Here is a 42,837-nt window from a genome sequence, read left to right as displayed (position 1 = left end):
CGACTGCATCGGCATCCCGAGGAGGCGCAACGCATTGGCGACGACGATAAGAGTAGAGCCTTCGTGAATGAGCACGGCGGGACCGATGCCCAGACCAAAGACCGTCGCCGGGATGAGGACCGCGACGATTCCGAGACTGGCCCACAGATTCTGCTTGATGACGCGNGAGNAGCGGCGGCTCAGGCTCACCGCAAACGGCAANGCGCGCAGGTCGTCGGCCATTAACGCAACGTCAGCGGTCTCCAACGCCACGTCGGAGCCCGCCGCCCCCATCGCAATACCCACATTCGCGCCAGCCATCGCGGGCGCATCGTTGACACCGTCACCGACCATCCCAACGCGGCCGCCGCGTTCCCGGAGGGCGGCGATCTGAGCCACCTTGTCCTCGGGCATCAGNTCGCCGCGAGCGTCGGCGACACCGACCTCGGCGGCGACGGCATCGGCCACCCGCTGGTTGTCCCCCGACAGCATCACGGTGTTCNTCACGCCGAGTGCGGCAAGACGTGCTACGACCGCCGACGCCTCCGGCCGAGGAAGGTCCATCAATCCGATCGCGCCCAACCATCGGTCGCCCGCGCGGACGAGCATCGTTGTGCGCCCCGCCTGTTCGAGTCGATCCACCTCTGCCGCCAACTCAAGCGGCGGGGGCTGAGCGGCGTCGGTGAACAACTCCGTCTTGCCGATCCAGACCTCAATCCCATCGACGGACGCGACGATGCCGCGGCCGATCACCGCACGGACGTCGGACGCGCGGGGTGTCACCGCACCGGCCAGGCGCTCGCGGCCATCGCGGACGATAGCGCGGGCGAGCGGATGGTCGCTTTGCTCCTCCACGGCCACGGCGATCCTCAACAGTTCGGCGTCGTCGCTGTCTGCTGTGGCGCAGACATCGGCGATCCTGGGCCGCCCCTCGGTGAGGGTGCCGGTCTTGTCAAAGGCCAGCACGTCGACCCGGCCAAGTTCCTCCAATGCGGCACCGCCCTTCATCAGGATGCCGGCCCGCGCCGCCCNCGCCACCGCCGACAACACCGCGCTGGGCGTGGCNATCGCCAGCGCACACGGNCTGGCCGCCACCAGAACGGCAAGCGCCCGGTACACCGTGTCAGTAAACGGCTCGTCGACCACGAACCCGGCGAAGAGCAGCAGGACCACACCGACCAGGATCACGGGCACGAAAACGCGCTGGAACCGGTCGGTGAAGCGCTGCGTGGAGGTGGTCTTGGTTTGCGCCTCGGCCACCAGACGCACCACGCGGGCCAGGGTGGAGTCACCNGCGAGCCGGGTCACCTGAACCTCGATGGCGCCGGCACCGTTGATGGTGCCGGCGAACACCCGCGATGCCGCGTCGATGAGCTCGGGTGACGCGGCGGCTGCCGCCACGTCCGGGACCGGACTCTTGTCGACGGGGACGCTCTCCCCGGTCACCGGGGCTTGNTCGATGCTGCTGCTGCCTGCCACGACGAAGCCGTCTGCGGCCAGACGCATGTTGGGGCGCACGACGACGATGTCNCCAANGCGCAGGTCCGCAACGGANACTTCGACGGTGTCGCCNGTGCCGCCGCGCCGCACCAGCGCCGTCTTCGGGGCGAGTTCGGCGAGCGCTTCGATCGCCCGGCGAGCCCGGCCCATCGCATAGCCCTCGAGTGCGTGTCCGACGCTGAAGAGGAACAGAAGGAGCGCGCCTTCGGCGATTTCGCCGAGCGCCGCCGCACCCGCGGCAGAGACGAGCATGAGGAAGTCGATCTCAAACCGGCCCTGCCGCACACTGGCAAAGGCTTCCTGCACGGTGAAGAACGCGCCGAAGAAGAACGCCAGGCCGTAGACCACCACCTCGGCCGAGCGCGGCGTATCGGCGAAGGCAGCCAGTAACCAGCCCGTGAGCAGCAGCGAGCCCGCCAGTCCCGCGAAGACCAGTTCGGTGCGCTCGCCGAAGATCCCGCCGTGACCNTGTTGATGGTCGGCGCCGTCTNTCTCGTGCGCGACGGCGGCTTCAACCGCGGCGGCACTCCTCGACGGCGCCACCTGCGCAGCAATGACGTCTACAAGCTCTTGGGCCGTCACCGTCGCCCGCTCGAACTCCAGCTCGATNGAATCGGGTGTCGCTACTGCNGCGACCACGCCAGGCATCGTCGAGAGCGTGTCGGCGAGCGCAGTTCGTATCGNCTCGTCGTCATGAGTGCCTGTAGTCAACCAGCGAAGGTGCCCGTACGTCGACGTGATCGTGTCGGCCGCCTGCAGAGCCCGCCGCTGCACTTCTGTTGCGGACGCAGCCTCGGCGTCGTAGTGCACNCCAGCGAAGGTGCCCGTACGTCGACGTGATCGTGTCGGCCGCCTGCAGAGCCCGCCGCTGCACTTCTGTTGCGGACGCAGCCTCGGCGTCGTAGTGCACNCACAGGCGGGGTTTGGTCGTGTCGCCATCGATGACGTGGGCCACTTCGATGATCCCGTCATCCACTAGGCCGCGCGTCAGGCGGTCAGCACAACGCTCGTCGCTACCGGGAAGCAGGTCTGTCAGGTCGAGAGCCAGGGTCCTATTCGTGGGCGTTCCGTCGTGGCCGAGCCGGCTCACCCTCTCGCCGTTGCGATCTGCCATACATGCGATAATACGCATGTGTGCATATGAACCGTCAACCCTCGTCCACGAAGTCAGCCACGTCGGCACGATGCGTCACACCGATGTCGATTGAGCGGATGCATCGACCAGAAAGATTCGATGGCGAGCGCGGCGCCGCCGAGAGACAATCGCCGCCGCCCACGTCCGGCGTGCGGGCGGCTGCCACGACCCGTGAACGTTCACGGCGTGTCTAGCCCATCGCATGACGGAGGGTGGGGGTCATCAAGGAGATATCCGAAGCCATTGAGCCGCATATCCGTTCGGAGCGGTGGGCTCGGTCGATTAGCTGATAGCCATTTCCTGAGCGCGGCGGCTTGGTGCTCGCGGGAGGCATCGACCACGCCGGCGTCGTCGAGAACGAAGTAACAGAGGGTTGCTTCGCCGTAACGACCGTCGATCATGCCCACGTCGGCAGTTGCCCTAACGTCGGCTGCCGCGACGCGAATTTCGAGGAGCGTCCAATCGGCGGGCGATCCTGAACCTGGACGCCGGCGCAACCATTCCTGGAACTCCACGTGTAACGCGGACGGCAGGGGGTGCCCGCTGCGGGATAGGGCTGTGACCACCACCAGTAGGGCCTGGCTCGGCTCACCAACATGTAGCGCCGTGAGCGCGGCCAAACGCTGCTCTTCTGATAGGCAGGGTTCGGCGGCCTCCCACATCACCTCAGCCATCTCGAAGTCTCCCCTGATCACTTCGACGGCCCAGGCGATTCGCCGACCCACCTTGGCTTCGACCGCGGGCGCATCTGCCTCAGAATCCGAACGTCCTGCGAATGGCGTTGCATCAGAATGGAATGGCGTACTTTCTCGCTTTTCGGCATCATGGCGGGCCGTTTAGGTGCGCACTTCGACGTCGTCGATCCTGGTGACGTCGCCGTCCTCGGGACCGTGCGCGCGACCCACGTGGGCTTCGGCGCGCATCCGCTCGACCATGTGCGGGTAGTGCAGCTCGAAGGCTGGACGCTCCGACCGGATGCGGGGCAGCTCGGTGAAGTTGTGCCGCGGCGGCGGGCAGCTGGTGGCCCACTCGAGCGAATTGCCATAGCCCCACGGATCGTCGACGGTGACGACCTCGCCGTAGCGCCAGCTCTTGAAGATGCCCAGGATGAATGCACCGATGGTGGACACGATGTTCAGCGTGGTGAAGCCGTCGCTGGGCAGGTAGTCGGCGTAGCGGCGCGGCATGCCCTCGTTGCCCAGCCAGTGCTGCACCAGGAACGTGGTGTGGAAGCCGATGAAGGTTAGCCAAAAGTGCAGTTTGCCGAGGCGCTCGTCGAGCAGGCGGCCCGTCATCTTCGGGAACCAGAAGTAGATGCCCGCGTAGGTGGCGAACACGATGGTGCCGAAGAGGACGTAGTGGAAGTGCGCGATCACGAAATAGCTGTCGGTGACCTGGAAGTCGATCGGTGGGCTGGCCAGCAGCACACCGGACAGGCCACCGAGCAGGAACGTGACGATGAAGCCGATGGAGAACAGCATCGGTGTCTCGAACGTCAACTGCCCCTTCCACATCGTGCCGATCCAGTTGAAGAACTTGATGCCCGTCGGTACCGCGATCAGGAATGTCATGAACGAGAAGAAGGGCAACAGCACCGCACCGGTGGCGTACATGTGGTGCGCCCACACCGCCACCGACAGCGCCGCGATACCGAGCGTCGCGTAGATCAGGGTCGTGTAGCCGAAGATCGGCTTACGGCTGAACACCGGGAAGATCTCCGACACGATGCCGAAGAACGGCAGCGCAATGATGTACACCTCTGGATGGCCGAAGAACCAGAACAAGTGCTGCCACAGCAGAACACCGCCGTTGGCCGGGTCGTAGACGTGCGCGCCCAGGTGGCGGTCAGCGGCCAACGCGAACAATGCCGCGGTCAGGAGCGGAAACGCCAGCAGCACCAGGATCGAGGTCACCAGGATGTTCCAGGTGAAGATCGGCATCCGAAACATCGTCATGCCCGGCGCACGCATACACACCACGGTGGTAATCATGTTGACCGCGCCTAAGATTGTGCCCAGCCCACCGACGATCAGGCCGAGAATCCAGAGGTCGGCGCCGGCGCCTGGTGAATAAATGGCACTCGACAAGGGTGTGTAGGCGGTCCAGCCGAAATCCGCAGCACCACCGGGGGTGATGAACCCGGCAGTGGCGATCAGCGCGCCGAAGAGGAAGAGCCAGAACGAGAAGGCGTTCAGTCGCGGGAACGCGACATCGGGGGCGCCGATCTGCAGCGGCAGCACCAGATTCGCGAAGCCGAACACGATCGGGGTGGCGTAGAACAGCAGCATCACGGTGCCGTGCATCGTGAACAGCTGGTTGTACTGCTCGTTGGACAGGAACTGCAGCCCCGGCACCGCCAATTCGGTGCGAATGAACAACGCCATCAACCCACCGATGAGGAAGAAGGCGAAACACGCGACGCAATACATCATGCCGATCAGCTTGTGATCGGTGGTCGTGATCAACCGGTAGATCAGGTTGCCTTTCGGGCCCATCCGGGCAGGAAAAGGACGGCGTGCCTCCAGTTCCGCGATCGGTGGCGCATCGGCAACCATTGAATCCCTTCCGCCACGCGCCGGAACGCGCTCCCATTATCTACTGACTAGATACGTAGGATACTCTACGGCGGAGCTTAGTACTACCTTGCGTAGCTGCGCCATCCCGGATCCGGGCGTGAGCCACATCGCCCGGTGACGGGTGCCCCGCCGGGGCGGGTGCAGAGCACTCGCGCCCGCTCCGGCCAGCGCTGAAGGGTCGTTTTCTGCGCGCGCGGCGTTGCGCTATCCGGCGACGACGGGAGTTGTTTCGAGGTGGGTCGCCGAACGACATCCATCCTTGGCGATCGTCCGTAACTCGCAATCTACTACGTACGTACCAAGGATCGAGATTGTGTGCAGCGCTGCGTTCTGACGTAACCAAACTGATTGCGCCTCAACCCTTTGCGCGAAGCATGTTGCCATGCCGGGGGGACCTCGCTACGGTCGGCGGCTTGCCCAATCGCGGGCATTGGGTTAGCGTCTCGCCAACCAGATAACGAATTGGTAACGGCAAAGGATCGTCTCGAAGTGGTGCATCACCGGATCGCGCAACCAAACGCGCCGGCCGATCTCGCCAACGACGTCACCGAGATCATCGCCCTCGGCGAGTTCGGCGCGATGCTGGATATGCCCAACTATTGCACTGATCCCCTTGCCATCGAGCTCGCGGTGTTGAACGCACCTGAACTCGACGACCTCAACGATGTGGTCGACGAGTCTCCGCGGCTGCTCCTCTCACCGAGAGATGCTTCGAAGTCAGAACCGCCGACCGTGCCAATCCCCGTCGGCGGGGCAAGGCTTCCGGGAAGCCCACTTCCGTCTCACCGGGCGCTGTCGGGCGCTACCGTCCGCGCTTCTTGTGGGGCGCATCGAAAAATCCCCCCGGCCACCGGCGCGGCGCACAGCAGGCTGGTCGTCACGGCTATCGCCGTTGGCGCGATCGCTGCCGCAGCGAATACAGCGGTCAACGCAGCCGATGCGCAGCAGCCGGTTTTGGTCGCAGACACTGCGGCGTCCCCGGCTGCCCTGCCCGACCCTTCGGGGATGCAGATCATCCCAGTGGCGAACAGCTTTGATGCCGGGATCCATCGACAGGAGTTGGCCAACGGGGCGGCCTACGCTCAGGAGCGGGCACAGCGGGAGGCACGACTTCGGCGCCCACAGTTCGTTTTTCCTTCCCGAGGCATCTTGACATCGGGCTTCGGAGCCCGGTGGGGCACCCTGCACGCCGGTCTCGACATCGCCAACGCCGTCGGTACTCCGATATACGCCGCATCAGATGGCGAGGTCATAGCTTCCGGTCCGACACCGGGTTTCGGCATGTGGGTCAAGATTCGTGCCGGGGACGGCACCGTGACGCTCTACGGGCACATTGACACCACCATGGTGCAAACCGGCCAGCGGGTGATGGCCGGCGACCAGATCGCCACCATGGGCAACCGAGGCAATTCGACAGGACCGCATCTGCACTTCGAGGTGCATCGCAATGGAACTGACAAGATCGACCCGATGGCGTGGTTGGGGGAACGGGGAGTACCCGACGGCTAGGCGCCCTGGAGAGGCCGGGCGATCCGAGGGGTCGAAGGCCCGGCCTCATGGCCGGCAGCATTCGCGAAGTGCATGCCCGCCGCTGAAGGCTACCAGCTCAATTACTGACTTCCTCAGTAGGATCCTGCCTGGCCCGGCTGGCCGCTGCGAGGTTGCAGTCGGTGCCGCGCGCTCACTTCAGCGTCGGCACGCCGATCGACACCGTAAGCTACCTACTGACCAATTCAGGAGGTTCGATCATGGCTCGGGTGCGTGGCTTCGGAGAACTCGAGGCGTCGATCATGGATCGCCTCTGGAACCGTGACCCTGACGCCGACACCACGGTACGGGACATCTTCGACGAGTTGAGCACCGAACGCCACATTGCGTACACCACAGTGATGTCGACGATGGACAACTTGCACAGCAAAGGCTGGCTGTCGCGTGAACGCGACGGCAAGGCTTATCGCTATCGGCCAACGCTGACTCGCGAGGAGCACAGTGCACGACTCATGCTGGAGGCACTGAGCGGCGGCGGTCGATCCGAGGCGATCCTGAGTCATTTTGTGGCGCAGATCGACGCGGAGGAATCCGCTGATTTGCGTGCTGCGCTGCGGCGTCTGGCCCGCAAGTCGGGTCGCTGATGACCGTCGCGGCGGCGTTGCTGCTGTACGTCGCGGCAGTCCTGTACACCGGACCGAAGGTGCTGGTTCACATCACGGCCGACGGCGGGGCTCCGCGCCTGGCGATAGCCGCGTGGATCACAGCTGTCGTGACGGTGATCGGCTGCGCGGTCGCCGCCGTCGCGCTGCTGCTCATCGAGGCCGCTGGGCATTGGGACAGCCCCGACGCGCTGCTCGTCACGTGCCTGGAACGTCTGCGCGCCATTCTCGTCGGCCACGCCGGGTGGCCGGCCCGAACCGTCGCAACCGTCGCGGTAGCCATCGCCGTCGGTAGTCTGATCGCCGTCGTCTTTCGAATCGGCCGCGCTCTGGGGCGCATGCGCTCCCACACTTTCGCGCATGCCGACGCCGTACGCCTGGTGGGCAGGTCGTACGGCAGCGATGTCGTGGTCATCGAAGCATCCGAGCCTGCGGCGTATTGCGTGGCGGGCCGCCCACCGGCGATTGTGGTGACCTCCGCAGCTCTTGCCGCACTCAATGAAGACCAACTGGCTGCCGTTGTCGCCCACGAGCGTGCTCACCTAGATGGCCGGCACGCCTACGTCGTCGCCGCGACCCGCGGCCTGACCGCCGCGCTGCCCACCTGCGGCCTCTTCGCGAGCGCCGCCAGCCATATCAGTTCTCTATTAGAGATGTGCGCCGACGACGCGGCCGCTCGTCGCCACGGCCGTCAGCCGCTGCTCGCTGGCTTGTTGACCCTCTCGGGCGCCACCACCCCGGCGCACGGTCTGGCCGCCGCCGGTATCGCCGTGCTCGCTCGTGCCGAACGCTTATTGAAGCCACCACGAAGGTTTGCCCGCATCCGCACCCAAGTCACGCTCAGCGGTGCAGTAGCAGCGATGGCCACTACACCGTTGGCGATCGTCGCTCTGTCCCTAGCGGGCGTGTTGATCTGCTTCGCGTAGACGGCTCACGCGCCAAACGACTTCCCGACCGACCGTTGGCGCGTCCTAATACGGTGCTGGACGGCGTCCTTGTTGAACTTGCAGCTACGCAAGGGGCTTGGTGCTTGTACTGATAGCTAGACGCCCATGAGGTGAGCGGCGGCCGGGTCGGCTACGAGCAAGGCCAGCACCGCCAAACTCAGCGCCAGCAATAGCGCAGTCGCGATCCATCGGCGAGCTAGCCGACCCGCCGACCGCGCGTGATGCTGGTGTGGCCAAGTCGACCGCGGTCCCTGGCAGGACACGGCCAGTGCACTCTTCACACCACTAACCTACTATGTGACTACGTATATGACCATTGCTTGACTGTCACGCGGCACCAGGTGCGGCGATGGTCCCCTAGCGCCGGATAGTCGAGCCTGCGCCCGGGCGCCTAAGGCATTCATCGTCTCCTCCTCTTCTATGCCAGTGAATTCGGAATAGACTGCGTCAGTGAGGATTCCGTAAAGACCCGATTACCGATCCATGCGGTATGGGCGGCTCTCGCAGCCGTTGCAACCATCGTTGCGCGAATGCGCTGATACACAAAGCCCTCGTCGCCAGGTCGCGGGCCAGTATCTCGAATTGATGATCAGCAGCACGGTTTACGATTCCGGCCGCACCACCGGATGCAGTTAGGGCGGTTCTCCGGGGATGGCGATGTGCGGCGACCTAGGTCCGGCGCCAGGATATTGCCCACGTCTCGTCGTGGCGGTGTTCGGCAGATGGGCAGCTGGTCAGCGCTGTTGGTGCAGTTGGCGCAGAAATGCGTTGTAGGCAGCCAATTCCGCGTCGTCGCGTTCGACGTCGGCCTCCCTCTTCACCGACTCCAACTCCTCGTCACGGCGCCATCGGATGGCGAAGATCACCGTGGTCAGCAGGGCGACCGGCTCGCCGTAGGACCACGCCAAGGCGCCGGCGACCCCCTGGTCGGCGACGGGGTCGACGTTCCAGTCCGGCGGAGGTTGGGCGAAGGTCTCGGTGAGCGTCCGAGGCGCCATCATCAGGATGACGCCGATGAAGACGTGCAGCGGCATCTCGACGAAGATGTCGAAGAAGCGTCCGAGGTTGCTCTGCCGGACCGGCAAGGGACCGGTCGACAGGATCGGCACGATGAACAACAGGCCGCTGACTAGGAAGAACACTTGCAGTGTGACGTGTCCGGCCACGCTGGCCGCCGCCGCGTCGAACAGGTCGGAGAGGTACAGGCCGTAGTAGCTCAACAGGAACACCGGAATGGTGAAGCCGGGGTGCAACACGATTCTGCTTGCCCGGCAGCGCAGTCCGCCGAGCGCGGAGATGACGACGTAGCGTCCGAGTCCACGATGGGGCGTGGACCTCAGTAGCAGCCTGCCGGGCGCACCCAGCACCAGCAGCGGCGGGACGAGGATCGAGAGCGTGAGGTGCTGGAACATGAAGGCACTGAACAGTCGGTAGCCGTAGCCGTCGATGGCCAGGCCCGTCACCGCCGCCAGGGCGATACAGCCCGCCAGGAAGCTCGCCGTCCGTTTCCACGCCCACTGGCGGCCCCGCGATCTGACGACGCGAACGGCGAGCAGGTACCAGACCGCCAAAACAATTGCTAATACGGGCAATAAAGGAACCGGTGGTACTAGCCAACCGAGCATCGCCCAGAGCGACGGCGGCGAGGTGGGGAGCACCACCTGACCAATCACGGTGCCGCCTTCCGTCGAGTCGCACCGTTGCGCCTGAGCCTCGGCCGGGCCCCGCGGTGACGTGCGGCCGGGGCGGGGTCACCGTTCACCGCGGTGGTCCGGAGCCGGTTGCGGTCTCGGCGGCGAGCCGACGGACCACCGGTTCGAGATCCTCGGCGAGCAGCGCCCTCAGGAACACCGCGGCGACGCGATGTGACCGGTCCAAGACGATGGTGGATGGAATAGCGGTCGTGGGATACCTCGCGCCCAAAGCGATCATCGTGCGCATCGGTGGGTCGTAGATCGATGAAAAGGTGACCTTGCGATCGACGATGAAGTCAACCGCCGCTTCGCGATTGTTGTCGCGGACGTCGATGCCCAGGAAGGCGACTCCCTCGTTGCGGGTCGCGTCGTACACCCTTTGTAGTTCTGGCATCTCGGTTCGACAAGGACCACACCACTGACCCCACACGTTGATCACAACCACCTTCTCGGAGAAGTCATCAAGTGACAACGTGCGGTCAGGGTCCATCAGGTCGGGTCCGCTTATCGGCCCCGGCCGACCACGACTCAGCGGCGGGTCATAGAAGATGTCGACCTGCCCGCCCGGCGACACGAACTCGAATGTGCCACCCTGCGCGACGGCATCGGCTCCGCTGGAGCATCCGGACACTGCGGCACCGAGCAGTACCGCGCTCAGGCCTGCAGCGATGCCGCGCCGCATCAACGGTGACCAACGTGTCGGGGGTCGCCGCCGGCACCAACGCTCAACACCCATGTCCAGCCGCGACCGCGACATTCGAGGCGCATCGGTCAGTCGATGAGTCATTTGAGCGCCTCTCACGTTCGCTCGTTGAGATATAGGCCTGCCGACTCGAAGCTGCGCAACGTAGGGCGTGAACTTTGGCGACGACACAACGACCTCCGTTACGGGACGTTCGGCGGCGACCCTGGTGCAAGAGCCCGCTGCGCACGCCACATCCTACGTAGGGACTACGTAGGATGTTAGTGCACCGGCTTCACCCGAATGACCGGACTGGCATGGTGGGCCGGATCGACCATGCTCGCGATCCATCGGCGCAGAAGCGTTCACTCGCCGTTGAGGTCACGGCCCCCGGTTGAGGTGATGGCGTGCAGGTCTGCCCGCTCTCAACATGATGACGGCGATCGCGACCAGTCCCGCGACGGCGCCACCCAGGATCCACAGCGCCGGGTTCGCGACTTCGGGTTGGTCGGGGTGCGTGTCGTCGTAGGAGTGTTTGGTCGGCGTTGAGCCCACGGGTCGTGGCGGAGCTGTCGAGGTGGCCTGCGCCGACGTCGGCTCCGCGGCGACGTTCGCCGCGACCGTCGAGGCGAGTCCGAGGAGGGTAGCCACGACTGCGACGACAACGGCCGCCCGCGCCGGCCACCTTCGGGATCGTCGACACCTGCGCGGCGTGCCCCCCGTCATCTCACGAAGTAGATGACGGCAAAGAGCGCGATCCACACGATATCAACGAAGTGCCAGTAGTAAGACACCACGATGGCGGCGGTCGCCTGGGCGGGAGTGAACTTACTCATGCGCGTGCGCACAAGCAGCAGGATGAACGCGACGAGACCGCCGATCACGTGCAACCCGTGGAAACCCGTCGTGAGGTAGAAGACCGACCCATAAGCGCTGCCAGCGATCGTGGTTCCCTCACGCACCAAGCTGAGGTACTCGTACCCCTGGCCGAGCACGAAGAACAACCCCATGACGAACGTGACGACGTACCACCGGCGCAGGCCGAACACGTCGCCGCGCTCGGCGGCAAATACACCCATCTGACAAGTGAACGAGGACGCAATGAGGACCAGGGTCACCGGCACTGCGAGCGCGAGGTTTAACTCGGTGGGTGGTGGCGGCCACTCCTCGGCCTGAGCGCGAGCGGTGAAGTACATCGCGAACAGACCGGCGAAGAACATCAGCTCACTGGACAACCACACGATCGTCCCCACGGCGACCATGTTGGGCCGATTCAGGGAATGAACCCGTGCCGTGATGGCGGTGCCACTTGTCATGTCGTTCCTCGTCGAGCCAAGTCCGCAGACGGTCTACTGAGTTCCTACCTACTATTGCACATAGTAAATATGTGATAGTAGCGGCGTCAGGTCCATGGTTCGCCTGCCCGAAACATGCTGCGGAAAGGCGGTTTTGAGCGGTTCCTCATGCGATGGAGCGCGCGCGATCGAAGTGTACGGCCGCTGAGCGATGCCGCGCGCGTGGACATTGGACGCAGTTACTCGTAATCTTTCCGTGACCTACGTAGCTAGACCATAGATGTCCCTGCGGGGTGAGGACTGGTGTTTTGAGGATGAACCGCCATGGCGCGGTATGCCGATCGGCGGGTGCTCTCGTCGTGGCGATCGTGCTGGCACTGACACTCGGCGACTCGGCCGGCGTCGGGTGGGCCGACCCGGCTGCCGATGCCTTGGCCCGCTTGACGGAGCTCTCTCGGGAGGCCGAGCGGACCACGGAAGCGGTCTATTCGGCCGAACTCGACCTCGCGGCGAAACTCACGGCGCAGCGCAGGGCTGAGGATCGTCAACGCGCCGAACTGGCGGCGATGACCGCGGCGCGAGCCGACCTCGGTGAGTACCAGACCGCCGTGAACCAGGTGGCAGCTGCGTCTTACATGGGCGGTTCCACCAGCACAATCAGCGCGGCGCTGACCGCGGAGTCTCCGCAACGCCTCCTCGACGAACTCTCGGCGAGCAAGGTGATGGCCACTCAGATGTCGGACCGTATCGAGGCTTTCCGCGCCGCATCGACCCGTGCCGACGACGCAGCGCGTGCGGCGCAGTCGTCGGCGCTGGCAGCTCGTACTGCCACGGAGCAGGCGTCCGCGGTCAGCGCAAGCCTGCAATCCAAGCAGAGCCGGCTGCGAACACAGATCGCCGAAGTAGAGGCGCTATATCGCGCACTCACTCCCGACCAACGTGCAGCGCTTGCCGATCCCGGTCCCGTGCCGCCCACGCCGCCGGCCCCCCCAGCGGCAAACCCGGCCATCATGGCGATGCCCGAGGCGATAGCGCCGGCGGGGCCGGGTCCGTCCAACTCAGCCGACGGGGCCGCCGTCGTGCAGGCGGCGTTGACCCGTGTGGGTGCGCCCTACTCGTGGGGCGCGACAGGACCAGATGCCTTCGACTGCTCGGGGCTCATCAAGTGGGCATTTCTGCAGAACGGCAAATCGCTCCCCCGATCCAGTCAGGCGCTCGCGGCGGGCGGACAACCCGTGGCGACGACCGCGGTACAGCCTGGCGACATCGTCACCTTCTACTCGGACGCCTCACACGCGGGCATCTACATCGGCGACGGGAACATGGTGCACGCCTCGACGTACGGCACTCCGGTGAAGGTGGCGCCGATCTCGTCGGCCCCGATCTACAACGTGCGCCGCTACTAGCCGGCTAGCGTTGTGTTGCCCGCCCCCACGGTTCCCAGGGAATGTTCCATCGCCGAGTCCGTCGGTCGGTACCGGACAGGGTGGTCCCACCGTGTTGACGGCTTCGACGACTATGCGGCGTTTGGTGTTGTCGTACGTTTGGTGTTGTCGTAGAAGCCCTTGCCTGCAAGGGTGCCGGTGTTGAGGCACGCGTGACTGGCGTTGGCGTTGGCGTTGCCAGACCAGAACATACACTCAGGTGCGCGGACCCCGTGTTGGCGCGACGGACGCGAAGCTCAAGGAGGACCGTGAACCTGGCCACTCGCACCGTCATGACCACACTGGCGGCGCTGGCCTTCTGGCTGTCCGGGGTCGGGGTTGCCGCCGCGCACACCTCACTCGTTGGTTCTGACCCGGCCAAGGACGCGAGCGTGACGTCCCCATTAGCCGCCGTCGTGCTGAACTTCTCCGAGGAGATCAATCCGGCGTTCGCTGACGTCGCCGTCACCAGCGCCGATGGTCGCAACTGGGTGTCCGGGTCGGCAAGCGTCGAAGGGCCGCGCCTCACCGTCGCCGTCGGACCCGACCGACTCACAACGGGCCTATACACCGTCAGCTACCGCGTGGTTTCAGCAGACGGCCACCCTGTCTCCGGCGCTTACACCTTCACCATCGCCAGCGTCCCCGAACAGACTTCACCCACAACCGCGCCAGCCCGTGCAGCACCCATCACCGCTGACCCGTCTCCCCCGGCGCCCGCCGGTTCGGACACCAAGGCGTCTGTACTCACAGCGGCCGGCGTCGGTCTCGCGCTCGGAGGTGCGATCGCGTTCTGGCAACATAGGCGAAACCGCCGGAAGAAGGCAGCAAAACACCCCGGATCTGAAACCGGGCCCTCACGTGGAGAACAAGACACATCACCTCCTTCTGGTCGGAGAGACTGAATGGGCTATGAGCAGTGGACCTGACGCTGGGCCAGTGATGTCTTGATAGGGGTATGGGCAATCAAGAAATGATGCGCCCCAGACGATCACGGGCGCTGACGGCTGCCCTTCCTCGACAGGTTATGTGATTAGCAGGTCTGAACCTGGCAGGCTACCGTGGCTTTTAGTGACTGCCCCAGACGCCTTCACGGACGACCAGCGGCGGCCGCTGCGGATCGAGATCGTCGTTGTGTTGATGGTGACATTCGCTCTGAGCGCCTATACCGCGATCCTGGATCTGATCGAGGCGGTGCTGCTCGGCCTGGCGGGGCAGACCATAGCGCTCAACCCGCGCCGCTCCGCGTTCGACCTCATTGATCTCGGCCTTAATCTGGCGACTGTTTTCCAATTGGTCGCTTGGGGTCTTCTAGCGGTATACCTTTTGTGGCGCAGTGGTTTTGGGCCGGCAGCAATCGGGTTGGGCCGACCACGGTGCCGGGTCGACCTGCTCGGTGGCATCGGGCTCGCGGCCCTTATCGGGCTGCCCGGCCTGGCGCTGTATCTTGCCGCCCGCGCATTGGGTCTCAGCGCATCGGTAGTGCCCTCGGAACTGAACGACACGTGGTGGCGCATCCCCGTCCTTATTTTGGTGTCGTTCGCCAACGCCTGGGCCGAAGAGATCATCGTGGTGGGTTTTCTGCTCACCCGGCTGCACCAACTGCGGGTGCGCCCGGTCACCGCGCTCGTGCTGTCAAGCCTTTTGCGCGGCACCTACCACCTGTATCAAGGGTTCAGCGCCGGGCTGGGCAACGTCGTAATGGGTCTGGTATTCGGCTACACGTGGCGGCGCACCGGTCGGCTGTGGCCACTGATCATCGCACACGGTGTCATCAACACGGTGGCCTACGTCGGCTATGCGCTGGTCGCGGATCAACTGAACTGGCTGTATTGAGTTCACCGCAACCCTCCTGGGACCTAGCCCAGACCGACCACCCGCGGCGCGGGCCTAGAGCTGGCAGTCACAACGCGATGCCGAGATCCCAACGCGGATCCGTCACCGCCGGCGGTGATGCAGAGCACCGGCGATGCCCTCACCGTCACGCTGCCGCGGTCTAGACGGGCGTGGTGGCCATCAACACCGACTGAGCCGCCGACTATTGCCTACGTAGCCGTTGTTGCTCAAAGAACATTGGCGTCCCGACGTGCACACGATCTCGAAGGACGGCGTCGGCTCAGGCTCTGCGAGAAGGCCTTGCATGATCGTGATCTCCCGCTGCTGGGTAACCCCAATCGATCGGGGCAGCGCGACGGCCGCTGCCCATGTCCTCGAAACGCGCGATCACGCGGGATTAGACATCCCACCGTCGAGCCTCGGCTCTGGTATTCCAAGATTGCGCGTTGCCCGCTTGAGGTCGAGCGGGGCGATGGGCTCTGCCACCGCTCGGACGTCTGCGCCCACAACACGCAAGGTGAACCCCCGGCTTCAGGCCCGTGGCACAATGGCTTCGACCAGAATGGCTTGAGGGAGTCCAGTGTCGCTGGTGCGTGTGCGGGTTGTCGCCGTTGTGGGCGTGACCGCGATGCTGGTGGCGTCCAGCTGTTCGTGCCAGATCGGCACCTCGATGCCCGAAGGTATTCCGCCACCCTCGGGCGCCCCGGTGCCCTACATTGACTATCCTGCCCGCGGCCGACCCGCCGACCAGTTGCGCGTCTGGGCTGCCCAGCGGGCGCCGGCGCTGAATATGCCGGCTACCGCGCTGGAGGCATATGCCTATGCGGCCAGAGTCGCCCACGTCGAGAACCCCGACTGCCAGCTGGCTTGGACGACGCTGGCGGGGATTGGCATGGTCGAGAGCCGCAACGGCACCTTTCGCGGCGCTACCATCGCCCCGAACGGGGATGTCACTCCGCCGATTCGTGGTGTACGCCTTGATGGCTCGAACGGCAATATGCGCATCATCGACAACGGCGGCGGCTCGCCCGACGGTGAGCCCGGATTCGCCCAGGCGATGGGTCCGATGCAGTTCATCCCGGAGACTTGGCGGCTGTATGGGGTCGATGCCAACAACGACGGCGTCGTCAGTCCCGACAATGTCGACGATGCTGCGCTGTCGGCCGCCGGCTATCTCTGCAATCGCGGCGGCGACCTGGCGACGCCACAGGGGTGGATGAAAGCGCTGCGGGCTTACAACCAGTCTGATCCGTACGCCCGCAGCGTGCGAGACTGGGCCACAGCCTATGCTTCCGGCCACTCTCTGTAGCCACTTCGAGGTCGCCGAATCTATGCGGTCGCGCGCATTATCGACACATAGATGTGGCGCGGCGGCGGGTCGCGCATAGGATCGAACTGCCATCTGATGAGGCACTCGTAAGGTCCAGTCGATGGACCCGACCGCCAGTCTGAACCACTCTGCTGATGTTTCCTTGTTATGCCGAAACCGAAAGGGAACGAACACGATGGAGAAGCACATCATCTGGCGCGGCCTGTTGGCTGGCGCCGGCGCGGGAGTACTGGCGTTCGTGTTCGCGCGATTATTCGCTGCGCCGCAAACTGCACGGGCAATCGAGTACGAAGATGGCGTGGGTGCCGCCCGGGAGGCCATGGATTCGGCGGGGGGACACGCCGGCCACGGAGAGAACGTCGAGCTGTTCACCCGCACGGTGCAAATGAACATCGGCATGGGACTCGGTCTACTCGCGTTCAGCGTCGCCATTGGCGCCTTGTTCGCGGTGGTGTTTGCGGTGGCATACGGCCGTGTCGGCGGTGTGTCGGCACGACTGCTCTCGCTCTACATCGCGGGCGGCATGCTGCTGAGTTTGTACGTCGTACCCAACTTGAAATACCCCGCCAACCCACCAGCGTTGAGTCTTGACCAGACCGTCCGTGAACGCACGCTGCTGTACGTGTTGATGGTGGTGCTCTCGGGGGCGCTTCTGATCGGCGCGGTGGTACTGGCTCGCCGATGGGTGACCAGGTTGGGTGCCTTTAATGGGGTGTTGGCCGCCGCTGGGGCCTACGCGGATCAACGAAACACCGGCACCGCTGCGCGACGCTACAGGCGCGATCGTCTATGAGGGCTTTCCCGCCGATGTCCTCTACTATTTCCGGCTTTACGCGCTCGGCACCCAGGTTGTCATCTATACGACGATCGGCCTCGTGTTCGGCGCGATGACGTCGCGGCTAGTCGCGGATCGCCAAAAAACGAGCAACTAACTGTGGCGCCCGATTCCCGGCCATGCAGGCGCCAGCGTCAGGGCAACAAGTCCAACCGCAGTGACTTCGCGGTACCTCGCGCTGAGATCTTCCACAAGAAGGCGAACTGGCGGCGTCGGCCAGGCAAGCAGGCCGCTCCCTCGTCGCGGCCTACAGGTCTATCAGCTGAGCCGGGTTGAACGGTGAGCGGGTAATCAGCCCGCGCGACCGCGCTTCGTGAGCCGGGTCAATGGGTTAGCGAAACGCCCTTCGCTGTCCGCGAGCGTTGTGCCGGGTGGTCAGGACGGCATAGCCCGTTACGGTCTCGGTTCGCCACGCCGAAGCGGGTTGGGGCCCGCCAGGCGCTGACTACTGCTGCTCACCGAGAGCGTTCTTGATCGCAGCGCCCAGGTCTGCGTAGGTCTTGATCTCTATTTGCTTTCCGTTGACGAAGAATGTGGGCGTGCCCTGCACGCCGAGGGCGGTGCCGTCGGCGACGTCCTCTTCGATTCGATCGAGGGTGGCTGGAGCGTTGTACGCCTCCTCCCACGCGGCCACGTCGAGACCTAATTCCGTTGCAAATCCGCGGAATACCTCGTCTGCGGGTACCTGCTTTTCGCCCCACTGACTCTGCGTCTCGAACATCTTCTTGTACATGGGTTCGAACTGGCCTTGCTGCGCTGCCGCTTCTACCGCGCGCGCCGCGCGTTCTCCGTTGAAGTGGCCAGGCATCGGAAAGTACCGGGCGACGAAGGTGACTTGCTGGCCGTACTGGGCGCGCAGCTGCTCAACGGCGGGGAACGCCGCGCGGCACCCTTCGCACTCGAAATCGAGAAACTCGACAAAGGTCACATCGCTGTCGGGCGCGGAACTGAGGCGATGACTGTTCTCGCGGACTACCTGGGCTTCGCCATCAGCCTGTGTTCCACCTGATCCTGCGGTTCCGCCATCTCGGGTCGAGAAGTACACACCGGCACCGATGGCGACAGTGATGACTATGAAGAAAGTCAGCAGAATTCGAGTCAGTGGATTCACGCCGGCAGTTCCTTTCGCTCCGTAGCGCTCTGTGAGCCTGAGCAATCTACGGTGTATCTACGTAAATATTTCTACCACGATAGCTCTCCCCCACGTTCAAGCGTTCCGCACTTGCCCTTCCCACTCCGTTTCAAGGCTCAGAGTGCGTCGCGAATCAACCATGCATAACGCCATGGCTCCTAGCTTTGCAAGGAGGCTCTAGAGCCCCCGTATCGCCACAGCGGAGTTCATCCGCATATCCACCAAATCATATTATTTTTCAACAGGTTTCGAGACTCATCGGTCTTGAACACTGTCCAACTCAACGTCGGCAGACACAGACCTCTCGCGACGACATCAGTGCTGAGCCCTCGCCCGCCGATGCTTGCTGACCACCTTCCGTCCCGCCGCAGCGCACCGCTACCGCTGGCACTGGCACACCCCCCTTTCTCAGTTGTTGTCCGCAGACGCTGGCGACCTGCTGCCAGGATTGAGACTGTGACCGGCACCCCTCCAGTACCCGACGAGCATCCGTCGCCTCAAACGCTGCCCGAAGTTGGAGCCCGCACCGCGACGGTCCTTGTGTTCACTTCTTCGGCTGCGGTGCTGGTGGTAGAAATCACCGCGCTGCGGTTGCTTGCGCCGTACCTCGGGCTGACCCTGGAAACCAGCACCCTGGTCATCGGAATCGCCTTGGCCGCAATTGCCCTTGGGTCCTGGGCGGGCGGCCGGCTTGCCGACCGCGATGATCCGCGCCGCTGGCTGGGNAGCACCCTGGTCATCGGAATCGCCTTGGCCGCAATTGCCCTTGGGTCCTGGGCGGGCGGCCGGCTTGCCGACCGCGATGATCCGCGCCGCTGGCTGGGGACATCGCTAGGGGTATCAGGGGTAGTCGTGGCCTTCACGCCTTCCGCCGTCCGCGCGGCGGCCGAATGGGCACCTGCGACGCTGTTGCTAGTCGCGACGCTCACGATTCTGGCACCCGGAGCGTTACTATCGGCGGTCACACCGATGGTGACCAAGCTGCGCCTGATCAAGCTCGCCCAGACCGGCACCGTTGTCGGTCAGTTGTCTGGTGTAGGCACCATGGGTGCCATCGCCGGCACCGTGCTTACCGGATTTGTCCTCGTGTCGCGGATACCAGTGAGCGTGATACTCATCGGACTCGGATCGATACTGGTACTCGGCGGCATCGTTGTGCAGTGGCGCATGCGCCGACGGAACACCGTAAGCGCCACCGTACTAACGCTTACAACCGTCGGCGCCGGCCTGGCTGGCTATCTCGCACCCGGCGGTTGCGACGTGGAAACCAAATACCATTGCGCCCAAGTCATCGCCGACCCGGAGCGAGACAGCGGCCGAATCCTCATGCTCGATGGCGCGCGCCACTCGTACATAGACCTCCAAGATCCGGCTCTCCTGCAATTCACCTACGTGCGCGCCTTTGCTTCGGTCGTCGACGCATCCTTCCCCTCCGAGAAGGCATTGGAGGCATACCACCTTGGTGGGGGCGGCCTCACCTTCCCGCGGTACCTTGCTGCTACGCGGCCAGGAACACGCAACGTGGTGTCCGAAATCGACGGCGGCGTGGTGCGCATAGACCGAGACAAACTCGGATCGGCTTCCAACGCTGGGACACAGGTGCGCGTCGAGGACGGCCGCCTGGGCCTTGCGCGGCTCGATGACGACAGCCGTGATCTGATCGTCGGCGACGCCTTTGGCGGCGTGAGCGTGCCATGGCACCTGACGACGGTGGAAGCGTTGACAGACGTACGCCGAGTCCTCAAAGACGACGGTATGTACATTGCCAATCTCATCGATTACGGCGAGCTGGCGTTTGCGCGTGCCGAAGTCTCAACACTCACAGAGATTTTCGATCACGTCATAGTCGCCGCCGAGGCCGGCGACGTCGGCGTCGATACCGCTGCGACACCCGATGGTGGCAACCTGGTCGTGCTCGCTTCCGATCGACCAGTTGACCCGGACACGCTTCAGCGCGTTCTGAACACCCGCAAAACCGGGTGGACGATCACTGCCGGCAAAGAACTCAGCAGGTGGATCGGCGACGCGCGAGTTCTGACAGACGACTACGCGCCCGTCGATCAACTTCTCGATCCCTACCGTCGACAGACCGGCGAGTGACTTGTCACGCTCAGCCTCGATCGAACACTGATCAGGGACGCAAAGCGCTGCCACTCACCCATTCATCCCAGGGCACAGACCAATCTCCGTTCTGCCACTGTTCCAGCGGTGCGCCGCCGGTATTGCGGACCTCGACAACATCGCCCGGATTGGCGAACTCGTAATACCACTCGGCGTTTTCCGCGCTCAGATTCAAACAGCCCGCCGACACGTTGGTGTTTCCCTGCGCCCACACCGTCGCCTCGCGCTCATGCAGGTAGATGCCGTCAGGACTGATCCGCACCGCGTGCGGGACGCTGATCTTGTACCCCGACGCAGAATCGACGGGCAATCCGTAGGTCGACGAGTCCATCAAGACGGGATTCTGCTTCTCCATCACCGTATAAACGCCAGGCTGGGTCCAAAAGGCAATCGTCTTGCCCCCGACAGTCTGCGTCCCGCCCCGGCCCATCGACGTCGGCATCGTGCGGACCAAACGGCTGTTTTCGTACACACTGACCTGTTTGGTCGTGTCATCGGCGACCGCGACACGAGACGGTCCGATCCGGAAACTGACCTGCTTGTCCTGTTCTCCGAATAATCCACCACCCAGATCAGNGCCGTAGAGATCGGCTTTGACCGTGACCTCAGTACCGGAAGGAAAATANTCACGGGGCCGCCAGTGCGCCTTGCGATCGTTGACCCACATCCAGGAACCGGCTAGGTGGGGTGACGTTTTGACCTCAAGCCGCGATTCGGCCGCAGCCCGGTCCGGGATGTCGGCGTCGAAGGTTGCCACGATCACGGTTCCGACACCGTAGACGCCGCCCTCCGACAGCGACGCTCCGTTAGTCATGCCCAGCCTGACCCCGACCTGGGATTGCGGCGCGACGGTGGAGAATCACGGTTCCGACACCGTAGACGCCGCCCTCCGACAGCGACGCTCCGTTAGTCATGCCCAGCCTGACCCCGACCTGGGATTGCGGCGCGACGGTGGAGAACTCCGAAACGGACGTGACGGTNCGGGNGTCAGCNCCCNGGCCCGTCGCGCTGAGCNTGTAGGACCGNCCGTATCCGAGTGGCTCGGCGGGCTCCCAGGCGCGTCCGCCCCCCACCATTCGNCCGGCAACGACCCTGCCCTGTTCGTTCTGCATACGCACATCGGTCAGGGTCCCAACAGTCGCGGTCACCTTCACTGCTCCGACAGGGACCACATCGCTCGCGCCTGTGCGGGGGAGAATCTCGATTGCGGGAGGCCCGGGTGCGGCCTGCGGCGTCTGCTCAACCTCCACAGCACCGGGCGCAGTCACTGCTCCGACAGGGACCACATCGCTCGCGCCTGTGCGGGGGAGAATCTCGATTGCGGGAGGCCCGGGTGCGGCCTGCGGCGTCTGCTCAACCTCCACAGCACCGGGCGCAACCACCGTATTCGACAGCCGAGAGTTGAGCGCACTCGTCTGCGATGCCGTCACGAGTACCGCGACAGCCGACAACACGCTCAGCGCCACTACCTGTCGTCGTTCACTCAACACTTTCATCACAACAATCCGTCGGGTCCCGCTCCTGCTACTACGTACCCACATAGTAGTTGGTGGGACGACCAACCGCCGTTCCGGCGCGGTGGGATAGCAGAAGGGCGGCGCCCAAATCCCAAGCGGCTGACCAACCGGTGTCGGCGATATGGGTATTACGCCGTCGGCGGGACCCACCTAAAAATAGGCTCACCCTCCGGCTTAGACGCCAGCTGGACGGCCGCTTCGGGAGCTCGCTCGAAGTAACACTGTGGCGGAATCCCCCGACAGGATTCCGCCACAGTGCTTAGTCGGGATCGGTCCCACCTCACCTGACGGGTCCACAATCTACTATGCCACTCAGTAGGACGTTGAGAAATCTGCGAGAGAGGCTGTTATCAGCCTCCGAACAGAAGGTAGAGACCGGTGAAGGTGTAGCCGACCATCGTCAGCATCATCGCCACCTGACCGGTGATCTGATGCTGTTGCGGCAACAACCGCAAAGCGCGATCGTGCGCAGAGATCACCGCCACGATGTGCCCCACGACCACACAGGCAACCTTGATCGTCCAGAGCACTGACGGATGTTGAGACAAGACGTAACTGACGTCATCCGGCGCCAATCCGAACAGTCGCCAACCCAGGCCGAACGGATCAGCCAAGCGCACGACAGTTTCCTGTCCGCGTTCGACGAGGTAAGACAAGTAGTGGGCGAATATGTAGCCGACCACGATGGGTATCAGCGAGTGCGCTAACTGGCCGGGAAGTCGTTGGCGCTCCTGAGGGCTGATGCCGCCGGTTGCTCGTGCCGCACCCCAGAAAGTCGTACCGACAACCGCGACGAACACGACCAATGCCGTTGTCCGCAGCACGGTCGCACCGCCGGCGTCTCCGAAGAACGGAACTCCTGTTGCGGTGCGATCAACGAAGTTTCGGAATGCCGGAGCCTGGGAGAAACTGTCGAACGCAGTAGAGCCCAGCAGCACCGCCAGAACGGCGACGGTTCCAGGACGCACCGGCAGCGTCGGTAGATGATCGAGGGGATTGATGAGTTCTATTCGTCCCGATGCCGGCGCACGCCGAAAAGGTGATAGCCGCGATACCGCCATGCTGTAGACCTCGAACGGGTCTGCCCGCGCGAACCACCGTGCGCCAAAAGCCCACGCACCCAACCCCATAGCCAGTGCGTAAATTAATAGCCATGTCTTGATGGCAGCCAGGGAGCCCGGGTCAGGGCTGGCCAACTCCAGCCAGACAAAGGCGAAAAGCCCGAAGGCCGCCGGCCAGTAACCCCAGTGTTGCGGGTAGGAGCGGCCCGAGCTATCGGGACCCTTTCGTCGAACGATGCCGTAAATGCGATAAACAGTGCGTGGCGGCGACAGTAATCGCCAGACTGGGCCGACGCAGACCGAGAGAGCAACGAGCCCGACCCAAAGTAGGACGTAGAACGCGCCGGGCAGAGCGTTGTCGCTTCCGGCGGGGCCCCATATGGCGGCCACCAGAACCCATAGCGCAAACAGCAGTGCCAATATCGCGATGATCCAGCGCGCCGTCGGAGAGTCGACGGCACGGCTGACCCAGGCAGGTAATTCGCGGCCGGGCTTTGCGGGGTCGAAGCGCGGGTGCTTCCAAGCGAGGGCAACGATCGCGAAAGTTGCCGTCAGGGCCCATGCCGCACCGATGAGGGCGAACGACAGCGGTACAGGAAGGTCAGTGGAACCTCCTACGCCGTGCGCGAAGATTTCGACGTGCGGAGTCACGGCCGAACTTGGATGGTGACGACAGTGCGATTGAGGTCGTGGAGCTCGATGTCGACTTGTCCGGGCACATCGACAGTGAACTCGAAAGTCTGATCTGGGCGCGGTTCGATGCTGAAGGTGTGCTCAGGTATTGAGTGGACGTGCAGTTGGTCGGCGTCGTCGCTGGTCACCTGCAGCACAATCGGCTTTCCGACTGTGGCTTGCGCTTGGCCGTTCGTCGGAGTGACCGTCCCCCCGGCGATCGAGACCACAACGAGGGTGACGTCAGTCGCTGGTGACGCCTGTTGGGGCCGAGGCGGCTCCGTGGAGATCGTCGTGGCGGCTGTCGACGCAGCCTGGCTGGTCGACGATGTTGAATCCGTCGTCGTGGATCCGCAGCCGACTAGGGCAGATAGCGTCGCCGCAGCTGCGATGGCGGCGCTGAACTGGAGTGTCCGAGCGATCATGCGTTCTCGTTCCTCTCGACGACGGGGCTCTCCGCGGAACCTGGTTCGCGACGTCGGTTCCGACGGGCAGTAAAGAAGACGACACCAACGATGACTAATGCAGGCGCGAACGCTGGAAGCGACATCCACAGGCCGACGTCGGTAGCGAGGTAGGAGATCGCCGGAGGATTCGCGCCTCGACCGGCTTCGCTCGCTAGAAGGTCGATCAGCACCGTGGGCCACCGATCGCCATGGACATCAGCGACACCCCCTTCGACGCCAACCATCCGATAGCCCCGCGCGCCGGGTCGGGACTCATCTCCTCCGACGCCTACGTACTATCGCCGTACTTTGTGAGGACGAAACATACCGGAACCGTCGGTACCGAATTTCTTCAGGTGAGCCCAACCTGGCCAGGCATCGATGGTGCCCGTCGTTCCGCTGTTGACCGACGGCAGCGGGTCACCCCTGACCGGCATCACGTGGTCGGCGACGACTTGCGTGCACGAGTCGCTTTGAGCCGTTCGCGCAGCCGTGAGTCACTCACATCCCCTCACGGACGGCCCTCAGTCAACGCGGTTGAGGAGCAATGGATGTTGATCACAGTTGCCGCAGTTCGCGGTAGCGGGCAGGCGTCAGATGCTCGCTGCGAGTGACCTGCAGTTGGCCCGGGCGCGTGCGTTGCTCGTAGGCGGTTATGACTAGGCCGACTCCGCCGGCTGCGGGCACCAGGACGCCTTGCACATGCAGAAACCATGCGGCATGACCTACTGCTTGGCAGGCCGACCAATCGTCGCCGTGGATGTCGTCGTCTTCCAGTCCTACCGCCTCGCGGGCTTCTGGGGTGGTGAGATCCAGGACTGACAGGTCGGTGGCCTCGATGGTATGCAGCCGGTAGGAGGCTTCGAGCAGCTTCTCCGGGGTCGTTGATGCCGCCTGCGCGGCGCGTTCCACTTCAACCATGCACGCTTGCGCGGAATCGGCCAGATAGATCGCTGAGAACAGCAACGGCGGGTTCCACCTGCCGCCGAATCTGCGTGCCCCTTCCCCCGATAAAGGATCACGGCGGGCGCCGGTGTACCGAGCGCACGTTCCCGACCACTGGATGGTGCCACGCGCGTCGATGCGCTGCACCAGTCCTTCGTCGAGCGCATCGCTCACACAAAGATCCCTTCGGCCATGGCGTCAATGAGGGCCAAGACGCGCTGGTATTCGCCGTCGCGTACCAGGTCGGCGGGCTTGCCGTGCGCGAGTAATCGATTTGGCGAAAACATCCAGACGTTGGCCTGGTCGCGGGGGAGCACCTCGGACAGCGCGTCGGCGACGTAGGCCAGTTCGATTAGTCGTTGCTTGTTGAGGCGTTGCGGGACGACCTGACCTGAGGTCCAGCGCGCCACCGAGCGCGCTGAGGCATCGACGATGCCGCCGACCTCCTCGTAGGTCAATCCCAAGCGCTCGATCGCACTCGACACGGTCGAGGCGAGCGCATTAGCTCCCATATCGTCTGCCTGTCTTCCTTTTGTCAGTCCCTATGTCATGTAGTCTGTCACGAAACGACGCCTGGGGCGAGAGGACTTTCACCACGATGGGCATTCAGTTTCGGCTGGGACCTAACGACCACAAGCCGGTCGAAGACTTCCTGTCCCGCGAGCACGCCGGCACCGACGCCATCACCCTCGATACCAAGGCTGCGCGTCACCAAGCGGCTGCGGCAGCGGCTGCCGCCGACGCGGGCCTGCAGGTGTACTGGGAGCCCGCAGCAGAACGGCTGGCCGACGAGGGTTTCGGCCTCGACAAGTTCCCGCTGTGGACCGGGCAGCCCTACGACATTGACAACCTCTCCGCTGACCAGGCGGCACGCGCCGCACTGGTCGGCCTGACTGTGGACAAGCACCCGGCGCGGGTCACTCACTTCACCGCCCCGCACTTCTATGTGACCGATGAGCGCACCGCACGCCTCAACGTCGACCTCGCCGAACGGACCCGGCTGGCCGTCGGCGAGGACAAGCCCACCCGGGCCGTGATCACGGTGTCGACCACCGCCGTGGGCCGCCTCGGCATCGACCTTGCCGCCGAGTACGCCGGCGCAGGGATCAACGACGTCGAGATCCGCTTCTCGCCCTTCGGTGGCGACGACGAAGGTATCCGCAAGATCCGCGCCGCTTTTGGGGTGCTCGACCAGTTCCGTGAACACGACCTCACCGTCACGCTTGGGCTGTCGGGCAACATTGGCCGCGCTGCACTGGCCATGGGTCACGCCGACGCCTACTCAGTCGGCCTGGGGATGCTCGAGAAGGTCAACCACTCCCAAACGATGGCTCGCTACCGTAAGGCCCCCGACCCGGATAAGGACCAAGGCGGTGGCGCCGCCGGCGGCATTTACCTGCCCCTACTCGGAGCCACCGTGTCGGCCAAAGCTGCACGACAGCTGTTGAGTCACACCGATATTCGCACTCGCGTCGGGTGTCGTATCGGATCGTGTCGCAACAGCGTGACAGGACCCCTCGACGACCGAAGAGCACACTACCTGCACTCCCGGTCCAGCGAGGTGGCCGAGATGCTTCGTCGGCCCGCACCCTGGCGCGGGGCGATGGAAATTGACCGCCTGAACGTTGCGATCGGACTCCGCGAACGCGTCAACGAGCACTATCTCAGCGACGACGTACACAAACTGGGTACGCGCACGCTGCGCAGCCTCATCGACGAGATACAACACGAACAGCAGCAGGCTTCTTAGAAGTCGCCGCCGCCGGTTAGATGAGCGCTCGAATCCAGGTGCCGGTTCAGCGTCCGTGTCGTGCTGCGGGAGTAGGTTGCCAACAACCGATCCGGTCAATTAGGAGAACCATCGTGGCTGACTACGACGTGCAGTACGACACAAATTCAGGTGACTGGGGCGCCAAACGTGCGGGAGCAGAGAAAGCTGCGGGACGCTACGAGACCCAGGCCGAGGCGCACGAGGCCGCGCGCGGTTTCGCAGAACGAAGCGGCGGCGGCGAGGTTCGAGACCACCGCAAAGACAATAACCAGATTCGGAACACGGACACAGTCGGCAAAAGGGACCCCTACCCGCCGAAGGGCTGAAGCGGGCGCGTCATCCCCTGCCGGCAGCCTGCGCAGTCTGGTTCTTGAGAACTGGAAGCTACCCGACGAGCAGCGACGCACGATTACAGGGGCAACAACCACTACGAGTTCGGAATTGCGTGGCCGTCCTCTGTCCACGCGCCGAACATGCGGGAACTGTCGCTCCCACGGGTATGGGATTCGGCCTGTCGGTTCTTACCGACTAAAGGCCATTACGTCACGGTGGCAAATGATCACAGCCGAGCGTCTCTAAGTCAACGCTGGCCGCCGCGACCGCCGACATGCGCGTTGTCGACGTAAGCGCGCAAGAACGCCGCCCAGTGATCGCGCAGTCAGTTATTTGCGATGCGGCGGTATTCCTCCACCGGGATGAGCACCGCGATCTCTCGCCCGCGCCGGGTGATGACGTAGGTCTGTCCCTGTGTTACTTCACCGAGTATTCGGCCGAACTGGCGGCGTAGTTCGGTCACACCGATCCGCGGCAGCGAGGGATCAATCATCAGGGGCCGCAACATGTCGGATCCGTACCACGCAGCGCGGCCCGCGGGTTGCGGCGGGCGTCACCGAGACCACCGCGTCCCGGAGTGGTGTGACATCGAGTCGATGCGGGCGGTGGCGCGGGCCAGACGGTTCTTCTTGCGGCTTTGTGCTGAGTTGGCGGCGGTAATGTCGAAGCAGCGTCGGAGCTTGAGCGTTACTCGGGCGTCTTCGCTGGCGCGTTGACAGATGAGACGGGCGAGCGGTGTGAGCGCCTCGTCGTGGTACACGTCATGAGATTCGAACTTGCCGTCAGCGAGGATGACCTCAGCGAGCAGGTGCTGCGCGGCGGTCGGGTCGTGAGCGTCCAGTACCGCGGCGGCAAGGGTACTGGCTCTTGCGGTGTGCACGGCGGAGGGCATCGTGGGTCGGGCCGTGGTTCGTCCTTTGCTGCTGCGGTCTGGGCTGGCGGCAACAGCGTTGTCGGAGCGCAGCGTTAAGTCCGCGGCGCCGCCGAGAAGTGTGAAGACGTACGAGCAAGGGTTTTCACGTCCATGAGCATCTCGTGTGGTCTCGGTTGATGTGCGCCGTACACGCGGAGCCGCCTTGGTCTTCCCGCGAGCAGCGCGTTGATGAGCCGCTGGGTCCGCGCCATCGAGAGGCTCAGGGGGTGATCGGCTGGCTGAACGCGGGTCAGGTCGGCGCCGCAAAGCCGCCGCTGCCCGACGAGGTCGAGGATCGGTTGAGCACATCGGTCCAACTCGGGGATCATGTAGGTGGGTGGGCGGTAGCGTTGCGGCGCAGCGCAGTTCGGGCAACCGTCCTGCAGCAGGCATTTGTGGGTAGGACAGGCGAAGGTCCAGTTGAGTCGCCATGCGAGCAGCCAGCGCCCTCCGGTGTCGGTCAGGCACTGTGGGCACCAACGTGAGGAGGTGCGCCAGTCCCAAGTCGAGGACAGCAGCGTTCGTCCACCGCTGAGCGGGCCCACACCACTTCCGCTGCGCGGCAACGCCAACGCATTGACAACATGGCGGCCGTAGCCGGTTGCCTGAGCGATTCCGTCGATATCGGCGGGGGTGAGTAGGCGTATCCAGGCCCCGTAGAACGAAATGGGTGCGATGGCGCATCGCTCGATGACAGCTCGGCGTGGCACGTGGTGCCGGTGGGCGATCGCGTCGAGCCAGGAGTCAAGCGCCTCGCCCTGGATCGGCGCTACCCGCAGCGGAAAGCTACGGTCGATCCGTGACATCGAGGGGGTGGCACGTCGACTCGAGGACGCGAGGACTGGCTGAGCCGGTATTGACCGGTTGCCCCTCGCGCCTCACTCACACCTCAATGTACTGCTAGCGATACATATTTTTATGCCCTTCTTGGTGGGCTGACTTTCGTGTATCGCAGGTGACTACTTGGGGGTGCCGACACGACTTCCTGCCGATGATCCCGACCGTGCCCAGCAGTGGCAGCGTCGCCGCGCGTTGGTGGGGTCACGGATCCGCGCGTTGCGGCTGGAGCGGGGGTTGTCGCAGGAGAGTCTGGCGCTGGAGTCGGGGGTGGCGCGCAATCAGTTGATTCAGATGGAGCATGGCCGGCGTGGGGTGTTGATCGAGCGGGTGTATGACATTGCCGAGGCTCTCGGGGTGTCGGTGAACGAGATCGTGGTCGACGATCCGGCTGCTACCGCGCAGCGGTAGTCCAGTACGTATGTCAGGGTCCGCCGAGTTCGGCGAGTCGGTGCACCGCCGCGAGGACGTCTTTGCCGAAGTCGGTGCAGCGCAGCGGTTTCTGGGTGAGCAGGCGTGCGCGGAAGTCTTTTTCCAGGCGGGCGATGTGGTGGCCGGTGACGGCTACTCCCCTGCCGAGGTGTTTCCCGGCGTCGGTGAGCGTGGTGAACTGGGTGATCACGGCGAAGCGTTGTAGCCGTTCCCAGCCGCCGTGGCCGACGAGGGCCGGGATGAGGATGGCCGGGATCTTTGGGTTGTCGCGGAGTTCGGCGTCGGTGTGTCGGGCCACGGTGCGTACCGGCATTCCGAGCGTGGCGGCTTGGGCGGCTACCGCTCCGCAGCGGATTTGGAGTTCTCGCGCGAGGTCTGCACACGAGCGTTGGCGGACGATGTATTCGGTGTAGAGCCAGTCGGGGTCGACCGGCTCAGTGGGCCGTGGCCCGGACGGCCGCAGGGGAATCGTGTAGTCGTGCATCAATCGAGAGAGGGTGCGTTTGCTGAACCCGGTCAGGGCGGCGATGTCGGCGAGGCTGCGTTGTTCCTGGCTGTACAGGGCGACGAGGCGTTCCCGCGGCAGCGCTTCGGCGGCTTGCTGATACACCCTGCCGGGCCGCCGGGCGCCGATGCGCGGGGCACGCGGGCGCGGGGGCAGCGCCGGGGCGGGATGCTGTTCGAGTGCATAGCGAATGAGGTCGCCGCTGACTCCTAACTGCTGGCTGGTGGCGGCGATGGTGCGGCGGTCAACCCGGATTAGTCGGTGTAGCTCCGCGATCTCGATATCGCCGAGCTCGACACCGGGTAACGATAGGCCGGCGACGATATTCGTCGGGGGTTCCCACACCACCGGCTCGTCCTGAATGCCTTGGGTTGCAAGGAACCTCGTTGCGTGACGGTGTAGGGCGCGGCTGAGCTGCGGGGTGAGGCGGCCCGGGAATTCCCTGAGCTCGGTGTCGGGGCCGTCCAGGCCGGTGCGGGGTTTGGTGGTGCCGCGGAGCTGGTGCTGCAGGTAGCTGCGTGGGTGGGCTGCCGAGCATCTTTGGTGGCTGAGGCTTCCGCAGATGCGGTCCCACTCGTCTTGGGCGAGCAGGCCGCGGTAGTCCAGGCGCCGTCGCCGCGCGTAGTCGATGGGTGCACTCTCCTCGCTGAGGTAGTCCGATAGGGCAGCGAGGGCGTCGCGGATCGCGGGCCAGTGCGGCGATTCTTTGAGCCGCCACAGCAGGTAGATGGCGTTGAGGCGGGCCAGCTCGCCGCCGAGATGCGCGGTGGCCTCGGCGATGTCCAGGTCGCTGCCGACCAGCAGCACTGCGGCAGCCAGCGCCACCCGCGAGCTGGAATGGGCCAACGCCGGCGGGCTCAGCCGCAACGCCCAGCCCGTCCACAATGCTGTGGGCAGCGCCCGAACCAGCTGCTGCTGCCGCTGCGTGTCGGTGGCGTGCAGCCTTGGGAAGGCACTGCCGAGGCGGCACTGCAACTGCGCAGCGGGGCTCAGGCGGTCACCGAGTGCGGTGAAATGCAGGGCCTGAAGCACCGGGCTCGCCGACGGCCCGGCCGGCAGGTCGAGATAGGTCCATTGATGCAGCACGTAGCGGCTGACCTCTTCAGGCAGCGCTGCCAGCGGCGCCGCGGCCGACCCGAAGTCGGGCCTGCTGAGCACGGTGACGGCCGCGGTGATCGCCGCGGCGCACGTCAGGACCGACGATGACATCTGCGCGTTGGCCGCCTGCCGCTGGTGTCGATATTGTGCGGCCAACTCGGCGGGCAGCAGGTCCTCGAGGTAGCGACCGGCGGTGGCCGACAGGATGCCGCGGCCAAGGATGCGGATATCGGCCAGCACGTCCCGAACTGGCATCGGATGCTGCGCGTAGAGCCCGAACTGGCCATTCTCGGCGGCGACCAGGTCGAGGAGCACCTGTTGGGCGAGCAGTGTCGGATGATCAGCCTCCAGCATGGTGACTGGGGTGTCGGCCAGGTCGGCGTCGCAGCGGAGCCGGTTTCTGCCGGCAGCCGTGGGGCTGGGGTGAGCACAGTGCACTGGACGCGGTGGGGCGGCGTTGAGGGGTTGGGGCGCGCGTTGGCGCCGGCCGCAGCGCGGGCAGTGTTCGGCCAGCAGGCATCGATGCTGCAGGCAGGCGAAGCTCCACATCAATCGCCACTGCAGCAGCCACGTTCCCCCGCTCGCGCCGAGGCAGTGCGGACAGAACCGCCACCCGCCGTGGTGGCGCGGCGTGGTTGCGGTCAGATCCGCTGTCGCTTCCTGTGCCCAGGACACGTTCGCTAGGTAGTGCGCCAAGGTCATCGCGTGCACCTGTGTCGGTGTGAGTCCTGTTGCGGCGGCGATCCGTTGCGCGTCGTCCTCGCTTACCGTGGCAGCGGTGACGCGGGTGCGCAGATCGGCAACGGTGTCTAGGCCCATGTGGTGGTACAGCGCGTTGAGTGACGTGTTGTGGCGCACCGCGATGGCGTGTAACCAGGAATCCAGCGCCTCCCCCGCCGCCGGTGCTGTGGTCAGGGGTAGCGCGCGGACGGTGGTCATGGCGGGTTGGGCGTGGTGCGTAGCCGGGTGGTTTTCTTGCCGGTGCGAAACGCGGCGTGTAGTTCACGGCGGCCGAGCTCGGCGGCGCTGTCGATGCGGCAGGACTCGAGGAGCTCGGCGGTGAGTTTCTCGGTGCCGGTGCGCATGGCTTTCTGGCAGGCCAATCGGATCAGCGCCATCAACGAGCCGATGTGGCCGGTGCTGCGCACGAACAACTGATCAGAGAGGTCATCGGCGAGCATGCCCGGATACTTCTGAGTCAGGAGCAGCCGTTGTTCGAGGGTGAGCAGTAAATCCCGCCAGCGCTGTCGTTGCTTTTCGGTGCCGACCATGAACGGTGACATGTCCACCGGCGTGGTGCAGCGCAGCAGCTGTTCCATTTCGTGATCGCGGTAGGCGTTGCAGTCATCGAGTAGCGCGTTGCGCTCGTGCAGGCCGATCCCGATGAGCAACACCGTCAGGGGGAACTCGTTGGCGATGTATTTGAACTGGTTACTCAGATCGGTCATGCGTTCCCGGCGACCGCGCAAGAAGTGCAGGTCATCGATGATGAGTAGCCTTGTCTCACAGGAGGACACATCATCGAGCGCGTGCCGCAGCAGTTGTTGGGCGCTGGCCCGCTGCCCTCCCGGGTGGGCGTAGAAGTCGCATATTGCCGCGTTGAACTCGCGGGTGCCCGTGGAGGCGGTCATACCGATCCGGCACACCGGCCACCTTTCATCTCCGGCGCGTGTCGTTGTCCCGTAACGCTCGATATGTCTGCGGTGCAGGCGTTTCCCGAACACCCGCGAGACGGTGCTCTTACCCAGACCGGGCAGTCCGCTGAGCGCAATCATCGGTTTGGTGTCCTCACCGGTCTGGCAGTTGCAGGCCACGAAGTCTTCGAGTTGCTCCAGCACGGATTGGCATTCAGCGGTCATCACCGTGCCCATTTGGGCGTGCCAGCGGCGGCGCTGATCGTTGTAATCCTCGCTGGCAGCCGCACCCAGATGACGTAGTTGTTTGTGGGACAGCGCTTCCGGCCGGTCCAGGGTCGGTGCGTCAACCATGTCGCGCCACCCCTCCTTGCGGGCCAGGGTGAGATTATCCAGATACTCGCGAGGGTTTCTGACGTCCGATTTGCCCCGCGGCGCCCTGGCAGGTCGCCGCTTCGGTGTTGAGGACTTCGGTGAGGTCATTCCACCTCCAGCACACCGTCGTAGAAGCTGCCCTGCTCCAGCGGCGGCTCGTCGGCGTCATCGAGGTCGCCGGGTTCCTCGTCGAGGTCATCAACGAACGCATCAGCGCCGGCGTCGTGGGCCCGCTCGCGAGGTTCGCGATCCAGTGCTGTAGCGACCGAGCTCAATTCGGCGCTGTCCGGTGGCGGGTTGAGATCACCGATGAGGCTGGACTGCTCGCGGGCCACCCGCAGTGCCCGGCGACGCTCGGCCATCGAGTTCGCGACGCTGAGTTTGCGGCGTTCCAGGAAGCTAGTGATGGCCAGCGGGTCATCGACATACCGGTTCTGGGCTTTGGCCAAGGTGCGCTCGAAACGCAAGATTTCCTCGCTCATCGGGGCGTCAAGCATGTCGGCGTGCTCCCATACCAACGGATGCCAGTGGCGGGTGCGGTCATCGCGGAAATACACTTTGGTGATGTCGTCGACGTTGTAGGCGATCGGCCACTTCTGGTTCGGATACGGGCTTTTCTCCTTCGCGCGTCCGGCGACGATGTCTCCTTTGTAGCGGCGCCCTCCCACGTCGATGCCATAGTGCTGGATGACGCGCCACACCACCGGCAGAAACTCGTAGGCGAGATCCGGATCGCGCGGCACCTCCAGATAGCCGGCGCGCGCCACCCCGTGGGCGAACATCTCCGCCGGGGTCATCGTCAGCTTCGGCACCCCCAGCCCGGACAGACTGTCGTGGGCGCTGTGGTGATAGATGACGGCGATCCACTCCCGGATGATGGCTTCCAGCTCATCGAGGTAGAACCAGGCATCCTGTTCCGGTGACACCCCGCGCGCGAAAATGTCCTGCCCCTTATAGCCGGGCAGCTCCTGCAGCAGACCCACGCGCAGCGTGGAGAAGAACCGCTCCACCGGCCCCTTATCGCGGGGTTGGCGCAACCGGGCCGGCTGGATTGAGATCCCCAACCGCTGACACACGCTGTTGAGGTGCGCGCTGACATAGATTTTGCCGTGATCGACGACCAACGTCTCGGGAACGACCGCCGGGGTCGCCGCCGGCACACTGCCCGGGTCGAGAGCGTCCTGTTCGACGAGCACCGAGCGCGGGATCCCGCGTGGGGGCCACATCGCTTCGGCCGGCCAGTCCCGCCCCGCCGGTTGCGGCCGAAACGTCTCGTACAACACCGCGGCCGCATCAATGGATTTCGTCGACACCGGGGTCAGCCGCAACCCGGTGACGCAGCGGCTGTACCAGTCCATCGCGACCGTCAGCTCGGCGTTCACCCACGTCAGCGTGTAGGGATCCATCGCGAACACATCCAGGCGAGTGGTGTCCATCAGCAGGTACTCCCCCGGCCGCATCGGATGCAGCTTGCCGTACACCTCGTTCGATCGGGAAGCGATGTCGCGGTTGCGTTTCGTGCTCTGCTTAAACAGCGGCCGCTGGTCCTCGAGCCGGGCCAGGATCCGATACGCCGTGCGCTGCGACGGCACCTTCACCACACCGGCGCCGAACCGCGCGTCCAGACGCGCACGGGTACGTCGAATCACCAAGTCCTCGTTGGGCTTCGACAGATCCGTGTACTCGCTCATCACCTCCAGGGCCGTCTGCTGCCACCGCGGATCCTGCCGCCCACCCATGCCAGGCTGCACCGCCCGCTGCGAGATCAATCCCGCTTCCCCGTGCGCCTGGTACTGCGCAACCCACCGCTCGACCGTGCGGGACTGCACACCCAACTCGGCCGCCTTGGCGGCATAACGTTCCATCACCGGCAGCTCGGACCGGTACGCAGTGCGCGGTTCATACGGCAGCGCGGTCTCCTGGCATCCGGAGCGGTAACCTGTCAACACTTCTCGCACGTGGGCCGCCCGTTCCAGCGCTTGTTTCCGGGCGGCCGCGGAGACCGCAGACAATGTCACCGCCGCGACCTCGCCGGGATCATCGGAAGCGGGTCCTTCATCAGAGCTGAGCACCCGAGCGCGATCAGACATCAGCAATTCACTCATGGATAATCGACGAATCACGTTGCCGCGCAGACCCCTCGACAACACTTCCAGGGACGAAGCCGTCACGTGCATCTCGACGATCTCTAACGCTTCGCCTTCGTAGATGATGCGCGACCCCACACCCACGGGCACCGCGGCATTCGTCATCGCCGTACCTCCAAGACACTCGAGGGCCGCAGCGGTGTTGCGAGGTCGACCACGATCTCTTGTTTCCACAGCAGATGCATCAGAGCATTGCGCATCCGCAAAGACGGACCTGTCGCAGCGACTCGACGCTCAGCATCGTCCAGACGCAGCCCGCCCAAACCGTCCATCGCACAACGAATGCGGTCGAGTGATCGCTGATCGACATATTGCTCTCGGCGATAACCGGCAAGAAAACGAACGTTCCCGAGCAGGATGGGTGGCTGCTCGCTCAACACCCGATACTCCCACCCCAGCGCCTCGAGCACTTCACGCGTCCACTCGCACAGCATCTGAATCTTCGGGTTCTCGGCAAGTCGCTGCGCGCGCACCACATCCACGACGGTGAGTCCGACCCCACTCCCCCACAGAAAATCTGGAATGTGGCGTCGCAGCCGACCGTTCACTACCGCACTCAGCCGGAACGGCTGCGCCACAACGCGGGTAACCGCCGGATCGAAATCCGCCAATAACAGCGAGGAAAGCTCCAAACGCGACTCGTAGATAACGTGGTCGCGTTCAGTAGCGGCCCAATACTTTCCGGAGTAATGACGCTGACCCTGATAGAAACGAAAAGTACGCCAAGGAACCGCCTCCAAGAGGACCGTATCCGAGACCTGACTCGCGGAGCGGACGTCGGCCTCACCGCTGCCCATCCGGTGCTCGATCACAGCCGTGGCCAAATCGACCTCGACACCGCCAGTCACGTCGGACATCCACAAGTAGGCCCGTGCAATGCAATCCCGCGTCCCGCCCGACCCGGTGCTTCCGCGAACAGCCAAGTGGCACAGAAAGAATCGCGCAGCAAGCCCATGCGTCGCCGACGCCACGCCGATTTAGGCCGAAGGGCTTCCACCAACGGCCAACTGACCGTAGGGATCGAGAAGCGCTCTACCGGTACCACACCTAAGCAACTCCACCCAGCTTGTGATGTCCTCTGAGCATGTGCCTGCCCAGGACCAGAAGCAATAGGCTGGCCACGGAGAATTGATAGTCCACCGCGCCGCGATCGCTCTGGCGCAGTTTTACCCGTGCACACGGGTCGTCCGCGCCGTACTGCCGTGTCTCGACCGGCTACTCAGGCTCTACCAAGCAATGATCAGACCTTTTGCCATCCGACATGTCGAATTCGACATCGTTCGACATTTCATATGGCAATTCGACACGGAGAATGGCAACCTACAAGGGCCCTGATTTCGGCAGCCGCTCAGTATCCCCTCGGCGGCCTTGTTGGGTCTGCCTGTTGAATTTTCTGCGCGAGATCCGATCCGTCGGCCGAGACGTTGTACCGGCCCATTGCGTAGTTGACGAACGCTGCGCCCTGAGCCACCGGGTCACGCAAAAACGGTGAGGTGCCTGGCTCGTGGTAGGCCCGAAAGGTCGGCTCGATAAACTGGAAGGCGCCCTGGGACGGAGTTCCCTTGACAGCGTTGGAATCCCAGTTGTTTACGGCGTTGATGTCGTTTCCGGACTCCCGGGTTGTCACGACTTTCATGCCGGTGGCCCAATTGCGGCGAGCCCGCGGGTCGGTAATGCCTTTTATGTCGAGCGCTCTGCTAATCGCGGCATCAATCCCGCCCGCAACTGGCGACGAGGCAATGTCGCTGCGGCGCAGCCGCATCCCGGCATGGCGGTCGCCCAGCGGGCGCCGCCCGGAGTGAATCTGCCCGGTCAGATTGGCGGCCTTGGCCAGCTGCGGAAGGTTGAAGCTCGGAAAGCCACCGCCTCGCGAGGAGCCCATCGGCGTACCGATCCCGGCTCCGCCGGCGCCAAATGGTGAGCCCCCGCCTACAGCCGCGCCACCGGCGTACCGCATCGACCGCAGCATCGCCGCCATCTGCGCGTCGCGGGTTTTGTAGGCCTGGACGACTTGTTGTTGTTGGGCGACGCGGTTGCGTAGTGCGACCAGGAGCCATCGACCGCAGCATCGCCGCCATCTGCGCGTCGCGGGTTTTGTAGGCCTGGACGACTTGTTGTTGTTGGGCGACGCGGTTGCGTAGTGCGACCAGGAGTGCTTTCTGGCCGGCGGGGGTGTTGGTGAACGGGGCTAATCCGTTGGTGTCGGTGGCGGCGCCGTTGACCACTCCGCCGGAGCTGGTGCGTCCGGTGCGGTCGGTGCGGGCGGCCTCGTCGAGCTGGGTGCTCAGCGCCCGGTCGTTGCCGGCNGGCGGCGCCGTTGACCACTCCGCCGGAGCTGGTGCGTCCGGTGCGGTCGGTGCGGGCGGCCTCGTCGAGCTGGGTGCTCAGCGCCCGGTCGTTGCCGGCCAGGGTGTCTAGGGCCGGGCCCGCGCCGCCGGCGAAGGTGGAGTAGTTGGTGGCCAGCTGCCCCGACAGTGGTGCCATCTGCGCTTGTCCCGAGCGCACCAGCTCCCCGGCGCCGGAGAGCTTCATCACCGAGCCCGCGGCCGGGCCTTGTCCGGAGGCCGGTGGATCGCCGAACAGTGANTGCGCGCGGCCCAGCACCTCACCGACCTGAGCCACCACCGCGCCAACCGACACGAAACCAGTATCAGCGACCCAGACCCACCACCCAGACACAAAAATGGACACAAATGTAGATTCTCAGGTTCGACTACCGGGCGCACCTCGGCGACCATGCGTACCGCGCGCTCCCGAAGTTCCTCGGGGTACTTGCTGACACGTCCCATAACTCAGATCCTCCCAAGATCGGAAGTCTCCGGAAACGCCGGGACGGGTCAAACCGGGCGCTGGCGGGACTCTGAGCGCCCTTCGACGAGAAAACGGCTTCTCAACGACGGGTTGCCTTATGTTGGAGGCCCGCTTCGATTACGGCGGCGTGCCTAGCCGGTGCCCCGAAGGCGACGGCTCATTCGGGGTCGTCATGACTAATCCGTAGCTGGCCCATTCCGGCCTGCTTGGCGTTCACCTGCCTGCGGCCGGACTCCGAGCTCGGTTCCGCAGGCACGCTCGGCGCGTTCGTCGAAAGAATCGCTTCAAGCGCCAGGCACTAATTCGGGATTCCCAGGGGAAGAACGATGGTTGAGCCGTTGAGTAGATATCCGAAGACGAACCTTCACTGGACTTGTTCAAGGTCGTTCAGGCGGCCGAAGAAGATTATCTTGCGTAATCGCTAGTCAGGCCGGTGCGGGCATGCCTGCCGTGCCATTAGTCACCACGTGATGCAGTGCTGCGGCGACTACCAGTGCCTGTGGCGCTCCGTCCGGTGGGTGTTGCTTGCTTCGGTTCAGCGGCCCGGTCCCATCATGCCGTGACCCATGCCGGGACCCATCATTCCGTGACCCGTGCCAGGTCCCATCATCCCGCCGCCCATCATCGCCGGCATCCCTTCGATGACGAATCCGGTGACTTCGCGGGCGTGTTCGCGAATGGCGTTGGTCAGTTCTGGGTCGCTGGAGGTTTCGACCACCACCACGCCGCTGGGTGTGAGCGTGATCTGACGTTGATAATCGGCAGCNGTGTTCGCGAATGGCGTTGGTCAGTTCTGGGTCGCTGGAGGTTTCGACCACCACCACGCCGCTGGGTGTGAGCGTGATCTGACGTTGATAATCGGCAGCGCGGCGGAACAGGGTAGGCAGGCTTGAGCTCATGCAGGTGACTTCACTGCCCTGATCGAGGTGGGTGTACATCGATGAGACGTGGGCCTGCAGTTCGGCGACGAGGTCGGCGGAGTCAGATTCGGTGGTGGTGCGCACACCTCCGGGAATCTCTTCCACGCTGCGTCGAAGCTCCTGATGCCGCATGAACATGTTCATGTAAGCGCGCATGTCCATACCGGTCGCGCCACCCATCCCGGGTTGGGCACGGCTGATTGGTATGTCGATAATGTTGCGCAAGACATACCCCAGGCCGAAGAGGGCCCCACCGGTGGCGAGCATTCTCAGCGCCGCTCGCCTGCTCATTCCGGTCATTTCCGATGATCCCTTCGCGTGCTCGACGTGTGCCGTGACAATCGCGTTGTGGGCGAACGCGCGGTGCGAGTTGCGTCCGTCTTAGGCGTTGGCGGCTTCGTGGCCGACGATGGCCGACTCGACGAGACAACCTGAAATTGCTGCCGTCGCAGCGTGAACCTGTGCTTGTGCGCTACGGCCGAGGTGTGGTTGGAGTGGTTGTCGGCGGCTGCGACTGGCCGGGCCCCCCGGGACCAGAGGGTCCCATCATGCCGGGTCCCATCATGCCGGGTCCCATCATGCCGGGTCCCATCATGCCGGGTCCCATCATGCCGGGCGTTCCTTGACAATTCCCCCGATTGCCGCCGAAACCGTCGGTGGCCCTGCCGATGAAGAACCCGGAAAAGAACACCACCGCAACGATGAACACCGCAGCGGCGGCAATACCACTCCACGCCAAGGCGTGGTTCACCCCTCTGCGCTGTCCGGCCACGGCGATTCGTTCGCTCGTTGATTCAGGTGTATCGGTCATGCTTCCAATCTCCTTCCGCTGCATCCATTTTTGAGGTCCTCGGTCGACTGGCACCGCGCTATCGGCCGACGCTGAGCTGTCGGCACGTGAGTCATCGCGATTCCTGGTGTTCGCGCAGCAGCGTCATCCGCAGCCGATACTCATCCTCGTCGATGTCACCGCGCGCAAACCGTTGGGCCAGAGCATTTTCGGGCCGCGACGAGGCCCCTGAATCCGCGCGGTTGCGCTGTGCATCGCTACCGGCGAGATGCCGAACGGCCAGCACGACCGCGGTGATCAGGATGGCCGACAACAGCACCATCACCACGCCCATAAGGATCCAGCCGCCCCATCCCCAACCGCCCCACATGCAGTCGTCTGTGCCGTACATCATGGTGGTGAACCCCTTTCATCTGACTGGCCGGGAAATGTCTCACCTGACACCACAATGGACTGGCAGGGCGCTCGGGCGGTAGGGCCGATGTCTCTGTGTTTCGACATTGGCTCGAGGATCATTTTTTCCCTGTCACTTCTCGGCGTGGATCCCAGTGTTCAATACCCCCGTGGGTATGTCAAGGCCCTTTTCGGGGCGGATCCGACAAGGCTTGGCAATCCGTGCCGCTACGGCGACCCGACCGCCCGCGGATATGCGCTTGACCGGCCGTTTGTGTGCGGTGTGGTGTGTGGGTTGGCATGCAGCTTGAGCCCGGTTCGCTTCCCGGCCACGGGCGTGTGCACTCACGGAGATTGTCGGACACTCCCGCCGATCATGAGGGCGCCGCTGCTGCGTGGGCCATCGCTGCTCGGTCGGTCGGTCGATGCAAGGGGCAGGGGCTTGGCTCGGCCGGCGCGCACACCGTTGGCGATGACGACGACCTCGGCCAGCTCGTGTACCAGCACGACGGCGGCCAGACCGAGCACACCGAGCAGCGCCAGCGGTATCAACACGGTGATCAGCGCAAGTGACAGGCCGACGTTTTGCAGCATGGCCTCTCGGGCACGACGGGCGTGGCTGAATGCCTGCGGCAGGTGGCGCAGGTCTTCGCCCATCAACGCCACGTCGGCGGTCTCGATGGCTACGTCGGTACCCATCGCCCCCATCGCGATACCGGGGTCGGCGGTGGCCAGGGCGGGGGCGTCGCTGATCCCATCGCCGACCATGGCTGTGTTGAGCTGAACACGTAGTTATTCGATGAGCCGCGCCTTGTCCTCGGGGCGTAGCTCCGCGTGCACGTCGTGGATACCGACATCTTTGGCGACTGCGGCGGCGGTGGTGTGATTGTCGCCGGTGAGCATCGCGCTATGGTGGCCGTCGCGGCGCAGCTGGGCGACGGCCTCGGCCGCCTCGGGACGGAGTTCGTCGCGCGGCGATCGCGCCGACCGTTTGGCCGTCGTCTTTGACGAGCACGACGGTGGCGCCGGCCTGCTGCATCCGTACCACGTCATCCGCCAACGCGCCCGCATCGAGCCACCCGGGTCGGGCCCAGGCGAATCGTGTTGCCGTCGCGGCGGCCGGCGAGCCCGGCGCCGGTCGCCGCCTGCACGTCAGTAGCCAGGGTCACCTCGTCGACGGCGGCCACGATCGCCACGGCCAGCGGATGTTCACTGCGCGCTTTCAGCGCTGCGGCCGCATCCTTCCCGGTGTTGCCACGGAGTTGTCGCCACCTTTTGCCATCCAAATGGCAGATCCGATAACGAGCCGTTGGTCCATGAAACACTATGCGCGGCAGTGCCACTGGTCGGAAGCGCATACCCTTTCGCAGGGTGGCTGCGAGGGGTAAGATCCGCCAAGAGAGTGGCAATACGCCATCGCGCGTGACACCTGATAGCACGCCCCGACTGTCGTGCTGACATCCACCAAGAAGTACCGCAGCAGCTACAAATTCGTTTGCTCACAAGGACACGTTGACACGTGTGTGTCGCGGTCGAAGGATTGCGGCCTTTCGCCAAAAGCCCGAAACGACCCGCGTATCGCCACATTCACCGAGGCTCCTGTGCGAGTGGGCGTTGTCCCACAGCCGAACAGCGGTGGGCGGGACTCAGCGAACTAAGGCTGGCATCGACGTCATCTACGTAGGAAGGCCGTAGTTGATGACAAATGGATCTCGGTCGGGTTGAGATGTGGTGTCAGGCAGCCGCTGTCGGGGATGACGCTGTCATGCTGATTCCGTGGCACCTAGGACAGCGAGGAAGACCGACAGCAGGCTCGCCGCTCGGCTCGCCGCGCTCGCCTCGCTGGGCGCGTCTGTCATCCACTTCGCCGTCGTACCCACCCACTGGCAGGAGTGGATGCCGGCAGGCCTGTTCTTCGCATCCGTCGCGGTCTTCCAATTCTGCTGGGCGCGGCTTGTTCTCGCCCGAACCACCAACCCAGTGCTAGCACTCGGCATCATGGTCAACCTCGCGCTCATCGCGCTCTGGTCCGTGTCGAGAACCGCTGGTGCGCCGTTCGGTCCCCACGCCGGTGAAGCTGAACTGATCCAAGCCGCGGACTTATGCGCGCTGTTGCTCCAGATTTATGTCGTGATGGGCGCGGGCTGGGTCTGGTACCGCGGCCTGCAAGGCGAACCGTTGCCAGCTTTCGGCAGCGCCATGGTGCTCCTCGGCGCGATCGGCATCGTTACGCTGGCTTCCACCGTAGGTGCTGCATCTGGTCTGCGCCATGGCCATCACGCGCCAGCAGGTGCGGAAGCGGGGGCCCATCACCACGGGAACGATGCAGGACAAGCCGACCACCACAATGACCCGGAACCCGAACCTGCAGCACCCCCCGGGGACACAGGAGGCAATCTTCATGGGACCGGCGTCGAACACGGCGACGACCATCACAGTCACGATCCGCAGCCGGCTCCTCACCCGCCTGCCGCCCACCCGGTCGAAGCACCTGCGCCCGCCCCTAGTAGTACTTTGTTAGATCGGTGTGTCGCAACGGTTTTCGGTGTTGCCTCTGGGAGAATCGGGGGGTGGACGCAGCCGGTCTCGTAAGTGTCGATG

At 64.4% G+C, this 42,837-nt stretch carries 34 protein-coding genes and 4 pseudogenes; 13 read left to right on the top strand and 25 right to left on the bottom strand.

Features of this window, described 5'->3' with window-relative positions; translation table 11 throughout:
- The 3 genes from H7I57_RS31835 to ctaD all read right to left on the bottom strand — a co-directional run.
- A partial coding sequence (locus H7I57_RS31835; RefSeq protein WP_443678349.1) for a heavy metal translocating P-type ATPase occupies positions 1-1,731 on the bottom strand: 1,731 nt, incomplete at its 3' end.
- Between the two features lie 1,062 nt (positions 1,732-2,793).
- A complete protein-coding gene (locus H7I57_RS31830) occupies positions 2,794-3,288 on the bottom strand; it encodes a hypothetical protein (RefSeq protein WP_041801146.1) in 495 nt (164 codons plus the stop codon).
- A gap of 162 nt (positions 3,289-3,450) precedes the next feature.
- Complete coding sequence (gene ctaD, locus H7I57_RS31825; RefSeq protein WP_264028450.1) at positions 3,451-5,169, bottom strand: aa3-type cytochrome oxidase subunit I; 1,719 nt, start codon at positions 5,167-5,169, stop codon at positions 3,451-3,453.
- Between the two features lie 510 nt (positions 5,170-5,679).
- Between ctaD and H7I57_RS31820 the strand changes: the two genes are divergently transcribed.
- The 3 genes from H7I57_RS31820 to H7I57_RS31810 all read left to right on the top strand — a co-directional run bounded on the left by H7I57_RS31820 (position 5,680) and on the right by H7I57_RS31810 (position 8,266).
- On the top strand, positions 5,680-6,699 hold the full coding sequence (locus H7I57_RS31820; protein WP_011896140.1) for a M23 family metallopeptidase: 1,020 nt from the start codon (positions 5,680-5,682) through the stop codon (positions 6,697-6,699).
- 239 nt (positions 6,700-6,938) lie between these two features.
- Positions 6,939-7,322, top strand: a complete 384-nt coding sequence (locus tag H7I57_RS31815; RefSeq protein WP_041801148.1) for a BlaI/MecI/CopY family transcriptional regulator — start codon at positions 6,939-6,941, stop codon at positions 7,320-7,322.
- The gene (locus tag H7I57_RS31810) at positions 7,322-8,266 is read left to right on the top strand and encodes a M56 family metallopeptidase (protein ID WP_011896142.1); all 945 of its coding nucleotides are present in this window, start codon (positions 7,322-7,324) and stop codon (positions 8,264-8,266) included. The genes H7I57_RS31815 and H7I57_RS31810 overlap by 1 nt, the downstream gene beginning before the upstream one ends.
- Before the next feature lie 755 nt (positions 8,267-9,021).
- Here the strand turns inward: H7I57_RS31810 and H7I57_RS31805 are convergent.
- The 4 genes from H7I57_RS31805 to ctaE form a co-directional block, all read right to left on the bottom strand.
- The gene (locus H7I57_RS31805; protein ID WP_233211219.1) at positions 9,022-9,912 is read right to left on the bottom strand and encodes a cytochrome c oxidase assembly protein; all 891 of its coding nucleotides are present in this window, start codon (positions 9,910-9,912) and stop codon (positions 9,022-9,024) included.
- Positions 9,913-10,045: 133 nt separating this feature from the next.
- Positions 10,046-10,663 carry a TlpA family protein disulfide reductase gene (locus H7I57_RS31800; protein ID WP_041801095.1) on the bottom strand — a complete coding sequence of 206 codons (618 nt, stop codon included), beginning with the start codon at positions 10,661-10,663 and terminating at the stop codon, positions 10,046-10,048.
- A gap of 381 nt (positions 10,664-11,044) precedes the next feature.
- The gene (locus tag H7I57_RS31795; protein ID WP_233211215.1) at positions 11,045-11,314 is read right to left on the bottom strand and encodes a hypothetical protein; all 270 of its coding nucleotides are present in this window, start codon (positions 11,312-11,314) and stop codon (positions 11,045-11,047) included.
- Between the two features lie 71 nt (positions 11,315-11,385).
- Entirely contained in the window at positions 11,386-11,979 is a 594-nt protein-coding gene (gene ctaE / locus H7I57_RS31790; RefSeq protein WP_011896146.1) for an aa3-type cytochrome oxidase subunit III, read from the bottom strand.
- Positions 11,980-12,272: 293 nt separating this feature from the next.
- On the opposite strand from ctaE, the gene ripC reads away from it, so the two are divergent.
- The 5 genes and pseudogenes from ripC to H7I57_RS31765 all read left to right on the top strand — a co-directional run bounded on the left by ripC (position 12,273) and on the right by H7I57_RS31765 (position 17,480).
- A complete protein-coding gene (gene ripC / locus H7I57_RS31785; RefSeq protein ID WP_011896147.1) occupies positions 12,273-13,364 on the top strand; it encodes a peptidoglycan hydrolase RipC in 1,092 nt (363 codons plus the stop codon).
- 287 nt (positions 13,365-13,651) lie between these two features.
- Positions 13,652-14,287, top strand: coding sequence for a copper resistance CopC family protein (locus H7I57_RS31780; protein ID WP_233211216.1), 636 nt, complete (start codon positions 13,652-13,654; stop codon positions 14,285-14,287).
- A 166-nt stretch (positions 14,288-14,453) separates the two neighbouring features.
- A complete protein-coding gene (locus tag H7I57_RS31775) occupies positions 14,454-15,218 on the top strand; it encodes a CPBP family intramembrane glutamic endopeptidase (RefSeq protein WP_041321994.1) in 765 nt (254 codons plus the stop codon).
- 580 nt (positions 15,219-15,798) lie between these two features.
- The gene (locus tag H7I57_RS31770; protein ID WP_011767854.1) at positions 15,799-16,527 is read left to right on the top strand and encodes a lytic transglycosylase domain-containing protein; all 729 of its coding nucleotides are present in this window, start codon (positions 15,799-15,801) and stop codon (positions 16,525-16,527) included.
- 196 nt (positions 16,528-16,723) lie between these two features.
- Positions 16,724-17,480 (top strand): annotated as a pseudogene (locus H7I57_RS31765) (CbtA family protein).
- A 348-nt stretch (positions 17,481-17,828) separates the two neighbouring features.
- Here the strand turns inward: H7I57_RS31765 and H7I57_RS31760 are convergent.
- Entirely contained in the window at positions 17,829-18,494 is a 666-nt protein-coding gene (locus H7I57_RS31760) for a DsbA family protein (protein WP_011767814.1), read from the bottom strand.
- A 360-nt stretch (positions 18,495-18,854) separates the two neighbouring features.
- Between H7I57_RS31760 and H7I57_RS31755 the strand changes: the two genes are divergently transcribed.
- The gene (locus H7I57_RS31755; RefSeq protein ID WP_443678348.1) at positions 18,855-20,615 is read left to right on the top strand and encodes a fused MFS/spermidine synthase; all 1,761 of its coding nucleotides are present in this window, start codon (positions 18,855-18,857) and stop codon (positions 20,613-20,615) included.
- Positions 20,616-20,646: 31 nt separating this feature from the next.
- Here H7I57_RS31755 and H7I57_RS31750 read toward each other — a convergent pair.
- The 5 genes and pseudogenes from H7I57_RS31750 to H7I57_RS31730 all read right to left on the bottom strand — a co-directional run bounded on the left by H7I57_RS31750 (position 20,647) and on the right by H7I57_RS31730 (position 25,789).
- Positions 20,647-21,955: pseudogene (locus H7I57_RS31750) on the bottom strand (L,D-transpeptidase).
- Positions 21,956-22,503: 548 nt separating this feature from the next.
- Positions 22,504-23,865, bottom strand: coding sequence for a hypothetical protein (locus H7I57_RS31745; RefSeq protein ID WP_011767811.1), 1,362 nt, complete (start codon positions 23,863-23,865; stop codon positions 22,504-22,506).
- Positions 23,862-24,311, bottom strand: coding sequence for a hypothetical protein (locus H7I57_RS31740; protein WP_011767810.1), 450 nt, complete (start codon positions 24,309-24,311; stop codon positions 23,862-23,864). The genes H7I57_RS31745 and H7I57_RS31740 overlap by 4 nt, the downstream gene beginning before the upstream one ends.
- A 579-nt stretch (positions 24,312-24,890) precedes the next feature.
- Entirely contained in the window at positions 24,891-25,451 is a 561-nt protein-coding gene (locus H7I57_RS31735) for an RES family NAD+ phosphorylase (RefSeq protein WP_011767808.1), read from the bottom strand.
- Positions 25,448-25,789, bottom strand: a complete 342-nt coding sequence (locus H7I57_RS31730; protein ID WP_011767807.1) for an antitoxin Xre/MbcA/ParS toxin-binding domain-containing protein — start codon at positions 25,787-25,789, stop codon at positions 25,448-25,450. Before H7I57_RS31730 ends, H7I57_RS31735 begins: the two co-directional genes overlap by 4 nt.
- A gap of 86 nt (positions 25,790-25,875) precedes the next feature.
- Here H7I57_RS31730 and H7I57_RS31725 point away from each other — a divergent pair, with 86 nt between their 5' ends.
- Positions 25,876-27,027: a hypothetical protein gene (locus H7I57_RS31725; RefSeq protein WP_233211217.1), complete on the top strand. Its 1,152-nt coding sequence runs from the start codon at positions 25,876-25,878 to the stop codon at positions 27,025-27,027.
- Positions 27,028-27,140: 113 nt separating this feature from the next.
- Positions 27,141-27,374: a DUF2188 domain-containing protein gene (locus H7I57_RS31720; protein ID WP_011767805.1), complete on the top strand. Its 234-nt coding sequence runs from the start codon at positions 27,141-27,143 to the stop codon at positions 27,372-27,374.
- Positions 27,375-27,706: 332 nt separating this feature from the next.
- On the opposite strand, the gene H7I57_RS31715 is transcribed toward H7I57_RS31720, so the two are convergent.
- The 3 genes from H7I57_RS31715 to H7I57_RS31705 form a co-directional block, all read right to left on the bottom strand.
- Positions 27,707-27,889 carry a type II toxin-antitoxin system Phd/YefM family antitoxin gene (locus H7I57_RS31715; RefSeq protein WP_041321980.1) on the bottom strand — a complete coding sequence of 61 codons (183 nt, stop codon included), beginning with the start codon at positions 27,887-27,889 and terminating at the stop codon, positions 27,707-27,709.
- Positions 27,890-27,934: 45 nt separating this feature from the next.
- Positions 27,935-28,261 carry a hypothetical protein gene (locus tag H7I57_RS31710; RefSeq protein ID WP_131722613.1) on the bottom strand — a complete coding sequence of 109 codons (327 nt, stop codon included), beginning with the start codon at positions 28,259-28,261 and terminating at the stop codon, positions 27,935-27,937.
- A gap of 86 nt (positions 28,262-28,347) precedes the next feature.
- Positions 28,348-29,100, bottom strand: a complete 753-nt coding sequence (locus tag H7I57_RS31705; RefSeq protein ID WP_011767803.1) for a TniQ family protein — start codon at positions 29,098-29,100, stop codon at positions 28,348-28,350.
- A gap of 163 nt (positions 29,101-29,263) precedes the next feature.
- Here H7I57_RS31705 and H7I57_RS31700 point away from each other — a divergent pair, with 163 nt between their 5' ends.
- On the top strand, positions 29,264-29,542 hold the full coding sequence (locus H7I57_RS31700; protein WP_011767802.1) for a helix-turn-helix domain-containing protein: 279 nt from the start codon (positions 29,264-29,266) through the stop codon (positions 29,540-29,542).
- Positions 29,543-29,555: 13 nt separating this feature from the next.
- On the opposite strand, the gene H7I57_RS31695 is transcribed toward H7I57_RS31700, so the two are convergent.
- The 9 genes and pseudogenes from H7I57_RS31695 to H7I57_RS31650 form a co-directional block, all read right to left on the bottom strand.
- Positions 29,556-32,105, bottom strand: a complete 2,550-nt coding sequence (locus H7I57_RS31695) for a TniQ family protein (protein WP_011767801.1) — start codon at positions 32,103-32,105, stop codon at positions 29,556-29,558.
- Positions 32,102-33,283: an ATP-binding protein gene (locus H7I57_RS31690; protein ID WP_011767800.1), complete on the bottom strand. Its 1,182-nt coding sequence runs from the start codon at positions 33,281-33,283 to the stop codon at positions 32,102-32,104. The genes H7I57_RS31695 and H7I57_RS31690 overlap by 4 nt, the downstream gene beginning before the upstream one ends.
- A complete protein-coding gene (locus H7I57_RS31685) occupies positions 33,280-35,427 on the bottom strand; it encodes a TnsB C-terminal domain-containing protein (RefSeq protein ID WP_011767799.1) in 2,148 nt (715 codons plus the stop codon). The genes H7I57_RS31690 and H7I57_RS31685 overlap by 4 nt, the downstream gene beginning before the upstream one ends.
- Positions 35,424-36,170 carry a TnsA-like heteromeric transposase endonuclease subunit gene (locus H7I57_RS31680; protein WP_231507944.1) on the bottom strand — a complete coding sequence of 249 codons (747 nt, stop codon included), beginning with the start codon at positions 36,168-36,170 and terminating at the stop codon, positions 35,424-35,426. The genes H7I57_RS31685 and H7I57_RS31680 overlap by 4 nt, the downstream gene beginning before the upstream one ends.
- A gap of 500 nt (positions 36,171-36,670) precedes the next feature.
- Positions 36,671-37,204 carry a hypothetical protein gene (locus H7I57_RS31675; protein WP_372510498.1) on the bottom strand — a complete coding sequence of 178 codons (534 nt, stop codon included), beginning with the start codon at positions 37,202-37,204 and terminating at the stop codon, positions 36,671-36,673.
- A gap of 1,464 nt (positions 37,205-38,668) precedes the next feature.
- Positions 38,669-39,353 (bottom strand): annotated as a pseudogene (locus H7I57_RS31665) (hypothetical protein).
- 172 nt (positions 39,354-39,525) lie between these two features.
- Entirely contained in the window at positions 39,526-39,864 is a 339-nt protein-coding gene (locus tag H7I57_RS31660) for a hypothetical protein (RefSeq protein WP_264028447.1), read from the bottom strand.
- A gap of 91 nt (positions 39,865-39,955) precedes the next feature.
- A complete protein-coding gene (locus tag H7I57_RS31655; protein ID WP_264028446.1) occupies positions 39,956-40,237 on the bottom strand; it encodes an SHOCT domain-containing protein in 282 nt (93 codons plus the stop codon).
- Positions 40,238-40,581: 344 nt separating this feature from the next.
- Positions 40,582-41,474, bottom strand: a pseudogene (locus H7I57_RS31650) (HAD-IC family P-type ATPase); the annotation flags it as partial.
- A 538-nt stretch (positions 41,475-42,012) separates the two neighbouring features.
- Here H7I57_RS31650 and H7I57_RS31645 point away from each other — a divergent pair.
- Positions 42,013-42,828, top strand: coding sequence for a hypothetical protein (locus H7I57_RS31645; RefSeq protein WP_264028445.1), 816 nt, complete (start codon positions 42,013-42,015; stop codon positions 42,826-42,828).
- Positions 42,829-42,837: the final 9 nt, after the last annotated feature.

It is taken from the genome of Mycolicibacterium pyrenivorans (assembly GCF_025821625.1).
GTDB lineage: Bacteria > Actinomycetota > Actinomycetes > Mycobacteriales > Mycobacteriaceae > Mycobacterium > Mycobacterium pyrenivorans.
Note: the sequence above shows the minus strand (reverse complement) of the source record. Positions and strands in the feature narration are given on the sequence as shown.

Excerpts from the sequence above, each read along its gene's own strand:
- H7I57_RS31725 (WP_233211217.1), top strand. The coding sequence starts at position 25,876 with ATGGGCATTCAGTTTCGGCTGGGACCTAACGACCACAAGCCGGTCGAA.
- H7I57_RS31675 (WP_372510498.1), bottom strand. The coding sequence starts at position 37,204 with ATGGGCTCCTCGCGAGGCGGTGGCTTTCCGAGCTTCAACCTTCCGCAG.
- H7I57_RS31830 (WP_041801146.1), bottom strand. The coding sequence starts at position 3,288 with ATGGCTGAGGTGATGTGGGAGGCCGCCGAACCCTGCCTATCAGAAGAG.
- H7I57_RS31660 (WP_264028447.1), bottom strand. The coding sequence starts at position 39,864 with ATGACCGATACACCTGAATCAACGAGCGAACGAATCGCCGTGGCCGGA.
- H7I57_RS31690 (WP_011767800.1), bottom strand. The coding sequence starts at position 33,283 with ATGACCTCACCGAAGTCCTCAACACCGAAGCGGCGACCTGCCAGGGCG.
- H7I57_RS31740 (WP_011767810.1), bottom strand. The coding sequence starts at position 24,311 with ATGATCGCTCGGACACTCCAGTTCAGCGCCGCCATCGCAGCTGCGGCG.
- H7I57_RS31705 (WP_011767803.1), bottom strand. The coding sequence starts at position 29,100 with ATGTCACGGATCGACCGTAGCTTTCCGCTGCGGGTAGCGCCGATCCAG.
- H7I57_RS31815 (WP_041801148.1), top strand. The coding sequence starts at position 6,939 with ATGGCTCGGGTGCGTGGCTTCGGAGAACTCGAGGCGTCGATCATGGAT.
- H7I57_RS31730 (WP_011767807.1), bottom strand. The coding sequence starts at position 25,789 with ATGGGAGCTAATGCGCTCGCCTCGACCGTGTCGAGTGCGATCGAGCGC.
- H7I57_RS31655 (WP_264028446.1), bottom strand. The coding sequence starts at position 40,237 with ATGATGTACGGCACAGACGACTGCATGTGGGGCGGTTGGGGATGGGGC.
- H7I57_RS31800 (WP_041801095.1), bottom strand. The coding sequence starts at position 10,663 with ATGCGGCGCGGCATCGCTGCAGGCCTGAGCGCGGTACTGCTCGGTGCC.
- H7I57_RS31695 (WP_011767801.1), bottom strand. The coding sequence starts at position 32,105 with ATGACCACCGTCCGCGCGCTACCCCTGACCACAGCACCGGCGGCGGGG.
- ctaD (WP_264028450.1), bottom strand. The coding sequence starts at position 5,169 with ATGGTTGCCGATGCGCCACCGATCGCGGAACTGGAGGCACGCCGTCCT.
- H7I57_RS31685 (WP_011767799.1), bottom strand. The coding sequence starts at position 35,427 with ATGACGAATGCCGCGGTGCCCGTGGGTGTGGGGTCGCGCATCATCTAC.
- H7I57_RS31805 (WP_233211219.1), bottom strand. The coding sequence starts at position 9,912 with ATGCTCGGTTGGCTAGTACCACCGGTTCCTTTATTGCCCGTATTAGCA.
- H7I57_RS31810 (WP_011896142.1), top strand. The coding sequence starts at position 7,322 with ATGACCGTCGCGGCGGCGTTGCTGCTGTACGTCGCGGCAGTCCTGTAC.
- H7I57_RS31715 (WP_041321980.1), bottom strand. The coding sequence starts at position 27,889 with ATGTTGCGGCCCCTGATGATTGATCCCTCGCTGCCGCGGATCGGTGTG.
- ctaE (WP_011896146.1), bottom strand. The coding sequence starts at position 11,979 with ATGACAAGTGGCACCGCCATCACGGCACGGGTTCATTCCCTGAATCGG.
- ripC (WP_011896147.1), top strand. The coding sequence starts at position 12,273 with ATGAACCGCCATGGCGCGGTATGCCGATCGGCGGGTGCTCTCGTCGTG.